33 protein-coding genes are annotated in these 45,356 nt (G+C 53.0%); 24 read left to right on the top strand and 9 right to left on the bottom strand.

What is annotated here, in order from left to right; translation table 11 throughout:
• Window positions 1-904: 904 nt before the first annotated feature.
• From BN3772_RS06000 to BN3772_RS05985, 4 genes are all read left to right on the top strand, one after another.
• Window positions 905-1,399 carry a CYTH domain-containing protein gene (locus BN3772_RS06000; protein WP_042197783.1) on the top strand — a complete coding sequence of 165 codons (495 nt, stop codon included), beginning with the start codon at window positions 905-907 and terminating at the stop codon, window positions 1,397-1,399.
• A gap of 228 nt (window positions 1,400-1,627) precedes the next feature.
• Complete coding sequence (thrC, locus tag BN3772_RS05995; protein WP_042197781.1) at window positions 1,628-3,016, top strand: threonine synthase; 1,389 nt, start codon at window positions 1,628-1,630, stop codon at window positions 3,014-3,016.
• A 306-nt stretch (window positions 3,017-3,322) separates the two neighbouring features.
• Window positions 3,323-4,309, top strand: a complete 987-nt coding sequence (locus tag BN3772_RS05990; protein ID WP_042197779.1) for a Gfo/Idh/MocA family protein — start codon at window positions 3,323-3,325, stop codon at window positions 4,307-4,309.
• Window positions 4,310-4,327: 18 nt separating this feature from the next.
• Window positions 4,328-5,203 (top strand): radical SAM/SPASM domain-containing protein, encoded by an 876-nt coding sequence (locus BN3772_RS05985; protein WP_042197777.1) that lies wholly within the window; start codon window positions 4,328-4,330, stop codon window positions 5,201-5,203.
• A gap of 123 nt (window positions 5,204-5,326) precedes the next feature.
• Here BN3772_RS05985 and BN3772_RS05980 read toward each other — a convergent pair whose 3' ends face one another.
• Window positions 5,327-6,331 (bottom strand): LacI family DNA-binding transcriptional regulator, encoded by a 1,005-nt coding sequence (locus tag BN3772_RS05980; protein WP_042197775.1) that lies wholly within the window; start codon window positions 6,329-6,331, stop codon window positions 5,327-5,329.
• 451 nt (window positions 6,332-6,782) lie between these two features.
• Here BN3772_RS05980 and BN3772_RS05975 point away from each other — a divergent pair, with 451 nt between their 5' ends.
• The 11 genes from BN3772_RS05975 (at window position 6,783) to BN3772_RS05925 (ending at window position 24,038) form a co-directional block, all read left to right on the top strand.
• A complete protein-coding gene (locus BN3772_RS05975) occupies window positions 6,783-8,144 on the top strand; it encodes an ABC transporter substrate-binding protein (RefSeq protein WP_042197774.1) in 1,362 nt (453 codons plus the stop codon).
• Between the two features lie 137 nt (window positions 8,145-8,281).
• Entirely contained in the window at window positions 8,282-11,242 is a 2,961-nt protein-coding gene (locus BN3772_RS05970; RefSeq protein ID WP_244444689.1) for an extracellular solute-binding protein, read from the top strand.
• A 22-nt stretch (window positions 11,243-11,264) separates the two neighbouring features.
• Window positions 11,265-12,170: a carbohydrate ABC transporter permease gene (locus BN3772_RS05965; protein WP_231576400.1), complete on the top strand. Its 906-nt coding sequence runs from the start codon at window positions 11,265-11,267 to the stop codon at window positions 12,168-12,170.
• A 2-nt stretch (window positions 12,171-12,172) separates the two neighbouring features.
• The gene (locus tag BN3772_RS05960) at window positions 12,173-13,075 is read left to right on the top strand and encodes a carbohydrate ABC transporter permease (RefSeq protein ID WP_042197772.1); all 903 of its coding nucleotides are present in this window, start codon (window positions 12,173-12,175) and stop codon (window positions 13,073-13,075) included.
• A gap of 12 nt (window positions 13,076-13,087) precedes the next feature.
• Window positions 13,088-14,596, top strand: coding sequence for an NHL repeat-containing protein (locus tag BN3772_RS05955; RefSeq protein ID WP_042197770.1), 1,509 nt, complete (start codon window positions 13,088-13,090; stop codon window positions 14,594-14,596).
• The gene (locus BN3772_RS05950) at window positions 14,577-15,197 is read left to right on the top strand and encodes a Yip1 family protein (protein ID WP_042197768.1); all 621 of its coding nucleotides are present in this window, start codon (window positions 14,577-14,579) and stop codon (window positions 15,195-15,197) included. Before BN3772_RS05955 ends, BN3772_RS05950 begins: the two co-directional genes overlap by 20 nt.
• 14 nt (window positions 15,198-15,211) lie before the next feature.
• Entirely contained in the window at window positions 15,212-17,791 is a 2,580-nt protein-coding gene (locus tag BN3772_RS05945; RefSeq protein ID WP_042197766.1) for a DUF5696 domain-containing protein, read from the top strand.
• Window positions 17,788-18,687: a carbohydrate ABC transporter permease gene (locus BN3772_RS05940; protein WP_042197764.1), complete on the top strand. Its 900-nt coding sequence runs from the start codon at window positions 17,788-17,790 to the stop codon at window positions 18,685-18,687. The genes BN3772_RS05945 and BN3772_RS05940 overlap by 4 nt, the downstream gene beginning before the upstream one ends.
• 22 nt (window positions 18,688-18,709) lie before the next feature.
• A complete protein-coding gene (locus BN3772_RS05935) occupies window positions 18,710-19,714 on the top strand; it encodes a carbohydrate ABC transporter permease (RefSeq protein ID WP_042197762.1) in 1,005 nt (334 codons plus the stop codon).
• Between the two features lie 123 nt (window positions 19,715-19,837).
• On the top strand, window positions 19,838-21,757 hold the full coding sequence (locus tag BN3772_RS05930) for a cellulase family glycosylhydrolase (RefSeq protein WP_086074424.1): 1,920 nt from the start codon (window positions 19,838-19,840) through the stop codon (window positions 21,755-21,757).
• Window positions 21,758-21,878: 121 nt separating this feature from the next.
• A complete protein-coding gene (locus BN3772_RS05925; RefSeq protein WP_042197760.1) occupies window positions 21,879-24,038 on the top strand; it encodes a class I SAM-dependent methyltransferase in 2,160 nt (719 codons plus the stop codon).
• Between the two features lie 106 nt (window positions 24,039-24,144).
• Here the strand turns inward: BN3772_RS05925 and BN3772_RS05920 are convergent, their stop codons facing one another.
• The 3 genes from BN3772_RS05920 to BN3772_RS05910 form a co-directional block, all read right to left on the bottom strand.
• Window positions 24,145-24,699, bottom strand: coding sequence for an SMI1/KNR4 family protein (locus BN3772_RS05920; RefSeq protein WP_425280420.1), 555 nt, complete (start codon window positions 24,697-24,699; stop codon window positions 24,145-24,147).
• A gap of 174 nt (window positions 24,700-24,873) precedes the next feature.
• A complete protein-coding gene (locus tag BN3772_RS05915) occupies window positions 24,874-25,224 on the bottom strand; it encodes a nuclear transport factor 2 family protein (RefSeq protein ID WP_042197756.1) in 351 nt (116 codons plus the stop codon).
• A 90-nt stretch (window positions 25,225-25,314) separates the two neighbouring features.
• Window positions 25,315-26,232 (bottom strand): helix-turn-helix transcriptional regulator, encoded by a 918-nt coding sequence (locus BN3772_RS05910; protein WP_042197754.1) that lies wholly within the window; start codon window positions 26,230-26,232, stop codon window positions 25,315-25,317.
• Between the two features lie 128 nt (window positions 26,233-26,360).
• Between BN3772_RS05910 and yicI the strand changes: the two genes are divergently transcribed.
• From yicI to BN3772_RS05895, 3 genes are all read left to right on the top strand, one after another.
• Window positions 26,361-28,682 (top strand): alpha-xylosidase, encoded by a 2,322-nt coding sequence (gene yicI, locus BN3772_RS05905; RefSeq protein ID WP_042197752.1) that lies wholly within the window; start codon window positions 26,361-26,363, stop codon window positions 28,680-28,682.
• Between the two features lie 353 nt (window positions 28,683-29,035).
• A complete protein-coding gene (locus tag BN3772_RS05900) occupies window positions 29,036-30,211 on the top strand; it encodes an SGNH/GDSL hydrolase family protein (RefSeq protein WP_042197750.1) in 1,176 nt (391 codons plus the stop codon).
• A gap of 68 nt (window positions 30,212-30,279) precedes the next feature.
• Entirely contained in the window at window positions 30,280-30,585 is a 306-nt protein-coding gene (locus BN3772_RS05895) for a hypothetical protein (protein ID WP_042173026.1), read from the top strand.
• 77 nt (window positions 30,586-30,662) lie between these two features.
• Here BN3772_RS05895 and BN3772_RS31005 read toward each other — a convergent pair whose 3' ends face one another.
• The 3 genes from BN3772_RS31005 to BN3772_RS05885 form a co-directional block, all read right to left on the bottom strand.
• A complete protein-coding gene (locus BN3772_RS31005; protein WP_209443621.1) occupies window positions 30,663-30,758 on the bottom strand; it encodes a YjcZ family sporulation protein in 96 nt (31 codons plus the stop codon).
• A 136-nt stretch (window positions 30,759-30,894) separates the two neighbouring features.
• Entirely contained in the window at window positions 30,895-32,535 is a 1,641-nt protein-coding gene (locus BN3772_RS05890; protein WP_042197748.1) for a response regulator transcription factor, read from the bottom strand.
• Window positions 32,532-34,355 carry a cache domain-containing sensor histidine kinase gene (locus BN3772_RS05885; RefSeq protein WP_042197746.1) on the bottom strand — a complete coding sequence of 608 codons (1,824 nt, stop codon included), beginning with the start codon at window positions 34,353-34,355 and terminating at the stop codon, window positions 32,532-32,534. The genes BN3772_RS05890 and BN3772_RS05885 overlap by 4 nt, the downstream gene beginning before the upstream one ends.
• 134 nt (window positions 34,356-34,489) lie before the next feature.
• Here BN3772_RS05885 and BN3772_RS05880 point away from each other — a divergent pair, with 134 nt between their 5' ends.
• From BN3772_RS05880 to BN3772_RS05865, 4 genes are all read left to right on the top strand, one after another.
• A complete protein-coding gene (locus BN3772_RS05880; protein WP_042173032.1) occupies window positions 34,490-35,371 on the top strand; it encodes a carbohydrate ABC transporter permease in 882 nt (293 codons plus the stop codon).
• A complete protein-coding gene (locus BN3772_RS05875) occupies window positions 35,371-36,204 on the top strand; it encodes a carbohydrate ABC transporter permease (RefSeq protein ID WP_042197745.1) in 834 nt (277 codons plus the stop codon). The genes BN3772_RS05880 and BN3772_RS05875 overlap by 1 nt, the downstream gene beginning before the upstream one ends.
• Window positions 36,205-36,271: 67 nt before the next feature.
• Window positions 36,272-37,579 (top strand): ABC transporter substrate-binding protein, encoded by a 1,308-nt coding sequence (locus BN3772_RS05870; RefSeq protein ID WP_042197743.1) that lies wholly within the window; start codon window positions 36,272-36,274, stop codon window positions 37,577-37,579.
• A 161-nt stretch (window positions 37,580-37,740) separates the two neighbouring features.
• Window positions 37,741-39,849 carry a beta-galactosidase gene (locus BN3772_RS05865; RefSeq protein WP_244444688.1) on the top strand — a complete coding sequence of 703 codons (2,109 nt, stop codon included), beginning with the start codon at window positions 37,741-37,743 and terminating at the stop codon, window positions 39,847-39,849.
• A gap of 2 nt (window positions 39,850-39,851) precedes the next feature.
• Here the strand turns inward: BN3772_RS05865 and BN3772_RS05860 are convergent, their stop codons facing one another.
• Window positions 39,852-40,091, bottom strand: a complete 240-nt coding sequence (locus BN3772_RS05860; protein WP_042197741.1) for a hypothetical protein — start codon at window positions 40,089-40,091, stop codon at window positions 39,852-39,854.
• A gap of 190 nt (window positions 40,092-40,281) precedes the next feature.
• Between BN3772_RS05860 and BN3772_RS05855 the strand changes: the two genes are divergently transcribed.
• A complete protein-coding gene (locus BN3772_RS05855; RefSeq protein WP_042197739.1) occupies window positions 40,282-41,205 on the top strand; it encodes a LysR family transcriptional regulator in 924 nt (307 codons plus the stop codon).
• A gap of 909 nt (window positions 41,206-42,114) precedes the next feature.
• Here BN3772_RS05855 and BN3772_RS05850 read toward each other — a convergent pair.
• Complete coding sequence (locus BN3772_RS05850; protein ID WP_042197738.1) at window positions 42,115-42,951, bottom strand: AraC family transcriptional regulator; 837 nt, start codon at window positions 42,949-42,951, stop codon at window positions 42,115-42,117.
• Between the two features lie 120 nt (window positions 42,952-43,071).
• On the opposite strand from BN3772_RS05850, the gene BN3772_RS05845 reads away from it, so the two are divergent.
• Window positions 43,072-45,102, top strand: coding sequence for a beta-galactosidase (locus tag BN3772_RS05845; protein ID WP_042197736.1), 2,031 nt, complete (start codon window positions 43,072-43,074; stop codon window positions 45,100-45,102).
• The last annotated feature ends 254 nt before the right edge of the window (window positions 45,103-45,356 follow it).

Below are 45,356 nucleotides of genomic sequence, written 5' to 3'. Positions count from 1 at the left end.
GCTGAAGTTGAGTAGCTGAAGTTGAGTAGCTGAAGTTGGGTAGCTGAAGTTGGGTAGCTGAAGTTGAGTAGCTGAAGTTGAGTAGCTGAAGCTGAGTAGCTGAAGTTGAGTAGTTGAAGCTGGGTAGCTGAAGTTGAATAGTTGAAGTTGAGTAGCTGCTGCTGAGCCGCCAATGTCGAGCTGTTAATATCTCGCCACTGATGCTTACCCTCTAATGCAGGCCTGCCGACATTGCTCCGATAATACGACGCTTTCGGCGGGGCACATTTTCCCGTCAAACGAAATAAGTGTACTTTCTGCAGCTATATTGAGGAGAAACCCTCTGTTTTCCGGAATAGCTGCACTCTGTACACTTAAAAAAACATAAAAGCCCGCTTTTCACCGAAACAGCCTGGAATAGCTGCACAGAGTGCAGTTATTCTGAGAATAACGCCGAAAAAGGCTAGTTTAGTTGCACAAAGTGCAGTTATGTTGGGTGTCTGTTTTAGGGAGATTGATCTGCTGAGAATCGTTGAGCCAACGAAGTGGAAATTCATCACCTAATTATGGACCAGCTACCGATGTGAGGCGTTTAGTTTGATAAAAGACACTTAATCCTACAGTTTCCGGTCCAAAAGGGTGTTGCGGCCCCGAATAGATGACGTTTTTCCACCTAATTCTCACAAAAGGTGAAAAACGGCCGGATTAAGTGACGAAAATCCAACTAAATGGATTCAGCTTGCAATACGCAGCAGGGAAAGGGGCGGCGGGCTATTTTGTGAAAGGGAGTAGTAAGCGTGTCCAACCCCCTGCTTTCACCCTGACCGATTGACTAACGTATGACCTGCCCCTATGATGATAAATAATATAAAACATCGCAGAGCGTATATTAAATACCGTACAGCGTATAGAGGAGTGAGACAGCATGTCTATGGAAATTGAACTCAAATTCCTGCTGCCGGAATATCCGGAGCAGCTGATTGAGGGCGGAGAGCTCAAAGTGATTACACGGCACAGCATTGACCAGACGTATCTGGCGATTGAGGACGGGCAGGAGCTGCGGGTACGCAAAATTACTGATCTGGATTCGGGCGAGATAACCTTTACACATACATTCAAGGACGGCAAGGGCATCAGCCGCAAGGAGATTGAATACGACATCTCGGAGGGGCTTTATAATCAGATGGTCGAGGCGGTTAAGGCAGTTCCCCTGGTCAAAACACGCACTACAGCGGTATGGAACGGCATCACTGTAGAGATCGACGTCTATACCCAGCTGCAGCTTACTGTAATTGAAGTGGAGTTCGATTCCCTGGAGGAAGCGCAGAGCTTCAGTGCCCCTGAATGGTTCGGACAGGATGTAAGCGTCGAGAAAAAGTACAGCAACAAAACCGTCTGGAAAGAGCTGCAGAAGAAATAAGGGCGGCATCCGCATTTTTTCAAAATATCAGAAAGGTTAAGTCAAGGGACTTATACAGGTCTGAAATTTCTCGCAGAAACGGATGTCGCCTTCCCTGAAGGACGACGAAGCCGTCTCTACTTGCAAAAGTTAACACGGAAGTAACGGACTTTAACGCTTAAACGTGCTAATATATAGGGAAGTTCAACGCAGGATAAATAAAGAGGGGTCCAGGAGGATGAGACAGGTATGGAGTATATAAGCACAAGAGGAAAAGTGCAAGCTAGAGGCTTTATTGATACAGTTCTGATGGGACTGGCAGATGACGGCGGGCTGATGGTGCCGGCCAAAATTCCGGTCATCTCCCCGGATACGCTGGAGGATTGGCGGAAGCTGAGCTTCCAGGAGCTGTTCCTGGAGATTTTCTCGTACTATACCAATGATGAAATTCCTTACAATGATCTCAAAGAAATGGTCTACACCAGCTATGGCAATTTCCGTGCGCCGGAAGTGACGCCTCTTCATAAAGTAACGGATTCCCTGTATGTGCTGGAGCTGTTCCACGGGCCGACGTTTGCATTTAAGGATGTGGCGCTGCAGTTCATGGGTGAGCTGTATTCCTATATCGCCAAGGTACGCGGTGAAATTATCCATATTCTCGGGGCAACCTCGGGGGATACCGGTGCAGCGGCGATTCAGGGCGTACGCGGCAAAGAAGGCATCAAAATCTGTATTCTGCATCCGCATAACAAGGTGAGCAAGGTGCAGGAGCTGCAGATGACCACTGTGGATGACAGCAACGTGCTGAATTTGTCTGTGGAGGGTAACTTTGACGACTGTCAGAAGGTGATTAAAGAGCTGTTCGCCGATCTGGACTTCAAAGGAAAATACCATCTGCGGGCGATTAACTCTATTAACTTCGTGCGTATTCTGGCCCAGACGGTTTACTATTTCTATGCTTACCTGCAGATTGAGAACAGCGGTGACAAGAAGATCAATATCAGCGTGCCTTCGGGCAACTTCGGCAACATTTTCTCAGGCTTCCTGGCTAAGAAGATGGGCCTGCCGGTCAATAAGCTGATCATCGCCACGAATGAAAATAACATCCTCGAACGCTTCGTCCTGACCGGCGAATACAAACCGGGGAACTTTACGAGCACCTACAGCCCTTCGATGGATATCCAGGTGGCGAGCAATTTTGAGCGTTATCTGTATTATTTGCTGGACGAGGATGCGGTGAAGCTGTCAGACTATATGGCGGGGCTTACGGCAGACGGTAAAATTACGGTGGATGGCGGGCTGTTTGCGCAGGTACAAGCAGATTTTGCCGCACTTGGCGCGAAGAATCAGCAATGTCTCGATATCATCACCAAGTATCAGCAGGAGTACGGCTACCTGCTTGATCCGCACACGGCCTGCGGAATTGCCGCCTATGAGGCGTTCAGCGGACCGGATGAAACTACGATTACGTTCGCAACTGCACATCCTGCCAAATTCGACGAGGCGATTGCCCTGACCGGCATCCAGCAGGAATTCCCGCCGCAGATTTCCGCATTGTCCGAAATGCCGCAGCATATGACGGTTGTGGAGCATGATAAGGCGAATATTGTACGCGAGCTGCAGAATTTTTTCGCATAAAAGAATTATTGGCATACCCGGAGGTCCGTTCTTGAAAAAGAGCGGGCCTTTTTACATTGTTCGTTGTCCCCGGTTTAGCTTCTGAAGGCACTGCTGAATAGGAATGGGAAATGGCGGGTATTCTGCTGACAGCCGCTTTTTACAGCCCGATTGTGGGAAGGAACAGGCCGGTTTGACAGGTGCATTTTTTCACATGAAAAATCTAGCGGAAATTGTCGGAAATTACCCTTCAAAAAGTGGACATCCCTGACATGGAGTGAGAAAATAGCAGTTATAGATCAATAAGACAAAAGGACGGGATCACTCATGACAATTCGTTTCGGGGTCGTTGGCACCAACTGGATTACAGACCGTTTTATTCAGGCAGGACTGGAGAATGAGGATTTTATTCTGACTGCGGTATTTTCACGTACTGAGGAAAAAGGCCGGGCTTTCGCCGCCAAATATGCGGGAGCCGCTATTTATACGAATCTGGAAGATATGGTGTCCAGTCCGGAAGTGGACGCTGTGTACATAGCCAGTCCTAACTCCATGCATGCTGAACAGGCGCTGATCTGTATGAATCACGGCAAGCATGTCCTGTGTGAAAAGCCGGCGGCCTCCAACAGCAGAGAGCTGAAGCTTATGATCGAGGCGGCGCGTGCTAATGATGTTCTGCTGATGGAAGCGATGAAATCGACGATGATGCCGAATTTCAGTGTAATCAAAGACAATCTCTATAAGCTGGGCACAGTACGGCGTTACTTCGCGAGCTATTGTCAATACTCCTCCCGGTATGATGCTTACCGCCAGGGGAATGTGCTCAATGCCTTTAATCCGGAATACTCCAACGGTTCCCTGATGGATCTGGGCATCTACTGCCTGTATCCGATGGTGGCGCTGTTTGGTAAGCCGGATGCGGTGAAGGCGGCAGGCCATATGCTGACCTCCGGGGTTGACGGGGAAGGAAGTATGGTTATGAGCTACCCTGATATGGATGCCGTTATTATGCATTCCAAAATTACGGATTCGTATCTGCCTGCTGAAATTCAGGGGGAGAACGGGACGATGGTGATCGACAAAATCAACCAGCCCTATCAGGTCAAAATCCACTACCGCGACGGGACGATCGAGGAGCTTACCGTGCCGCAGGTATATGAGGCGATGTATTATGAAGCGCATGAGTTTATTGAGCTGCTGAAAAGCGGACAGCGCGAGAGCAGCATCAACAGCCATGATAGCTCGCTGGCGGTAGCAGAAATTATGGAGGAGGCCAGAGTGCAAATCGGTCTCCGTTATGCGTCGGATCTATAGTGAAATGGGGAGCAGCACTTGAAGACATTTAAAAAGGTATACATCGAGATTACAAGCGTCTGCAACCTGGCCTGCAGCTTTTGTCCGCCTACGGAACGGCAGAAAAATTTCATGAAGCCTGAAACCTTTAACAAAATTCTGGATGAGATCAAGCCGCACAGCAATCATATCTATCTTCATGTTAAGGGAGAGCCCCTGCTGCATCCAAAGATCGGCGAGCTGCTGGATCTAGCGTACGCCAAAGGGTTCAAGGTTAATATTACAACTAACGGGACACTGATTCATAAGGCCGGACCGAAGATCATCGGCAAGCCGGCGCTGCGCCAGATGAATTTCTCGCTGCACAGCTTTGACGGGCATGAGGGCTCCGAGAACCGCGGGGGCTATCTGCGGGAGATTATTTCGTTTGTCCGCGAAGCCTCGGCGCAAGGCGTGATCATCTCCTTCCGGCTGTGGAATCTGACCGAGGACAATCAGACGAATGTGACGCGGATGCGCAACCGCGAGACATTAGCGGTGCTGGAGGAGGCCTTCAATCTGGACTACCGGATTGAAGAAAAGGTGGTTCCCGGCAGCGGCGTCAAGATTGCGCCGCGCGTCTATCTGAACCAGGACCACGAGTTCAGATGGCCGGCCCTGCATGAGCCGGAGGATGACGGCAAAGGCTTCTGCCATGCGCTGCGCAGCCAGGCGGCGGTATTGGTTGACGGCACGGTGGTACCGTGCTGTCTGGACGGCGAGGGCGTCATCAACCTCGGCAATCTGCATGAGCAGCCGTTCTCCGAGATTGTTGAAGGCGAGCGGGCGAATAATCTGTTCTACGGCTTCTCCCGCAGGGAAGCGGTGGAGGAGCTGTGCCGCAAGTGCGGGTACCGGCAGCGGTTCGGGACCTGATAAGAAGTCTGTCTACAACAAAACCTCTCTTTTAGCGAAATGGAGTATGACTATCCATTCTGCTAAAGAGAGGTTTTTTAGTTGTGCTGCGTTGTGCTGCGTAGCGGAGTCCTGCTCCAAATGTCAGCCTTTGATGATCAGATCAGCCTGGATAAGGATTTTTTCAAAGCTGGCGCCGGGATTAAGGATTCGCCACAGCATCTGGTCTACCGCCCGCATGCCAATCTGTCCCTTATCGACATTCACGGTAGCCAGAAGAGGCAGTGCAGGATAGGTGTTGTCAAAGCCGGTGAAGGCCAGATTGGCGGGAACCGGCAGGCCCATGTATTCCAGCGTTTCGATCGCAAACAGCGCGTAAGTGTCATTGGCACATATGAAAATGTCCGGCAGTCCATGCTCGGTGACAGCAGCGGCGAAGGTCTCCCTGAACTGGTCAATCTCAGGCCCGATCAGCGCAGGAATCTGGCTGAGTCTGATTCCTTTGTCCTCTAGTGCTGCACGGAAGACTAGAAAGCGTTCATAGAAGCTTTCGGCATCACGGATGTTGCCGACAAACTGGAAACGGGTGTATCCCTTCCCGAGGGTCAGGTCCATCAGCTCCTTCATCACAGTCAGGTTATCAGTAAAGATGGAGTCGCTTCTAAAGGCGGGGTCAGCGTGATCCACCATCATCACAGGAATCCCGAGGCTCCTGATCTCCAGCAGAATGGGGGTTGAAATCGAGCCGACGGTAATCACGCCCATGATAGCTTCCGGATGCAGGAGAGAGAACAGCGAGTCGCCCTTGGGTTCGGTTAACGTCACCACGTTGATGCCCCGCTGGCCGAGCCTGGAGGAAATGCCGTTAAATACCGGACCCCAGTATAAGGATTCAGGGTTCTGGTAGCGCACGTTAGGAAACAGGATTACAATGCTTCCCGACCATTTGCGGATATCCAGATCAACCGGGCCGCCCGGAGCCTGCGCCGGCAGAGAGTCCTTGAAATAACCAAGCTGTCCGGCTGCTTTGAGTATCGTATCCCGCGTCTGGGAGCTGACTCCGGGTTTGTTGGATAAGGCCCGTGAGACCGCAAATTTGGACAGTCCTGTGAAATCGGCTATAGATTGAATCGTAACTTTGCGTCGCATAAAATCATCCTACTCTAGTGAGATTGGTTAACATATCAAAAGGAAGCCGCATTACAATTTTACATGAAGCCGGCCGGACTCACACATCTTTTTTTAACTGTTAATAATCAAGGGGAGAGGCAGGGAAGCGCTGCGGGGAATGGAAAAGGATTATTTGTGTTTTGTTTAATGTTATTTTTGTTATTTGTGGGTCGATAAAATATAGATGAAACGTTCATTAAATTAGGTTTTGATACATAAATTAGAAAATGAAAGCGCGTTAAAACCGAAAAGTCGTCAAATTTTGATTGACCGTTTGCCTAACGGGTGGTAATATTTGTTATGCAAAATAAAAACAAAAATAATAACAAAAGAAAAGGTGGTATGCCGAAAAGAACGGGTTTTCTGCAAAGTTGTTATTTTTTTATACACGTCTGTAAGCGCTTTATTTAAATTACGGGAGGTTATACGAATGAAAAGAGTGAAGGGGTATTCCGTTTTATTGCTGTGCCTGGTCTTTCTGCTTACAGCCTGCAGCGGCGGGAATAATGCAGCGAACAGTCCGAAAAATAGCCCGACGGCAGAGCCTGCCGCAACAGAGGCGGTTGCAGAAGCGACGGCAGAGCCTACTGCGGCACCGGTGGATATGGGCGGGCGTGTCATTAAAGTAGCTGCCTGGTGGGACCTCAAGCCTGCGGGAAATTCCGCTTCCGAGAAGGAGCGGCTGGCCAAGATTGCCGAGGTAGAGAAGAAATACAACTGCACATTCGAATTCGTGAATGTACCGTTTGAAGAATTTATGCCGAAGTTCACAGCAACTGCGCTTACAGGGGAACCTTTTGCGGACATCGTGATTATGGAGTACAACTCGGCGTGGCCGGCCATCCTCAAGGGACAGCTGATGAAGGTCAGCGAGTTCACAACGGCTGAATCCAACATTAACAACGAAGCGACACTGCTGGTCAAAGCCCCGCAGATCGCCAATGAATATTACGCTTTTGCGGAGCCGGGAACCGGCGGCGCGGGCCTGCATTACAACCGTGACCTATTCAAGAAGCTGGGCCTGCCTGACCTGCAGGAGGTATACGCAAGCGGACAATGGAACTGGGATAAGTTCATCGAAATCGCTAAGCAGGCCACCAAGGATACCGATAATGACGGCAAAATCGATACGTACGGCTTCTCTGGCTGGGCTATCGACATCCTCCGCAACTTCTCTGCTGCTAACGGAGGCAAAATTGTGGATGAAGCCACAGGTACCCAAGGCCTGACCGATCCAAAGGTTATTGAGACCGCTGAATTTATCAACCGCCTCTACAATGTGGAGAATGTCATGAAGGTCAAAGGAACTGACAAAGTCGGCTATGACGAGTTCAATACCTTCAAAGACGGCGATGTGGCTATGTTCCCGGCCCCGGTGTGGAATCTGGGCGATCTGACCTTTGATTTCGGTGTTGTGCCGTTCCCTAACGGCCCGTCAGGATCGCCTGAAGTGACGTATGCGGATAACGGAAAGAATGCCTTCTTTATTCCTAAGGGAGTAAAAGACCCGGCGGCTGCTTACCAGGCGTTCGAGGAGACGTATGACATTACCCAGACCGGTGATTTCCCGAGCCAGGAATGGCTGGAAAGCATCTATGCCCATGAAGAAGATGTAGCAATGCTGCATGATCACATCAACAATACGGGCCAGATCCTGCTGGAAACGGCTTATCCCGAGTTCCCGACCTACGGCTACATGAAGGATATTATCGTAGATAACCAGTCGGTTACAGCGACTGCCGAGAAGTATAAACCGGAAGCAGAGGCTTCCATCGCCAAGCTGGGCAAGTAACAGGAGCGGCCTGGGCCGCTTTTGCGGCGGGGGAGCCTGCGGGCTCCCCCTGCTGCATACAGGTAAGATTTCACCACAGCAAGGCGGACCTTCCCGTACAAGGGGAACTGCTGCTTTTGCTGTAAGGAGGACTTCTGGTGACCGGTAAAACAAGCCGTTTTAAACTGGCCAAGAATATAACGCTTGCCGCTTTAGCCTTGTTCCTTATGCTTCCGGCAGGCTTGAACGTACAGGCAAATGCAAGTGACAAGTCAGGACCGGCAACAAAAAATACGCAGGCAACAGCCGCATCCGGTCAAATGCCGGACAGTGCAGCTGCTGCAGGAGGAACAGCGGCCTTTAACCAGGATAAGTACACGGCTTACCTGGCCGGGCATAAGGATGCTGCCAGACCGGAGCAGGAGATCATTATTGAGGCTGCCGATTACAGTCTGACTGAGGGCAGCGGAATCAGCAGGCTGTCTGATTACGAAGGGATGGCCGGAGAGTCATTACTCACCGGAGAGGCCGGCAAAGTGGAATGGACGGTCAATGTTGCTGAAGCCGGACTCTACAATCTGTCCATGCTGTATTACCCGGTTGCAGGCAAAAGCTCGGCAATTGAGCGCGCATTGTATATTGACGGGGAGCTCCCGTTTCGTGAAGCTGCTTTTCTGCAGTTTGACCGCATCTGGGTGAATCAGCTGGATCAGCTGGAGACGGATAATCAGGGAAATGACCTGAGACCCAGACAGCTTGAGCAGCCGCGCTGGAGCGAGAAGCCGTTTCAGGATTCTGACGGGTATGAGAATGAGCCCTTTTTATTTTATTTTTCCAAAGGCACACATACGCTGGCACTGGAGTCTTCCAGAGAGCCGGTTATCATCAGGCAGCTGAAGCTGTACAAGCAGCCTGTGCTGTTGTCTTACGCAGAGTTGAAGCAGCAGCTGGATGCCGCCGGTGTGCAGTCTTCCGCTAAGCAGCTGCTGGTCATTGAGGGAGAAGCGGCAGCAGCCAAATCATCGCCGACGCTGTACCCGCTCAGTGAGCGTTCAAGCTCTGCTGTTCATCCCTACAGCTCCTCCAAAATAAAAATGAACACCATTGGCGGATTTAACTGGCGGATACCCGGCCAGTGGATCGAATGGGAAATTGATGTGCCTGAGACCGGACTGTACAAGATGGCCTTTAAAACACAGCAAAATTTTGTAAGAGGGATTTATTCCACCCGCAGGCTGACCATTGACGGCGAGGTGCCGTTTGCTGAAATGTCCATGGTCCCTTTCCGCTACAAAAGCGGCTACCGGCTGGATGTGATGGGCGGAGATGAACCCTATCTGTACAATCTTGAGCAAGGAAAACATGTAGTGCGGCTTGAGGTCAGCCTCGGCGAATTCGCCCCGCTGATCCGTGAGGTGGAGGAAAGCCTGTACAACCTCAACTCCATGTACCGCAAAATTCTGATGATTACCGGCACGAAGCCTGATGAATACCGCGATTACCAGCTGGATAAAAAGGTGCCGGATATGCTGGAGGTATTCGGGACCGAGCATGACCGGCTGAGAGACGTAGCCAAACGGCTGGTAGAGCTGTCAGGTCAGTCCAGTGACCAGGAAGCGCTGCTTAAGACGATGGCGCAGCAGCTCAGCGAGCTGATTGAGGACCCGGACACCATCCCGAGAAGACTTACCGCCTATAAGACGAATACCGGGGGCCTCGGCACATGGGTTCAGCAGGCCAGAGAGCAGCCGCTGGAGATTGATGCGCTGTATGTGGCTTCGCCGGATATGAAGCTTCCGAAGAAAGGGATGGGGCTTGGCTCGAAAATAAAACACGAGACAGCTACATTCCTGGCCTCCTTCTTCACGGATTACAATCAGATCGGGAATGTCTCCAACGAGAAAGACCAGAAATCAGTTACGGTCTGGATTGGCAGCGGACGCGACCAGGCGAATACGATGAAGGCGATGATCGATGAGACCTTTACCTCAGAGACAGGCATTAACGTCAATCTGAAGCTGGTGAATATGTCCACTCTGCTGCCGGCCACACTGGCCGGTCAAGGCCCCGATGTAGCGATGCAGATCGGAACGGATCTTCCTGTTAACTTTGCCATGCGTAATGCGGCGGCTGACCTGACGCAGTTTGCCGATTTTACAGAGGTGGAGGGGCGTTTCCGCGACAGCGCGATGGTACCGTTCGTCTATGACGGCGGTGCGTATGCACTGCCTGAGACCCAGACCTTCAATATGCTGTTCTACCGCAAGGACATTCTGGAGGAGCTTCATCTTGAGGTGCCCCAGACGTGGGAGGATGTATCCACACTGCTGGCTGTGCTCAGCAAGAACCACATGCAGTTTGGTCTGCCGGTTGTGATCCAGTCTGCTATTCAAGGACAGAATATTCCGCCTAACTCGATGTACGCGGCACTGCTGTTCCAGAACGGCGGCCAATTCTACCGTAACGGCGGGGAGGAGTCAGATCTCGATTCCCGGACCGGTATTGAAACGTTCAAGCAATGGACGGAATTCTACACCGATTACAAGCTTGAAAAGGAATATGACTTCGCGAACCGGTTCCGTACCGGGGAAATGCCTTTTGGCATAGCGGATTACACCGTCTACAACCAGCTGTCTGTGTTCGCTCCGGAGATCCGGGGCATGTGGGGCTTCGTACCGATACCGGGAACCGTGAAGGCGGATGGTACGATTGACCGCACGGTCTCCAGCGGCGGGAGCGGTGTCATTATGATGGAGAAGGCGGAAGACAAGGATGCGGCCTGGGCGTTCATGAAGTGGTGGACGAGTGAGGAGACACAGACCGTGTTCGGGCGCGAAATGGAAGGCCTGATGGGGGCCGCTGCGCGTTATCCGACCGCCAATATCAAGGCGCTGGACAGTCTGCCCTGGCCGGTTGCCGATTACGATAATCTGAAAGCCCAGTTTGAGTGGGCTGAGGGTGTGCCTGAGGTGCCGGGCGGATATTTTACGGGCAGACACTTATTCAATGCTTTCTACAAAACGGTAGTCGGCAATGTGGAGGCCCGGGAATCCATCATGGACTACGTGCAGTATATACAGGATGAGATCAGCACCAAACGCAGAGAGTTTGGCCTATAGCAGCAAGGGGGAGGAGCAAGCCGTGCAGAGTTGGTGGAGCCTGAAATGGCATGAGATAAGAGCCAATAAGCATTCCTACTTTTTAATGGCACCGTACATGATCCTGTTCGCCGTATTTACGGTGTTACCTGTCCTGGTGTCGATTGTGCTCAGCTTCACATATTTCAACATGTTAGAATTTCCGAAATTTATCGGCTGGCAGAATTACACCCGCCTGTTCCTTGAGGATGATGTCTTTCTGATTGCCCTCAAAAATACGCTGCTGTTTGCAGTGATTACAGGGCCTATCAGCTACATTGCCTGTTTTGTGTTCGCGTGGATCATTAACGAGCTGTCACCCAAGCTTAGAGCGGTAATGACACTGGTCTTCTACGCGCCATCCATTTCGGGGAATGTCTACTTCATCTGGCTGATGATTTTCTCCGGTGACCGTTACGGGATTATGAACGGCCTGCTGCTGAGATTCGGCTTCATTCTGGAGCCGATTCTGTGGCTGAAGACGGAAGGCTATATCATGCCCATTATCATCCTGGTGCAGCTATGGCTCAGTCTGGGAACCGGCTTCCTGGCTTTTATTGCCGGCCTGCAGACAGTCGACGGCACCTTATATGAAGCCGGAGCTGTAGACGGAATCAAAAACCGCTGGCAGGAGCTGTGGTACATCACACTGCCGTCGATGCGGCCGCAATTGATGTTCGGCGCCGTAATCCAGATTACGACCGCTTTTGCCGTAGCCGATGTCTCCATTGCCTTGGCCGGGTTCCCGAGTGTGAACTATGCGGCGGAGACGATTGTTACGCATTTAATTGATTTTGGCACCACCCGGTTTGAGATGGGGTATGCGTCAGCGATTGCTACTGTCCTGTTCCTGATCATGGTCGCCACGAACCTTCTCGTCCAAAAGCTCCTTAGAAAGGTGGGTGAATAATCATGAATATCCCCTTTCAGGCCAATACCAGAAGGCGGATCGGACGCGCGGTCCGGATGCCCAAAAAACGGGTGAACCGTTCAGCCTGGGGCACGTTTTCACTGTTCGCCCTGCTGACCCTCTTCGGGGCCTTTATGATTCTGCCGCTGGTTTATGCCATTAACAATGCGTTTAAGCCGCTGGATGAGATTTTCATTTTCCCGCCGACCCTGTTTGTGCGGAATCCTACGCTGAATAACTTTGTTGACCTGTTTAACCTGCTTGGGAATTCGTGGGTGCCGTTCTCCCGTTATATTTTTAACACGGTGTTCATTACAGGCGCAGGCATTATCGGACACGTCATCTTTGCCTCGGCAGCGGCATACCCGCTGGCCAAGCATCATTTTCCCGGCAAAAAAGTGCTGTTCACCATCGTGGTCCTGTCGCTGATGTTCACGCCGGCCGTGACTGCCATGCCTAACTATATGATTATGTCCTGGCTGGGGCTGATCGACACGTACTGGGCCGTTATTGTACCGGCATTCGCCTATTCACTCGGCCTGTATCTGATGAAGCAGTTCATGGAGCAGATTCCGGATGTGCTGCTGGAGGCCGCCAAAATCGACGGTGCCAGTGAATACCGCATCTTCTGGACGATCGTTATGCCTAACGTCAAGCCGGCCTGGCTGACGCTGATTATTCTGCTGTTTCAGATCCTGTGGGGCAGTGACGGCAACGGCTTCATCTACAGCGAACAGCTGAAGTCGCTCCATTTCGCGGCAGGGCAGGTAGTAGCGGGAGGCATTGCGAGATCCGGTGCGGCGGCGGCAGTGGCGCTTATTCTGATGAGTGTGCCGATTACGCTGTTTGTTTTTTCGCAGAGCCGGATTATTGAGACGATGGCTACTTCAGGAATGAAGGACTAGGGGGGAAGGCAGTTGATTGCAAAAAAGTGGCTGCTTGCAGGGACAATGGCATCCCTGCTGCTGAGTTGTGCGGCTCCCGCGCCAGTGAATGCCGAGGCCGTGCCATATGAGAGCTATAACTATAATTACTGGGAGGAAGCTGTGCCTGCACCCGCAGCCTATATCCCTGACCGTACCCTTACAGGCAAGGATCTCGGGGTGGGCGATTTCCTGGACCCCGCCGATATGGTCGTTGCGGACAGCGGGCTGATCTATATCGTGGACACCGGGAATGCCCGGATTATCTGTCTGGACAGCAGTTGGAAGGTTGATAAGGTCATCACCGGCTTTGACAACGCCGGCAAGGAAGAGACCTTTAAGAATCCTTCGGGCCTGTATGTTAATGACGAAGGCAATCTGTTCGTGGCCGACACGGATAACGGGCGCATCGTCGTTCTGTCCCCGGAAGGGGAACTGCTGCGGTTGATTGAGCAGCCGGAGTCGGATATTCTGCCGGCGGATTTCAAGTTTATCCCGGTTAAGGTAACGGTGGATCAGGCGGAACGGGTCTATGTCATTGCCAAGGGCATCTTCGAGGGAATTATGCAGTTCGATGAGAACGGGGTGTTCATCGGCTATGTCGGCACGAATAAGGTCAAGCGCGACTACACCGAGTATATCTGGCGGATGTTCTCCACCAAGGCGCAGAAGGCACAGATGGCATTGTTCGTGCCTACGGAATTCTCCAACATTGATGTGGATGACAAGGGGTTCCTGTATGCGACGAATATTGATCCGGGCTCGAAGGAGCCGGTCAAACGGCTTAATCCCTCCGGTGAGGATGTGCTGAAACGGTTCGGCTACTTCGATGTTCTGGGGGATATCCGGTACCGGATATCGGTGGGGCCGTCTAAGTTCACGGATATCAAGGTGCTTCCGAACGGCATGTACAGTGCGCTGGATGCCAATCAGGGCAAAGTGTTCACCTACAACGATGAAGGCGATCTGCTGTATGTATACGGCGGCAAGGGCAACCAGACCGGGACGTTCAAAATACCGGCAGCCATTGAGTATGCCGGCGGCAGCCAGCTTGTGCTTGACCGGGGAAAGGGCAACATCGTGATCTTCAAGCCGACCCGGTTCGGCAGCATTGTGAATGAGGCCGCCGGCTATCATTACAATGGTGAGGATGCACAGGCGGTTCCCGTCTGGAAGGAAGTCCTGAAGCTGAATGCCAACTATGATATCGCGTATATCGGCATAGGCAAGTCACTGCTGATGGAGAAAAACAACAAGGAAGCGATGAAATACTTCAAGCTCGGGATGGACCGGGACGGTTATTCCGTAGCCTTCAAACGATACCGCAGAGAAGTGATGCAGGAGCACTTCGGAACCTTCCTGACATCGGTAATGCTGCTGGTTGTCTTATGGATTGTCTACCGTATATTCGGCTTCTGGAGAAAAAAGCGGCAATCCCGGGCTTCAAGGCAGGCTCCGCATAACCATAAGGAGGGGAACGCCCATGAGGCAGGATTTCATTAAATTCCCGCTGCACCTCATTGTGCATCCGTTTGACAGCTTTTGGGATATGAAATATGAGGGCAAAGGAAAGCTGCGGGTAACACTGACCATTCTGCTGCTTGTAGTGATCTCCATGATTCTGAAGAATCAGTTCGCAGGCTTTCTGGTCAATTATAATGACCCGCGCCAGTTAAACAGCATTACACAGCTGTTTACCGTGATTTTTCCTTTCTTCCTGTGGTGCCTGTCCAACTGGGCCATAACAACGCTGATGGACGGCGAGGGGAAATTCAAGGAGATTATGATGGCTACGGGCTATGCGCTCGTTCCTATTGTCATTATTTATACGCCGATGGTCGTAGCCAGCCGGTTCATGGCAGAGGAAGAAACCGCCTTCTATTATTTGATGATGTCAGTGGCATCCATCTGGTTCATCGCACTGCTGTTCGTCGGCATTATGACCGTTCATCAGTACACCGTGCTCAAGACGATTGTAACGATGCTGCTGACGGTAGTGGTTATGGGCATTGTTGTATTCCTCGGGACCCTTGTCCTGAGCATGATTCAGCAGATTACCGAGTTCTTTATCAATATTTACCGTGAATTGATTTTCCGTACATGAAGGAGGCCGCATCTGTGAAAAAACGAAAATTACCGGCTGCGGTGCTGGCCTGTGCCGCAGTTCTCTGTATTATTGCCGCGGCTGTACTGTACTTCAGCTCCCGCGGAGCGGAAGCCGTTGAAGCCTCCGCCTACATGGAGGTAACATCTGAGCTTGAAGCGGGAAGCGAGCTGGCTGCACTGCCGGACGCCTCCGGGGGTGTGAACGGCATGCTGCTGGCAGCGGAAGATGCAGAGCTGTCCTTATACTATAATGCTGAAACGACTGAAATAGCGGTAAAGGACAAACGGACGGGCCAGCTCTGGTACAGCAATCCGGAGGGCCGCAATGAGGATGCGCTGGCCTCCGGCTTTGAGAAGGAGTTGCTGTCCTCGCAGCTGACTGTATTGTTCCGTGATGCTGTAGGCACACTGGAATCCTACACCAATTTCGCCCAGAGCATCAGCAGTAAGCAGTTCACGGCCGAGAGCCTGAAGAACGGGCTGCGGATTACTTACACCATCGGGGATACCTCGGCAGGCATTGATGCGCTGCCGCAGTATATCAGCCAGGCCCGGCTGGAGGAGGCGGTGCTGTCCAAGCTGGATGCAGCGACTGCCAAGTATGTTGCAACCCGCTACTATCCGAAGGACGGCAGCCCCGAGATCATGGAACGGATTGATGCCCAGGTATCCAAGCCGCTGGTGCTTAAGAAAATGACCGCTGCCTTTGTGCTGGCGGGCTATTCTGCTGAGGATCTGGCACAGGATAATGCGGAGAACGGTATCGGCGGGGGATCGGGGGCGTCCAAGCCTAATTTCATTATTCCGCTGGAATACCGGCTGGAAGAGGGTTCACTGGTCGTAACCATTCCTGTAAATCAGGTCAAGGAGAGCGGGCAATATCAGATCCGCAGTCTGGAGCTGCTGAGTATGTTCGGCGCTGCGGACCAACTGACGGACGGCTATATGCTGGTTCCAGACGGCTCAGGCAGCCTAATCCGTCTGAACAACGGCAAAGTGAAGGAAGAGCAGTATGTGCAGCGTGTGTACGGGCCGGACCCGAATGACAACAGCTACCGGCGCGGGCAGGTCAGCCAGAACGCCCGGATGCCGGTCTTCGGCATGAAGGCCGGGGATGGCGCATGGTTCGCTGTTATTGAGAAGGGCGATGCCATCGCCAGTATTGCCGCCGATATCAGCGGCAAAAAGAATTCCTACAATTTCATTCACAGCAGCTATTCCCTGCGGGGCGAGGATGAGCTTGAGCTGTATACGGGATCAACCATCCAGGAAATACAGCTGCTTAGCGAAGAACTCTACAAAGGCGATATTCAGGTCCGCTACAGCTTCCTGAGCCAGGATAAAGCCAGCTATTCCGGGATGGCTGAGCTGTACCGGGATAAGCTGGTCTCGGAGAAGGCGCTCACGCCTCTGTCCAAGGAGCAGGATATTCCGTTCTACCTGGATATGCTGGGTGCTGTCGACAAGCAGAAGTCACTGCTCGGCGTGCCTTACCGCTCCGAGATTTCCATGACCTCCTTCCGGCAGGCTGCGCTGATTGCAGGAGAATTGAAGCAGGACGGCGTCGGCCGGCTGCTGATGCGGTACACCGGCTGGTCCGGCAAAGGCGTGAATCACTCCACGCCGGATAAGCTGAAGACGGAAAGCGTGCTTGGCAGCAGGTCAGAGCTGACCCTACTTCGGGATCAGCTGGCACAGGCAGGCGGAACCCTGTTCCCGGATGTGGCTTTCCAGCAGGTCTATCATGATGACAGCGGGTTCACGCCCTCCTCAGATGCCGCAAGGTTTGTCACCCGGGAGGAAGCGGAGCTGTATCCGTATAACCGGGCGCTGAACCGGATGGATATGAGGCTTGGCAGCTATTACTTGTTATCACCAGCCAAGCTGCCCTATTATGTTAACTCGTTCATGGATAAATATGCCGGCTTTGAAATGGAAGGCGTATCGCTGCGGGATCTCGGCAATGTGCTGAGCTCCGATTTCCGGTCCAGCCGGGTGATCCAGCGGGAAACGGCCAAGGCTATCGTGGAGGAGCAGCTGGACAGAATCAGCCGGGATGCAGGACAGACGATGGTTTCTGGCGGCAACGCCTATGCCTGGCCATATGCCGACCATCTGATTAATGTTCCTGAGTCCTCAAGCGGGTTTGCGCTTACGGATGAAGCGGTGCCTTTCTATCAGATGGTGGTTCACGGCTTCATCAGCTACACCGGAACACCGGTCAATCTGAGCGATGAGCAGGATATGCACACGCAGCTGCTCCGCTCCGTTGAGCTGGGGTCAGCGCCTTATTTCTCCTGGTCCTATGAGCCGTCCTCGAAGCTGAAGTTCACGCATTTTGACAGCATGTATGCAACCTCCTATGAGGACTGGTATGATCAGGCGGTTTCCATGTACAAGGAAGTGAATGAGGTGCTTTCTCCGGTACAGCATGCGCAGATCGTAAACCATACACGCCACCAGGAGGGTGTTGTGGAGGTGCAGTACAGCAACGGTATATCTATCTATGTCAACTACACCGGCAAGGATGTATCCGTGCGGGGAACCGCTGTCGGTGCAGGACAATATGTGATTGAAGGTGAAGCGTCATGAACGGAAACAAGCTGAGCCTGCAGCATAAGCGCTCTTTGCTGGGAATTGCTTTTATAGCACCGTGGCTGCTCGGATTTATATTCCTGTTCGCTGCCCCGCTGCTCCGGTCCATCCAATTCAGCTTCAGTAAATTAACCGTTGATCCTTCGGGTTTTACGCTTCAAGGGGTGGGCTGGGCCAATTTCAATAATGCTTTGTTTGTCGATGCAAGCTTCAACCGCGTCCTGACTGAATCGGTCTGGGATATGGTGCTGAATGTGCCGATGATCCTGTTCTTCAGCCTGTTCTCGGCAACGCTGCTGAACCAGAAATTCAGGGGGAGAATCGTCGCACGTGCCATCTTTTTTCTGCCGGTTATTCTGGCGTCCAATGCCATATCGGCAGCAGAAGCCTCGGGGCTGATCAATCTGGTCGGTGATGCGACAGCCGTGAATGAACTGGGCCAATCCGGCTCCCAGTACAACGTTATGTCCATGGTCATGATTCTGAGCGAGATCGGTCTGCCGCTGTCGTTCGTGGACTACATTGTCGATGCGATTCTGCGGATCTATGAGATTATTACAAGCTCAGGTGTGCAGATTCTGATCTTCCTTGCAGCGCTGCAGTCCGTTCCCGGAGCGATGTATGAGGTGGCGAAGATTGAAGGGGCGACTGCTTATGAATCCTTTTGGAAAATCACCTTCCCGCTCGTGAGCCCGCTGATCCTGACTAATGTAATCTATACGATCATTGATTCCTTCTCAGGCAGCGCGGTAACAAAAATGATCTTCACCACGGCGTTCACCACCCAGAACTTCGGGCTGAGTGCGGCGATGTCCTGGATCTATACGCTGATAATCAGCATCATCCTGGTCATAGTGGGCTATGTGCTGTCCAAACGGGTGCATTACAACTGATTTATGCAAAGGAGGATACGGCATGCAGTCTCCGCAAGCTGTCCGTAAAGAAGCCCAGCATTACAGAATCCAAAAGGTGAGAGGCAGGGCAGTCGATATCCTGTACGCATTGTTCCGTTATGCGCTGGTCATAGGGATATCCTTCATCATTATTTATCCGCTGTTGATGAAGTTCTCCATTGCCTTCAAGGATAAGACGGATATTTACAATCCGACGATTTATATGATTCCGGTTCATTTTACGCTGGACAATATCAGAATGGCAATGCAGATTCTGGATTACTTCCCGCTGCTCGGCAATACACTGCTGTTCGTTGTCGTGACGACCCTGCTGACCACGGCCTCCTGTGCCCTGGCCGGATACGGCTTCGCCAGATTTAACTTTCCGGGAAGCAGCCTTTTGTTCGCACTCGTCATTCTGACATTGCTCGTGCCGACCAGCACGCTGATGGTGCCGATGTACCTGCATTTCAGAAGCTTCGACATTCTGGGAATCATTCATCTGATCACCGGTAAGTCCGGGCTCAACCTGCTCAATACGTACTGGCCTTCCATTATTACCTCGGCAACTGCGATCGGGCTGAAGGCGGGCCTCTTTATCTATATCTTCCGCCAGTTCTTCAAGGGGATGCCGAAGGAGATTGAAGAAGCAGCGCTGATTGACGGCGCGGGCGGAGTAAAAACGTTCCTGCGGATCATGCTGCCCAATGCGGTCTCGCCGATGATCACCGTCATCCTGTTCTGCTTCGTGTGGCAATATAATGATACCTTTTTCACTTCGCTCTTTATGAGTGAACTGGCGCTCATGCCTACCAAGGTCAGCTCGCTGGCGGCTCAGGCCAATGCCCTGATTCCGGGTATGCTGGGGGCAGGCGGGGGCGGGTCTGCGGTTAAGGCTGATCCAAACCACGTAGCCATGATTATTGACACCGGCATTCTGCTGGCCATTATTCCGCTGATTCTGCTGTATCTGGTTGTGCAGCGGTATTTTGTGGAGAGCGTGGAGCGGAGCGGCATAATCGGATAATTAGTTTTGAGATGCTGGAGAGCTGCTTCGCTGCCTCCGGCATTTTTATGAAATATACAGAAACGGATACCGTCCTGTTTAGGACGGTGTAGCCGTTTCTACTTGCAGGAAAGGGTGCGTACAATGAAAAATAAACATCCGTTCAGCCTGATCATCCTGCTGCTGGCGGCTGCCCTAGCCTGGCCTGCTGCGCCCGCGCAGGCCAAGGAAGCCGGGATACCGCTGCAGGCTTATGTGGAAGCGCTGGGTCCCGGCTGGAATCTGGGCAATACCTTTGAAGCCAGCGGAGCTGAGACCTCCTGGGGCAACCCGCCTGTGACCAGGGCTTTTATAGACCAGCTTGCTGCCGAGGGCTACAAGACGATCCGTCTTCCGATCACCTGGAGGCACCGGATGGGGGATGCCCCGGACTATGCCATTGATCCGGCCTTCATGGCGCGCATTCAGGAGGTAGTTGACTGGTCGCTGGAGGCGAAAATGCATGTGATGATCAACCTCCACCATGATTCCAACTGGATTATGAACATGGCGGCAGAGCATGATGAAGTAATGGCTAGATTCAACGCCGCCTGGACGCAGATTGCCGGGCAATTCAAGGATTACCCGGATACGCTGATGTTCGAGAGTGTCAACGAGCCGCGTTATTCCGACGACTGGAGCAAGGATGAGCCGGAATATTTCACGATGCTGGATGAGCTGAACGTCTCCTTTCACAGCATCGTCCGCAGCTCCGGCGGCAACAACGGCAAACGTCCGCTGGTACTCTCTACGCTGACAGCCGCCCCGACTGAGGCCAGGCTGCAGGAGCTGTCAAAGACCATAAGTAAGCTCAAGGACAAGCGGCTGATCGCAACGTTCCATTACTACGGATATTATGCGTTCAGTGTGAACACAGCCGGCGCTATAACCTTTGATGACACGGCCAGGCAGGATTTAATTCAGGCCTTTGACCTTGCCTACGACATCTTTACGTCCAAAGGCATTCCGGTTATTGTCGGTGAATACGGCCTGCTGGGGTTCGATAAATCACTGGAAACGGTGCAGCATGGCGAGATTCTGAAGTTTTTTGAATACATCGGCTACTATGCCCGGGAGAAAAAAATGCCCTTGCTGCTCTGGGACAACGGACAGCACTTCGACAGGCGCACCTTCAAATGGGTGGATGAGGAGCTGCATCAGGTGATGGTGCAGGGCTGGAAGGGGCGTTCCTCCAATGCGCAAAGCGATTCGGTCTACATTAGAAAAGGCTCGCCGCTGCAGGATACCGCGCTGGAGCTGAACATGAACGGCAACACCTTCAGGGAGCTGCTGTCCGGTGACAAGGTACTGATCGAGGGCACGGACTACAGGCTTGAGGGAGAGCAGTTAATACTCACCTCCGCACTGCTGGAGAGGCTGCTCAAGGAGGAGTATGGGGTGAACGCGGTGCTGACGGCGAGGTTTAGTGGCGGAGCTGACTGGCCCATCAAGCTGATTCACTATGACACGCCTGTTCTGCGAAGCTCGCAGGGGCCGCAAGGAATCTATTCCCTGCCGGTTTTGTTTAACGGGGATAGTCTGGCTACGCTGGAAGCGGTCTATACCACAGGCGGCAATGCCGGCCCGGATGAGTGGACGCCGTATAAAGAATATATCCGGCATTTCTATCCAGATTACAAGACCGGTGAAATCAAGTTCACGGATGATTTCTGGAGCGGGGTGAAGGACGGGGAGATGCAGCTGCGGATGCATTTCCGCAGCGGGGAAACCGTTCCTTATACGATAACCAAGGAGGGCTTCTCCATTATCGGAGTTTCTGCTGATGATGCAAAGTCGGCGGCGGCAGTGCAGGAGCCGGAGCAGCCGGCAGAAAGTCCTGAGCCTTCTTCCACACCGGAGGAATCAGCCGTTCCCGCACTGGCCCCTGCCGGAGAGGAAGCCGAATCTGTGCCGGGGAGCGGCAGCAGGCTGATGGTAATCCTAGTGCTCATAACAGGAGTGGCTGTCCTGGCAGCGGCCGGAATCTATTGGGGTAGAAGAGGAAAACGGAAGCGCGGCAGATGATACGGCAGGGGTTCTGTTACAGGGACGTAGTGAGACCTTTTGGCTGCGGCTGATTCAAACGGCGGGAAGCGGGGCTATGGTATAGTAAGAACTAACTTATACATTACATAGGAGGCCTCCCATGCTGAAATCATTGCAAGCCATAGAAGCTTACCGCGAAGGCCGGCTGCAGCCTTCGGCCGGGCCGGCATGGCTTCATATTATTGTGTCTGCCGAGATGCCGATTGTTAACCTGGAGCGGGTGGAGTCGCTGCAGGAGCTGGATCAGCGGAATCCCGTGCTGGATTACGTGGAACGGAGTCTCAGGCTGCTTGACAGCCTGCAGCTGTCTTACTGGATCAGGGAGCTGGCCGAAGAGACGCTGGTCTGGTCGGAGACGGCCAAAGGCGGGACCCCGCACCAGCGCCGGAGGTGGCAGGAGGAGGGCATCAACTGCTTCGCCCATAATATAGGCTCTGCCCAGCTGTACTGGCAGCACACTGCAGGGGAGACGTTTGAGATCGCCGGAAGGCCGCAGGTCTCTGCTCTCAGAGCGGCTGGTGTACCGGACGCGGAGACGCTGGTCATTGTGCACCGCCTGATCGAGACGCACGGGCTGCTCGGCCAGCAGATCCGCGGCGAGGTTCCGCCGGAGGTCAACCGTCCTCTGGCGGTAATCATGGAGGAAGGGCTGCTGACCGCGGATGAGCTGGAACGGCTGCTGTTTGCGCTGAACCATTGCATTATCGGGGCCGTTTCGCCGGTGCTGTGGCAGGATGTGCGCAGCGGGATCATGGAGCTGATCGCTGCCGTCACATCCGGCGAGCCGGCTGAGCCGCTGCCGATGAAGGAGCGGCTGCGGCGCATGCGGTCCGGCCCGATCCTCCGCGGGGAGGATTTTGCAGCGGAATGGAGCCGTCTGGAGCAGGAGGGGCTACCCGCAGAAATGCTTGAAGAGCTGCAGCCGGCTACCTTCTGGTATGCAGAATCCGCACTGCAGACCTTTTCATTGGAGCAGTTCCTGAAGGTGCTGGCGCTGGCTGCCCGCAGCAGTGGCGGCAACAGCGGCAACGGCAACGGCAACGGCATAGGTCATCTCAGCTTTGAAGCCGTGATGAACAGCATCTATTACGATTACAAGGGAACCAAGAAAATTAATGTATATAAGAAGCGGATTATCGAAAAGTATCTGTCGGGGCTGAGCTGGAGGGATATTGCCGGGGGGGCGATTACTCCAGGCAATCCGCATTTGATACACAGGCTGCGGCGGCAGGGGCATCTGCCGGATACGGTGTTTTTCGACTTCGAGTTCTCGCCTGCCGCAGAGAAGCTGATTGAGTTCTGCATGGAGGCCGAGAAGTCGGTGCTGTATGAACGGGCGGTGCTGATGCTGTTCGATCTGTTTGAGCTGCGGCGCGATGCCTTCGACCGGTTCCATAATGAGGACAGCTATCTAAGCCAGATGAATGATACTGCAGATTATAAATCCGTCATTCTCGATTATATTAGCGGCACCACCGTGCTGGACATCGGGCCGGGCGGCGGTGTGCTGCTGGATCTGATCGAAGAGCGGATGCCCGGAGTTACACCGGTCGGCATTGATATCTCCAGCAATGTGATCGAGGCTTTGCAGCAGCGCAAGGCGCGGGAAGGGCGGCGCTGGGAGGTGCAGCAGGGAGATGCGCTGAATCTGAAGGAGTATGTGGATGCGGGCAGGGTGGACACGGTTATTTTCTCGTCCATTCTGCATGAGCTGTATTCTTACGTGCCGATGGATGGCCGGAAGTTTAACCACCGGACCGTTGCTGCCGCGCTGGTGAGCGCTTTTGAGGTGCTGGCTGAAGGCGGAGTGATCATTATCCGTGACGGGATTATGACGGAGCCGGAGACGCAGCAACGCAGAATCCGCTTCCTGGAGGAGAACGGGCTGGAGTGGCTGAAGCGGTATGCGGAGGATTTTGCCGGACGGGAGATTCAGTACCGGGTACTTTCAGAGCAGGAAGTACAGATGCCGGTGAACGATGCGATGGAGTTTTTGTATACGTACACCTGGGGAGCGGAAGCTTACGTTCATGAAGTCCAGGAGCAGTTCGGTTACTTCACTCCGTCGCAGTATGAGGCTTTTATCCGGGAGCATTTAGGCCAGCGGGCGCAGCTTGAAGTGTTCCGACACTACTTGCAGGAGGGTTACACCGAGGCTCTGCGCGGCCGGATTAGCCTGATGGATGAAGACGGAATAGAGGTGCTGCTACCGGACAGCACCTGCTTTATTGTGATCCGTAAGGTAGCGGCGGCAGACTGAGACCGGTAGTGTGAAGCAACAATCAGGCCTGAGACTGTATTGGCATAACGCCGGTGCAGTTTCAGGCCTGTTGCATGTCCGGTGGCTGGCATGCCAGCCACTCCGTCTACCCGTTAAGCTCATCGTCCGCCGCAGTGGTTCCGCTGCACAGCTCAAGGAATGACCCGGCTATAACAATAGAGTCCTCATAACCGAGACTGCCGGAATGTGACACCCGAATTGGGTACTCTCCTTCGCTGTCTGCAGGGCTGCGCATATCCCAGATATAATGGTTGCCGCTCCCGTCCATCGCAAAGGGCACTGCTCCCGGCATATACTCCGGAAACTCATAAGCCAGCATCATGGCACGCAGTTCTCCGGCGCTGAAGAACTGGAAATACCGGTCGCCGTTGCCGAACTCGCCCCCGTCAGAATAACGTAAAAAGTCCAGATAGCTTGCAGGCAGCGGCATTTGCGGTATGGACCACAAGCCGGGATCAAACGGCGTATATTGTGCATGCAGCGGATGCGCTGCCGGGAAGGGATTGCGCTGTCTGCTGACAATCTCCTGCCGCTCGCTCTCCGTCAGCGGCAGATGCCAGCCGGCTGTGAAAGACTCCAGCTCCGCAGCGGAGAGGCCTGGCTGCTGCTGATAGCTGCTGCTGAATGTGCTGCTCCAGATCATATAAGGTGCCTCCTTAATAGTTCATCTGATGAATGGATAATAACGTTAAGCTTAATAAAGCAGCCTGGCTAATGCAAATATCAGGGGACACGGCCGGAGGGGGACGGCTTCAGCTTTGGGATGCCGGAAATAACAAAAGGAGCCGCACATGCGGCTCCCCTTGGAGAAACTCTATTTCAGCGTAACATCCAGCGAACTGATTTTACCTTTACGAATCTTGAAGTCATGTCTGAACAGCTGCGGGGCGGGAACCCGGTTCCGGTTAAATTCGCCTTCCATCTCTGCCGTTACAGCAATCCTGTCTCCAGACTCCTCAATTTCATTAATGGTGAAGCGGACCTTGGCCGAGAACAGCTCTGCTTCGCCCCAGGCCGCTATAGCTTCTTTGCCCTGAATCTGCTTCCCGTTATCCCTGACTACGGCTTCTTCAGCGAACAAATCGATAAAAGCCTCCGGCTGATATTGGTTGATGGTATTGTAATATTCCTGTACTTCACTCGGCATAGTGACATGTTGATTCATGGGATCTGCCTCCTGTAAGTAAATTTACCGGACGGGGACACCCGTCCTTACAGGTACTTAACCGTATCGGGGGAGCGGTAAGCAGCTTTCTCACGGATGCAGCTGTCCCACACCCGCAATCTGCACCGCCTCTTTACGGAATTCCGAAGGCGAGCAGCTCATCGCTTTGCGGAACACTTTAATGAAATAGCTGACGTTATCAAAGCCGACCTCCAGCGCGATGTCGGAGATTTTGCGTTCAGTCTGCTGCAGCAGGGCGGCCGCCTGGCGGATGCGGTAGGAGTTGATATAATCCACCGGCGTCTTGCGGGTCATCGCCTTGAAGAAACGGCAGAACTGGCCCTCGCTCATCGGAATCAGCTCAGACAGGTCACGGGTGCGGATCGGCTCCTGATAATTCTCCTGGATATACAGGATAACCTTTTTGAGCCTGTTAACCTTGGCGTTATCGGCACCCGGCGACAGGCTGTGGTTCACAGAGCGGTCCGGCGCGGCAATCTGTGACAGCATAATCAGCAGGGTTCCTTTCATAAAGGCCTCAAATCCGGGCATTTTATTAGCATATGCGTCCATCATCCGCTCGAGCTGGTGCAGCAGCTCCTGCTGCCAGGGAACAGCCGGGGTAAGATGCCGCGGGAAGCTCTGGCGCTTCTCCTGAAGCGGCAGAATAACCGTCTGCTGAATGGTATCGTACTGGGCGCTGGCCAGCAGATCCGGATGAAATACAAGTGCGCAGAAGCGGCAAGGGCCTTCCTTCAGGACATGAGCGGCATGGATATCCCCGGATTCGATGAACACGGCTTCCCCTACCTGGAGCGGAAAATAATCGGTATCCACCTGGAACAGGATTTCCCCCTCCAGCAGCATAAAAAACTCCGCCTCCTCATGCCAGTGGGTATCCAGGATGTGAGTTCCGGCCGGAAGCTCGATCCAGTAGGCGGCCAGCGGGAACATAACATCACCGTGTACGCGGTCTTCTTTTAGCAATCGCTGGGACGTGCGGTCCATAATTATGCCTCCTTGGCAGATAAACATCAAAATAGTGTTATAAATAAGCTATATTATATTAGTTTTGTTTATTTTTTATCGTTATAATGCAACTATAAACACCAAATTGAAGGGTGGCAAGCACACTTATGAAATTTACAGATGGCCTTTGGCTGGTTCGTGAAGGAATCAATATCAACGGCGCAGTGCAGAACTATGCAGTGGAAAAAACTGCTGAGGGTCTGACTGCAATTACACAAACAACTCCAATTACAGGACGTGCAGCAACACTGAACTCCACGCTCCTTACTGTTAAATTCCATTCCCCGCTTCCCGGCGTGGTAGGCGTGAAGATCATTCACAATGACGGCGTTATTGACCGCGGACCGGCTTTTGAGCTGACCAAGGGTACCGGCGATCATGTACAAATCGAAGAAACCGAAGCACAAACCGTGCTGGTAAGCGGCGGACTCCGTGTTGTCATCAACAAAGGCACACATTGGTCCGTAGACTTCTACCGCGGTGAAGAGCGCATTACCGGCAGCGGTTTCAAATCCATGGCTTACATCACCGATCAGGACGGCAACACGTTCATGCGTGAAGAGCTGGATATCGGCGTAGGCGAATATGTATACGGGCTGGGCGAGCGCTTCACTCCTTTTGTGAAGAACGGACAAGTTGTTGACCTCTGGAACAAAGACGGCGGCACCAGCTCCGAGCAGGCTTACAAGAACATTCCGTTCTATGTAACCAGCAAAGGCTACGGCGTATTCGTTAATCACCCGGAACTCGTTTCGTATGAAATCGCTTCGGAAAAAGTAAAGAAAGCCCAGTTCAGCGTAGCTGGCGAGAGCCTTGAATATTTCGTAATCGAAGGACCTTCGATCAAAGAGGTTATCAGCAAATATACTTCCCTGACCGGTAAGCCTGCGCTTCCGCCGGCGTGGACCTTCGGCCTGTGGCTGACGACTTCATTCACCACTGACTACGATGAAGCTACTGTTAACTCCTTCGTAGAAGGTATGGCAGAGCGTGATCTGCCGCTGCATGTGTTCCACTTTGACTGCTTCTGGATGCGTGAATACCAGTGGACTGATTTCCAGTGGGACCCGCGCGTATTCCCGGACCCTGTAGGCATGCTGAAACGCCTGAAGGAGAAAGGCCTGAAGATCTGCGTATGGATTAACTCCTATATCGGACAGCGTTCCCCGTTGTTTGAAGAAGGCAAGAAGAACGGCTATCTGATCAAAAAAGCGAACGGCGACGTGTACCAGACGGACCTGTGGCAAGCGGGAATGGGTCTTGTAGACTTCACGAACCCTGCAGCCTGCGAATGGTATGCCGGTTACCTGCGTGACCTGGTGGACATGGGCGTGGACAGCTTCAAAACAGATTTCGGCGAGCGCATCCCTACGGATGTTGTGTACTTCGACGGCTCTGATCCGCAGAAGATGCACAACTATTACACCCAAATGTACAACAAGGTTGTATTCGACGTACTGGAAGAGAAGCTTGGCAAAAATGAAGCAGCAGTGTTTGCACGTTCGGCTACAGCCGGCGGGCAGATGTTCCCGGTTCACTGGGGCGGCGATTGCTATGCAGACTACGAGTCGATGGCAGAAAGCCTGCGCGGCGGCCTGTCGCTCGGTCTGTCCGGCTTCGGCTTCTGGAGCCATGATATCGGCGGCTTCGAGAATACGGCTCCGGCGCATGTGTTCAAACGCTGGCTGGCCTTCGGCCTGCTCTCCAGCCACAGCCGTCTGCACGGCAGCACCTCGTACCGTGTGCCTTGGGCGTACGATGACGAAGCGGTTGATGTTACCCGGTTCTTCACCAAGCTCAAATGCAGCCTGATGCCTTACCTGTATGATGTTGCCGGACAGGCGCATGAGCAGGGCTGGGCTTCGATGCGGGCCATGGTGATGGAGTTCCCTGAGGATCCGACCTGTGAAGTGCTGGACCGCCAGTACATGCTGGGCGACAAGCTGCTGGTTGCTCCGATCTTCCAGGAGAACGGCGAAGTGAAATACTATCTGCCGGCCGGCCGCTGGACGCACCTGCTGAGCGGCGAGACCGTAACAGGCGGAGCATGGCGCAAAGAGAAGCACGACTTCTTCAGCCTGCCGCTGTTCGTCCGCCAGAACTCGCTGCTTGCTACAGGCAGTGAAGATACCCGTCCGGATTATGATTTTGCCGACGGCGTGAAGTTCGGCCTGTACTCGCTGGAAGACGGCGCTGCTACAACTGCGGTTGTCCGCGACATCAAGGGTGCGCCTGAGCTGACTGTGAAGGCTGAGCGCCAGGGCAGCAAGGTAACTGTAACGGCTGAAGGCAACGGCAAAGCGTTCTCGCTGGCTGTGAAGGACCTGGGTGCCATCGCATCCGTAGAAGGTGCTGAACAGGCAGATGAAACTACTGTGAATGTGGCTGCGGGAGATAAGTCTGTCTCCTTCACCATTACATTGAAATAAGGTAAGACCAGCTCTCTAATGGCCGGGAACAGATTGTTCCCGGTTTATTAGGGAGTTTTTTTGGAGCATATAAAGGAACCTCTGAGTATAGGCGGAGATATGTGATGATTGTGATTTTTCAGAGTTTTGCTTTTAAGCTAAGTGGAATTTCGCCATCTAATTCTTAGCCAACCGCTGATTAGAGGCATACTAGGTGGAAAAATGACACTTAATTGTGCAGTATTTGCTGTTAATGGGGTATAAGGGAAAATAAGAGACGATGGAATTAAGTGACGAAAATCCAATTAAATGTTGGTCGGAGTCCGGTTAGAAGCTACTGGATTTGCCGGCCTAACAGAATAGGAGAAAGCATTATGAACAATAAAGACAACAACGGATTGCTCAGCCAGATTGATTACTCAGCGGCAACAGCAGTATCTACTGCAGCGAATTATATTATGAATGCGGCGGAGCCGTTCACTCATACATACCGGACTTATCTACGCCTGCGGGAGAGCGGCAGCCTGACGCTGAAGCTCTGGCACAGCAACAGCGTGGACTCCACCTGGGATCTGGGGCAGGAAGCCAAGGGCAGTGAGCCGGGCGGAGAGTGGGAGATCGAAGCCGCTTATATCGCTGACGGCGGGCTTGTGCCTGACGGCACAGTTACGCCCGGGACGCAGGTGGCGGTTACGTTCAACGGAGCAGGCTCCCGGCAGGTTGCTCCCGGCGAATGCTTCTGGAGCGACGCGGCTGAACTAGAGCTGCCGGAGGGGCACTTTCTGGCGTTCACCTGGACGATCAGGACGCTGAAGCCGGGCAAGTCTTTCCCGTATAACGTTGAGGATATGCTGGTCAGCGGATATGATGCTGAAGGCAGCCTGGCAGGCAATGAGACGGCTGAAGGATTCACGGAGTCGGAGAAGCTGCTGGTAGCCCCAAGCTATATTGGCTACAAGAAGCAGGTAGCCAAGAAGCTTGTCTTGCTGGGTGACTCCATTACCCAGGGTGTGCGTACGGAGAAGAACGCTTATACCTACTGGGCGGCGCGTATTGCTGAAGGGCTGGGAACAGATTACGGCCTGTGGAACATCGGATCAGGCTGGGGCAGAGCCTATGATGTGGCAGCGGACGGTCCGTGGCTGAACAAGGCGAAGCAGGGTGATGAGGTATTAATGGTGCTGGGCGTCAATGATCTGGATATCGGCAAACGGACCGCAGATGAGCTGCTCGGTGATCTGGCGGCGATAGTCATCAAGATCAAGGCAGCCAATCCGGCAGCCTCAGTTATACTCAGCACCGTGCCCCCGTTCAACTTCGCTGAGGAGAGGGAGACCTGCTGGCGTACGGTAAATGCGGCGATCCGCAGCAATCCTCCGTCCGGAGCAGACCGCGTATTCGACATCGCGGCTATATTATCGGAGCCTTCCCCGCTGGAGCACCGGATTCGTCCGGAATACATGAGCAATGAATTTGACCCGCATCCGAACGGACACGCCGGCAAGGCGGTGGCTGATGCTTTTCTGGCCTGGTACGGTCAGGCAGACTAAAGTAAAGAACCCTGGAAGCGAAGCAGCATACTATGTAGTACTTTGAACAGGAAGGTAGTGTGCTTACAATGGGGATTCAGGCGGGGATGCAGCAGAGAGTACTGTATCAGGCGGATAATCAGTATGTACAGAATCTGAAGTCAGTCAGACATCATTTACATCATATATGCAGACAGCATGTTAATCAGCTTGTACAGGTGCAGACGATGGACGGACAGATAGTTACAGGGAGAATTCTGGGCTGTGACCGGGGTTTATTTTATCTGGGGGTACAGCAGCATGGGGGACAACGGGCTTTTTTCGGAAGCAGCGACGAGGCCATTCTTACCCTTGTGCTGTATGAGCTGCTGGTTATTACACTTCTGTATACTTGATTTTTCTGGTGCAGCACTAGCCGAGCCAGGCAGCCGATGTACGGCTGCCTGGCTTCTTGCTGCTTAGCTTTTGGTTACTAGAATGTTCTAAGGATGATTACCAGCAGAATGTAGAGTACCAGGATTGTAGTAGTGGAAGTAAACAGACCGCCTACATTTGCACAACCGCTCATCGTATTACCTCCTCCGCAACATCATCTTACAAACCCATCTTATGCAGCATCTGTCTTCATTGCATAGACGTTTGGCCTGTTAAATGAAATTGTGAAGGAGTAAGCAACCGCTGTGTTTATCATGTCCTGCCGGATACTAGAGGGTAGCCTGTATCCGGTAATCCTTAGGCGTAACTCCGGTCTGCTTCTTAAATACCTTGCTGAAATACTTCACATCATGAAAGCCGGTCATTTCCGAAATCTGCGACAGCTTCAAGTTATGATTCTGCAGCAGCAGCTTGGCCTTTTCAATCCGCACAGAGCCGATATAGTCGGTAAAATTAATGCCGTATTCCTGCTTGAACTTGCGGGAAATATACTCGCGGCTGACATAGAATTTACCGGCAACCTCCTGCAGCGAAAGGTCGGACTGGTAGTTCTGGTCGATATATTTAACGATCTCAGTCAGCGGATTGCGTTCCTTGACCTGTCCGGCTGACAGCACCCGGGACAGGCTCAGCATCAGGCTGAAGGACCAGTCGCGCCAGGCGAACAAAGAGAAGGAATAGCCTGTCGCATAAGGAGCAGGGTTATCGCGGTCGGCAAGCTCCAGCTCTGCCAGAGCGCTTTCGGCCCGGCTGCCCAGCGCTTCGCGGGCGAGCCGTGAGCGGAACAGGAGGGCATCCGCTTTCCAGGAGCCGAGCATCTCGGGCGTGATGACGCCGCTGCGGCTGAGCTCCTCGGTCCAATGCTGGGCGGCGGCGGACAGGGCGTCCATGTTGCCGCTGACAACCGCCATTTTCCAGTCCTCCTGGACATCGGCAAAGATCGGCCTTGCACCGGCTGCGGCCACATCCTGGCGGTATTCTCCCGAGGATACACTGAAGTGGCTGTAATCCTCATGCCGCAGCAGATTGCGGCGCAGCAGCGCTTCGGCAGCTTCTATGCGCTGCGAGGCAAGCCGGCCGGGCAGGCTTCCTGCCGGGCTGATGCCGAAGTGCATCCGCAGCTGCAGGGTATGGAACAGACCCTGATTAATCTTGCCGATCAGCTCTGTGACGGATTCCTGCACATCCCACAGCAGGATGGCAATTTCCGGCGGACCTCCCCAGTAGCGGAAGGCGATTCCTTTTTCCTGAGGCTGCATGAATTCGTTACAGATGTTAACAATGGCATAATAGAGCAGCTCGCTGTCTCCGCCGAAACGCCGCAGCAGCGGGTTATTGCCGGCATCGGTCTGTACCAGCAGCAGACGGGCAGCTCCGGCACTGCCGGGAATAACACCCTCGGCAACCAGCCGGCGCAGTGTAGCCTCTGCAGTGACCGGATCATCAATGAGTGCGGACAGCAGCCGCTCGCCGTAGATCGGCTTGATTTCGTTCAGCCGGATGCTCTGCCGCTGCCGCTGGCTGCGCTCTTCCGCCTCGGAGCGCCAGGCGGCGACCGCCTTGCCGACAGCTGTATTGATAGCCTCCGGCTCAATCGGCTTGAGAATATAATCGATTCCCCCATGGCGGACCGTCTCACGCACAAAGTCGAAATCGTTGTGCCCGCTGACAACAATAAACTTCGTATTCCCGGCGAATTCATTGACCCAAGTCATCAGCTCAATGCCGTTGCCCGATTCCATCATCATATCCATAATAACAAGCCCGGGCTTATGCTCACGGATCAGCTCGATCGCTTCATTCCCGCTTCCGGCCTCCATAATCTCTCCGATCTGATGACCCTCCCAGTCGACCAGCAGCCGGACCGCCTTCCTGACTCTTGCCTCATCATCCACAATCAGCGCCTTCATATGCGTTCACTCTCCGTTTGTATTTCAAATTCCAGTCTGACTATTACCCCGCCTTCAGGCAGATTGTCCACAGTAAGCGAAGCATCCTCCCCGCAGACGAGCCGCAGGCGGGCCAGCACATTACCGAGGCCGATGCCTGCACCGGGCGCATCACGTCTCTCCTCGCTGTTTTTTAGCAGAGAAACGTCAAGGGGATCAGGGCGGGTGAGCTCCTGGCGCAGCCTCTCCAGCTTGGCTGAAGGAATGGCTGTACCGTTGTTGCGAATGATCATTTCCATCCGTCCGCCGTCCAGTCTGTTAGCCGTTATCTCAATAAATCCATCCGTCCGGGACAGATTAAAGCCGTGCTTGAAGTAATTCTCAACAATCGGCTGAAGAATCATCTTTGGCATCAGTGCACCGAGCAGAGGCTCATTCATATCGTAGCGGAAAGTGAACTTATTTTCAAAACGCTCCCGCTGCAGCTCAATATAGGCTTTGACATGCTCCAGCTCATCCTTGACGGTGACGATCTTCTCATCGTTATGCATGCTGTACCGCATCATCTTAGCCAGCGCCGAGAGCAGGGAGTAAATCTGCGGCACCTTCATCTCAAGCGCCAGTGTACCGATAATCTGCAGCGTATTGTTCAGGAAATGCGGATTAATTTGTGACTGCAGCGCCCTCAGCTCATTGGTTTTGTTGGACAGCTCAAGCCGGTATTCGCGCAAAATAAGATTGTTGATCGTGTCCATCATGCTGCGGAAATGCTCGGTCAGCACACCGATCTCATCATTGCCCGCCGGGCGGATGTCCACCTCCAGATTACCGGTCCGCACCTGATTCATATACCGGGTCAGCTGCTTGATCGGGGCCGTGATCCGGAAGGAGATCAGGACTGTCAGGGCAATAATCATGCTCATCAGCAGAAACAGCAGCATAATGTTGATGCCGGCAGCTTCCTTGGCTTCACGGAACAGGTAGGAGACGGGGATTTGCTTGATCAGCGTCCAGCTCAGGCCGGTGCTCTCGATTTTCTGATAAATAAAGACTGATCCGCTTTCCTCAAAATACCCCTGAGGCTCGGCATTCGCGGCAATCTGCCTGCTGTACCAGCCTGCATTCAGCGGTTTGCCGGGCTCGGCTTCATCCCGTCCGTAGACGACCGTACCATCACTGTCCACCAGGTACAGGTTCTCCTGGTCCTGCTCGTACAATTGCTCAACAATCTCAGTCAGCGCTGCCAGCTTGATGTCAACCGAGAGGTAACCGAGTGCTTCCGAAGAAGGAATACGCTCAATTCTGCGGTGAAAGGTAAAGACGGGCTCGGGAACAAACTGGGTCAGCGGAAGGGTCAGGCCATACACATTGCTGATATGGGTGCTCTGCACCTTGACCGGAGAGCTGTCCGTCAGATTGGAATCTTCATAGGGCGGGCTCCCCAGCCAGCGCTTGGGTGTAGTATTGTCGGTGATCAGCGTGGCTTTGCCGTCCTTGACGCCGTATAAATATACCTGCGAGATATTGGGCAGCGAAGTTGAAATGTAGCTGAGTGAATTATAAATGGCGATATCAGAGGACAGGTCATCATAACCGGCTTCAAGCAGGCGGTAAAAATCAGAGTCGGAATACACACTCAGCGACAGCCGGTTGATCTCCTGAATCAGGCTGTTGATATTTTTGTAGCCCTGGTAGAGCAGGTTTTTGTTCTCGTCGACAGCCCGTGTCCGCAGGGATTGGGTCGTGTAGGAATAGCTGATATACATTGTCGCCATAATACAGACAAGGGTCGGGAGGAGTAAATAAACGATCAGTTTGGTGCGGATATTGTTCCATTTCATCGATTCTTGTCACATCCGATCAATATTTTACACCTTAAAGATCACTTGCGTAGGTGTAAGCGGTCCGTCAAAAAACAGATAATATGAATAGATCATAAACAAGTAAGTGAGTAAAAGAAAGGGGGGGCCAATATATGCGCGGCAATAAGTTGTCCCATCTCGGTCAACAGCTTTTCTTCGTTGGCCCGGCATTATTGTTCTTTACGATCGTCATGATTATCCCGTTTGTGATGGGGATGTACTATTCATTCACCGACTGGAACGGCGTGTCCGGGAATGTGGCCTGGGTAGGCTTTGACAATTTTAAAATGATTTTTACAAATGATTCGGATTTCTGGTCCTCCTTCTGGTTCACCGTGCGGTTTACGCTGCTGGGGGTTGTGCTGACCAATGTAGTGGGCTTTTTCCTGGCCTATTTCCTGACCAAGGCACTGAAGACACGCAACATGCTCCGGACTATCTTTTTTATGCCTAACGTAATCGGCGGCCTGTTGCTTGGATTTATATGGCAGTTTATCTTCATCAAAGGATTCGCCACTATGGGCGATCTGACCGGCTGGTCCTTCTTCAATCTTCCATGGCTCGGCGACGCGACAACCGGCTTCTGGGCTATCGTTATCGTATTCGTCTGGCAGTCCTCCGGTTATCTGATGGTTATCTACATTGCTTCGCTTAACAACGTATCCAAAGAGGTGCTGGAAGCAGCGCAAATCGATGGTGCCTCCCGCAGCCAGGTGCTGCGCAACATCATTGTTCCGCTGATTATGCCTGCTGTAACAGTCGGACTGTTCCTGGCCATATCCTGGTCCTTCAAAATGTTCGACCTCAACCTGTCCCTGACCAAGGGCGGACCGTTCAAGTCTACAGAATCTGTAGCGATGAACATCTATAACGAAGCTTTCCTGAACAACCGATATGGACTGGGTACGGCAAAAGCACTGCTGTTCTTCCTGATCGTTGCCATCATCACAGTCATTCAGGTGCGGATTACGAAGAGCAAGGAGGTTGAAGCATAATGAAAACCGAAGGCAAGGGCAAGTGGAATTACGGCCTGGAGATCATTATGATTCTCCTTGGACTGCTGTTCCTGTCACCGTTCTATTTCCTGCTGGCTAACTCAGTCAAATCGTTCGGGGAAATTCTCAGTAATGCGGCGGCCTGGCCGTCCGAATTCGTCTGGTCCAACTACACGCAGGCCTGGAAGCTGGCCCGTTTCTCGGAAGCTTTCCGTAACTCGATTATCATCACAGTGATCTGTGTAATCCTGATCGCCCTGTTCGCTGCAATGGCGGCCTACCGGATGGTCCGTGCAGACTCGAAGTTCAACCGGGTCCTGCTGCTGCTGTTCGTAGCGGCAATGGTTGTACCGTTCCAGACCATCATGATTCCGATTCTGCAGGTGGTTAACTTCCTGGGTGTCAATAATTCTATTGCCGGTCTGGTGATGGCCCAATTGGGTCTCAGCATTCCGATGGCGATCTTCCTGTTCCACGGGTTCATCAAATCCGTACCGCTGGAGATTGAAGAGGCGGCAACGGTTGACGGCTGTAACCCGCTTACAGTGTTCTTCCGGATCGTGCTTCCGCTGCTCAAGCCGATGCTGATGACCATCATCGTACTGAATGCACTGGGCATCTGGAATGACTATCTGCTTCCATCCCTGATTCTGCAGGCACCTGAGCTGCGGACCATTCCGCTGGCAACGTTCTCGTTCTTCGGCCAGTATACCAAGCAGTGGGATATGGCGCTTCCGGCGCTGACGCTTGGCGTAGCCCCAATTGTTGTGTTCTATCTGTTCATGCAGCGTTACATTGTTGAGGGAATCGCGGCGGGTTCGGTGAAGGGTTAATCCCTTCTTCGAATCCTCCGTTCCATAAATTTATCAAGCATTCAAACTTATCAAGGGGGAAAATAGAATGAATAAGAAACGTACTGCAGTAATGATGTCCAGCGTAATGCTGATGTCTGTTGTGCTCGCGGCTTGCGGCGGCAATAACAATACGGCTTCAAATAACGCACAAAATGGAAGCGCTGGCAACTCCGGCTCCGGTGAAGTGAAAACGGTTAAGGTATTCCAGTTCAAAACGGAAATCGTAGAAGGCCTGAACGAGCTGAAGGTTGAATTTGAAAAAGAATATCCGAACATCAAGCTGGACATTCAGACTGTCGGCGGCGGTGCGGACTATGCGGCAGCCCTGAAGACGAAATTCGCTTCCGGCGATGCGCCTGATATTTTCTCAAACGGCGGTTATGCGGAAATGGAGCTGTGGGGAGACAAGCTCGAGGACCTGTCCGACCAGCCTTGGGTGAAGGATCTGATTCCGATGGCAGCAGAGCCAATGACCAAGGACGGCAAAACCTATGGTATGCCAATGAACCTTGAGGGTATCGGCTACGTGTATAACAAAGACCTGTTCGAAAAAGCAGGCATCACCGAAACACCTAAAACCATCACCGAGCTGGAAGAAGCGGCTAAAAAACTGCAGGCTATCGACGTTATTCCTTTCGGCAACGCTTATCAGGAGTGGTGGCTGCTGGGTAACCAGGGGATTAGCGTAGCTTTTGCACAGCAGGATAATGTGGATGAATTCATCGCCGGTCTGAATGGCGGAACAGCTTCAATCGTCGGCAACCAGGTGTTCAAGGACTGGAGCAACCTGCTGAACCTGACTGTGAAATACGGTCAAAAGAACCCGCTGACTACCGATGCCAACACTCACCTGGCTATGTTCGCTAACGGTGAAACTGCGATGATGCAGGAAGGCAACTGGGCACAGACGCTGGTTGACAATATCACTCCGGACATGAACATCGGTATGTTCCCAATGCCGATCAATGAAGATGCCGAGAAGAACGACAAGATGACTGTAGGGATTCCGGCCAACCTGGTTGTGAACAAGGATTCCGCATCCAAAGAAGAAGCTAAGACTTTCCTGAACTGGCTCGTAACCTCCGACATGGGTAAAGAATATATCACGAAAAAATGGAAGTTCATCCCTGCCCTGTCCACAATTGAAGCAACACCTGAAGATATCGGTGATCTTGGTTCCGACGTATTCAAATACGTGCAGGAAGGCAAAGTCTACGGACTGCAGTCCTCCAAGTTCCCTGACGGTGTAACCCAGGAATTCGCAAGCGTGATCCAGCAGCTGATCGCAGGCAAGGTTGATCAGGCAGGCTGGGAAACAGCGATGCAGGGTGCTTGGGACAAGCTGAAGAAGTAAGGATTTGATTGTGGGATTGAGATATAGAGTCCTATAAAGGACCGTTAAAGTTGGATTAAGAAAGTGGATTTGCCGGGGCGTTCCCGCCTCTCGCATCAGTGATGTGAGGCGGGAGCGCCTTTTTGGTAAAATGAAACCATGCAGGAAAGGAGAGAGAATCAATGGGGATGAACAATAACGGCAAAGAAGAGAACGGTTACAGCATGCGGGACAGTGATTACAGCAAGGATAAGATTGATTGCAGCGGGGAAAAGAGTAGTTACAGCAAGGGAAACAGTGACTACAGCAATGTGCAGATCGGCGTTGACTACTATCCTGAGCATTGGGATGAGTCTCTGTGGGAAGAGGATATGCAGTTAATGAAGGAAACGGGTGTCCGGGTGGTCAGGGTGGCTGAGTTTGCCTGGAGCAGACTGGAGCCGGCAGAAGGGAAGTTTGACTTCGCCTGGCTCGACCGGGCAATTGATCTGCTGCACAGCTATGATATGCAGGTAGTGATCGGAACGCCTACGGCAACACCGCCGCGCTGGCTGACAACGGGGTATCCCGATGTGCTGCCGATATTTGCTGACGGGCAGATCTACCATCCGGGCGTGCGCGGACACCGCTGTTACAACAGCGGGTCACTGCGCATGTACGGCACGCGCATCGTTGAGAAGCTGGCCCGCCATTACAGCGGACATCCGGCTGTAATCGGCTGGCAGACCGACAATGAGTTCGGGATGATTGACTGCCATTGTGATGCCTGCAATATGGCGTTCCGCAGCTGGGTTCAGGACAAGTATGGCAGCCTGGAGAGGGTAAATGCCGAGTGGGGCACGGTGGTATGGAGCGGAGAATACAGTGACTGGAAGGAGCTGACGGTGCCTTATGGCGGATCAAAGTTCCAGAATCCGTCGCTGCTGCTGGATTTCCAGCGCTTCCAGTGGGACGCGGTAGTGAAGTTCCAGCAGACCCAGCTTGAGGTGCTGCGCGCTGTATGTCCGGGGCATTTCGTTACCCACAACTTCCACAGCTATCCGCAGCGGCTGGATATGTATGCCGTCGGTGCGGATCTGGATGTGGCCTCCTTTGACTATTATCCGAATACCTCGCCGGATAAGCAGGCGACAACTCCTTACAGCGGGGCGCTGTCGCTGGATGTGACGCGCGGGATCAAGCGGAGCAATTTCTGGATTATGGAGCAGCTTAGCGGACCGCCGGGGTGCTGGATGCCGATGTGGCGCACGCCGCATCCGGGATTTATCCGCGCTTATGCGTGGCAGAGCATTGCCAGAGGGGCGGATACGGTTGTCCACTTCCGCTGGAGAAGCGCAATTGCCGGCGCCGAGCAGTACTGGCACGGGCTGATTGACCACAGCAATGTGCCAGGGCGCAGATTCACTGAATTTGCACAGCTGTGCCGTGAGGTGAACCAGCTGAGCGGTAAGCTCAAGGGAACGGTGCTTAAAGCTGAAGCGGCCATTCTGCATTCTCACGAGCAGAAGGCAGCGCTGGATATCCAGCCGCAGGCTGAAGGATTCGATTACTATGAGAACATCAAGCTGATCCACCGCGCCCTGACCAAGCTTGGCATCGGCTGCGATGTGATCCGGGCAGGCGAGCCGCTGGACGGCTATAAGCTGGTCATTGCACCAAGCCTGTATCTGCTTGGCGAGGAGCTGGCCGGACAGCTGGAGGACTTTGCTATTGCCGGCGGCACACTGATTCTGACGAACCGGACGGGAGTGAAGAACATGGACAATGTGTGTGTCATGCAGCCGCTGCCGGGTCTTCTGAGCCGCGCCGCCGGAGTCTGGGTCCACGAGTATGATCCGGTCGGCGGTGATGCTCATGTAATCAGAGATCAGGAGAGTGATACCTTTGCCTGCAGCCAGTGGTGCGATCTGCTAACTCCTGTGACCGCAGAGCCTATCGCCTGGTATAACGATGATTTCTATGCCGGTACTCCGGCAATCACCGTTAACCGTTTCGGCAAAGGTGAGGTGTATTACCTCGGGACTCATGCCGAGGAACGTTATTGGTCAGGACTACTTGGCAGTCTGGCTTCTGCACACGGGCTGCATCGCTTCGCCGGTCTGCCGGAGGGCGTTCAGGCCTCTGTCCGCAGCGGAGAGAACGGCAGCTTCCTGTTCCTGCTGAATCTCAGCCGGACCGAGCAGGCGGTACCGCTGGACCGGGATTACCGATGCGCGTTTAGCGCAGAGGCACGTTCAGGCTTACTGCTGCTTGCTCCTTATGGGGTTGAGATTCTGGAACTGGAAGGCTAGACTCATGCTGAAGGGTGGCGTCTTCTGCCCTTGCTGTCCTTGCTGTCTTTATTGCCTATGCGGCGTGAAAGGAGAACTGGAGCAATCTGCGGTCTGCTTTCAGGGCCGGTCTGCTGAGCATCCTCTTCACCCCGCATAATGGCAAGCAATTCATATACACTTGTGATCCGGCTGATATCGATAGCCTTTTCGCTGCCTTCCTGGCCTCCGGGCACCTTAAAGCTCCAACGCTTATTGTCCATTTTGTTCACTCCTTAAAGGTTTGTGGACGGGGCTGCTTAGCTTCACTTCATAAAACCGCGTTTGCTGCTGACAGCGCAGTCATCTTTTATATTTCCATCATATTCCCTGCAGCATATCTTGTATAATGAAGGGAAATGATGGTGGGCATCACTGGAACTGATGGCTGCTTCCGGAGGGAGAAATGCGGTTATGGATATAGGTCTGCTTAAGGTATTTCAGGCAGTGGCTAAGGAAGGGAGCATTTCCAAAGCCGCACAAAGCCTGAGCTATGTACAATCGAATGTAACTGCGCGGATTCAGCAGCTGGAGCAGGAGCTGAAGACACCGCTTTTCTACCGGCACAGCCGGGGGATCACGCTCACCTCAGCAGGACAGACACTGCTTGAATATACAGTCCGGATTTTTAAGCTGATGGAGGAAGCGCAGCAGGCGGTGCTCGATTCCCCGGTTCCCAAAGGCACCATTATGATCGGTTCGGATACCACTGCAGCTGTCCGGCTGCCTGTCATCCTGTCCGCTTACCGCGGCTGTTATCCGGACGTTGAGGTGCAGCTGCAGATCTGCCGGCCGGCTGACCTCACTCAGGCTGTGCTCCAGCATAATGTACACGGGGCTTTCCTGGACGGGCCTGTCGATCATCCGGAGATTGTACAAGAGTTGGTTATTAAGGAGCAGCTGGGGCTGATTATCCCGGATAGTATGGGCTACGAGGGTCTGCATTCGGTTCAAGGACAGACGCTGCTGATGCTGAATGCGGAGTGTCTGTACCGGATGAGGCTAGAAGCGTGGCTCCGGGAGGATGGGCTCAAACTGGGCAAGGTAATGGAATTCGGGACGATGGAAGGCCTGATGGCCTGTGTGCGGGCGGGAATCGGATACGCGGTTCTGCCGGTATCCTACTTCAAGCGGATGAATATCACGCAGGGGATCTCCTGCTACCCTTTCCCGGACCGCTATGCAGAGGTGCCCACCGTGTTCATCCGGCGGCGTGACCTGTATATGACCAGCGCCCTCCGCGAGTTCATCGAAGTGGTCAAGGTACATCTGCCGGAGGCGGTCTGCAGCGAAGAGCGTTCTGCTGCTGGGAACAGGGTAGTGGATGCAGGGAAGTGAGGGAGCTTTAAAGGATTGAAACAGGGCAGCACCCACCCGGGGGTGGGTGCTGCCCTGTTTACTGTCTTTGCTGGGCTGGTTATGTGTACCGCTCAGGTAGCGTACGCCGACGTCAACATGATCGTGTGAAGGTCATGCTCAATGCTCCTGCAGAGGCGAACGGGTGAAGCTGATGTGTAAGTGGAAATGTGAAGCCTACGCCTGCGCGAACGCAGAATACTCATGTAGTTGCGAACGGGTGAAGCTAATGTGTGTAATACGAACGCGTGATGGTTACGCAGAATACTCACGCGCAAAACCCATAGAGGTTGCTTAAACAAACAAGTATACTAAGTCCCAACTCAGTCCCGATCAGCAGTTTAAGGTGCGCGTTCTCAGAATAAGTGAATTTTAGTCACCTAATTCTCCCGCCAAGTGACACTTAAGGACATTAGTTAGAAAAAGGACACTTAATTTCGCCTAATTTGCCTTCAAACAGGTTTTCAGTCATATTAGGTGTCATATTTCCAACTAATCACTCTAAAAGGTTAATTTTACTCGAATTAGGTGGCGAAAATCCAACTAATTGTTCTTGAATGGAACTAGGCATGCTTGCACAGGCTTTTTTGCGCCTGTTTACTCAAGTAAAAGCCCAACCAAGGGAGAAAAAAACGAGCCGTTTGTCCGGCCCAGCCGAAATAAAGGGCATATCTGCCGTTAAATCAGTCCCAAAGCCGGCCCAGCCGGATTCCAAATCAATCCTGCGCATAAATCTGCGAATTTCCCCAATGAGCCGGTTAAAGGCGTGTCTGCCTTTAAATCTGCCCGACTTTCTCCCCCGGCCCAGCCTACCGCTAAACCTACCGCCATTCAACTTGTTGCGGAGCGCATATAAATTTTCCGCAACAAATGTAATCTGTACAGGAACGGTCAGTGCAGCCGCCGGAACTGGTCCGGCGTTGTACCGGACTGCTTGCGGAAGGTGGCCACGAAGTGGCTGACATCGCGGAAGCCGACAAGCCCCGAGATGGTTTTGACGGTCATCGCCGGCTTGCTTACGAGCAGTTCTTTGCTCTTGCGGATTCGCAGGCGTACGAAATAAGCATACGGGGAGAGCCCGAAGGTCTGCAGGAACAGGCTGTTGAGATAACGGCCGGACACATCCAGTTGTGCAGCAAGATCGTACAGGCCGATGGAAGGATCACTGTAATGGGTGTCCATCCACTGGAGCAGCGGCTGCAGCTTGTCAATATTGCGGGCGATGGAGGCGTTGTTATGCAAATGCCCGTATTTATTAAGCGTCAGCAGAAACCGGTAGGCATCGGCGGATACACCCAGACTGAACATATCTGCGGCTGCATCATACCGGTCCAGCATATCCTGCAGCATACCTGTCAGCGGCGACTCATGTTCCCAGCGGTAAAAAGAATCTGAATGCATGTCCGCTGATTCCAGAATGTGCCGGGATGAGCTGCCCCCGAAGGTGAGATAGTAGGTACACCAGTTCTGTGATGAAAGTGACTCATACCTGTGCGGGGTACCCGGCAGAAGAAGCACACCGCTGCCTTCGGACAGCGTAAGCTTCTTATCGCCGAAATGAATGATCCCTTCACCGGAAGCCGTCTGCAGCCAGTGGTATACATAATAGCCGTCCGGCCGTGTTACTGCCTCCTGATCCGGATTATAGCCCATGCTGTCCAGTGTAATCGGCAGATGCTCGCCGCCTTCAAGGGCGAATACAATTCTGCGCGGGGGTGAGACTATCAATATAAGTCACCTCAATGTAATGCCATATTATTATATGTTATGGCGCGAATTTTATATTTATCGGGGTAAGTTTAAAGGTTAAACTAAGTATATACTTATACTATAAAGGAAGTGCGAGAAGTGATCAATAATAAACTGCCGAAAATATGGTACGGCGGCGATTACAATCCTGAGCAATGGGATGCTCCGGTATGGGCAGAGGATGAACGGATGTTCAAGCTTGCCGGAATCGATGTAGCCACCATTAACGTGTTTTCGTGGGCGATGATTCAGCCCTCTGAAGATACCTATGATTTCTCGGAGCTGGATGAGCTGATGGACCGTTTATATAACAATGGAACTTATGTCTGTCTCGCTACAGGAACAGGGGCTCATCCGGCGTGGATGGCACACCGTTATCCGGAAGTGACCCGTGTTGATGTCCAGGGCCGCAAACGCAAATTCGGCGGGCGCCATAACTCCAATCCGAACAGCCAGGTATACCGTAAATATTCGGCCAGGCTGGCCGGTAAGCTGGCGGAGCGCTATAAGGACCACCCGGCACTGCTAATCTGGCATATCTCCAATGAGTACGGCGGCTATGACTATTCCGAAGAGTCTGCAGCGGCATTCCGGGTCTGGCTGAAGGAGCGTTACGGCTCTCTGGAGGGGCTGAACAAAGCCTGGAATACCAAGTTCTGGGGCCATGTCTTCTATGACTGGGAAGAGATTGTGGTGCCGAATGAGCTGAGTGAGGAGTGGAACGGCAACCGGACTAATTTCCAGGGCATTTCTCTGGATTACCGCAGATTTATGTCCCACAGCCTGCTGGAATGCTACAAGCTGGAGAAGGAAGCAATCAGAGAGCACAGCACCAGCATTCCGGTGACGACTAACCTGATGGGCTTTTATCCGGAGCTGGATTATTTTGAGTGGGCTAAGCATATGGATGTGATCTCCTGGGACAACTATCCGGCCCTCGATACTCCGGTCAGCTATACGGCGATGACGCATGACCTGATGCGCGGACTGAAGAACGGCCAGCCGTTTATGCTGATGGAGCAGACACCGGCCCAGCAGAACTGGATGCCGTACAACTCCGTGAAACGCCCGGGTGTGATGCGGCTGTGGAGCTATCAGGCAGTTGCGCGCGGTGCGGATACCGTGCTGTTCTTCCAGCTGCGCCGCTCCATCGGAGCATGCGAGAAGTATCACGGGGCTGTCATCGAGCATGTGGGCCATGAGCATACCCGTGTATTCCGCGAATGTGCAGAGCTGGGCCATGAGCTTGAGCTGCTGGGCGATGAGCTGCTGGATGCCGTCAGCGCGGCGCAGATCGGCATTCTTTATGACTGGGAAAACCGCTGGGCGCTTGACCTGTCGAGCGGGCCTACTGTAGCCCTTGATTATGTAAAAGAAGTGCATAAATATTACGACGCACTCTACCAGCAGAATATTGAAGCCGACATCATCGGTGTTGAGGAGAACCTGTCCAAATATAAGGTTGTAATTGCACCCGTAATGTACATGGTCAAGCCGGGCTTTGCCGCGAAGGTTGAAGCGTTCGTTCAAGCAGGCGGTACGTTCGTGACCACCTTCTTCAGCGGTATCGTCAATGAGAATGATCTGGTTACTGTAGGGGGGTATCCGGGAGAGCTGCGCAAGGTGCTTGGCATCTGGGCGGAAGAGATTGATGCGCTGCTGCCGGAGATGAGCAACGAAATCGTAATGGAGAGCGAGTGGGGAGCGCTACGCGGTTCCTATTCATGCAATCTGCTCTGTGATCTGATCCATTCTGAGGGTGCAGAGGTGCTGGCACATTATGGCTCTGATTTCTATAAAGGTATGCCGGTGCTGACCGCTAACAGCTTCGGCGAAGGTAAAGCCTATTATGTGGCCTCCAGCCCGGAAGCCGGATTCCTGCATGGTTTCCTGGCCAACCTGGCCGAGGAGAACGGCATCGGGCCGCTGGTAAGCGCACCGGCAGGCGTCGAATCTGTTCAGCGGGTGAAGGATGGCGTATCCTATCTGTTCCTGCTGAATCATAATGAAGGAGAATGTACTGCAGATATTGGCGGAACACAGCGTACAGATCTGCTTACCGGTAAGAAATATAGCGGAACCGCTGTTGTCCCGGGCCGCGGCGTACTGATTTTGTCTGATAAGCATTAGTGCAGCTGGAACAACGGACTTTGTATAGCGTTCAACCGTGACGCCTTCATAACAGAACGTCAGACTTCCTTATATGGAAGCCTGGCGTTTTTTCGTTGCATAGGAAATTATACAATACAAAAAAATGTGGATAACTCCGATGAAAAATAAAGGAGGGGTGGACGTGAAGAATCAGGAGACATGGAAGAAACGACCTGATACCAACCCCTACATTGTATTCGTTTTTTCGCATACATTTGGCCAGTTTACCCTTA

It is taken from the genome of Paenibacillus camerounensis (assembly GCF_000723885.1).
Classification (GTDB): Bacteria; Bacillota; Bacilli; order Paenibacillales; family Paenibacillaceae; genus Paenibacillus_AQ; species Paenibacillus_AQ camerounensis.
Note: the sequence above shows the minus strand (reverse complement) of the source record. Positions and strands in the feature narration are given on the sequence as shown.

What these genes read in the sequence shown, in the direction of transcription:
- BN3772_RS05900 (WP_042197750.1), top strand. Translation starts at nt 29,036, where the DNA reads ATGAACAATAAAGACAACAACGGATTGCTCAGCCAGATTGATTACTCA.
- BN3772_RS05930 (WP_086074424.1), top strand. Translation starts at nt 19,838, where the DNA reads ATGAAAAATAAACATCCGTTCAGCCTGATCATCCTGCTGCTGGCGGCT.
- BN3772_RS05935 (WP_042197762.1), top strand. Translation starts at nt 18,710, where the DNA reads ATGCAGTCTCCGCAAGCTGTCCGTAAAGAAGCCCAGCATTACAGAATC.
- BN3772_RS05990 (WP_042197779.1), top strand. Translation starts at nt 3,323, where the DNA reads ATGACAATTCGTTTCGGGGTCGTTGGCACCAACTGGATTACAGACCGT.
- thrC (WP_042197781.1), top strand. Translation starts at nt 1,628, where the DNA reads ATGGAGTATATAAGCACAAGAGGAAAAGTGCAAGCTAGAGGCTTTATT.
- BN3772_RS05875 (WP_042197745.1), top strand. Translation starts at nt 35,371, where the DNA reads ATGAAAACCGAAGGCAAGGGCAAGTGGAATTACGGCCTGGAGATCATT.
- BN3772_RS05925 (WP_042197760.1), top strand. Translation starts at nt 21,879, where the DNA reads ATGCTGAAATCATTGCAAGCCATAGAAGCTTACCGCGAAGGCCGGCTG.
- BN3772_RS05855 (WP_042197739.1), top strand. Translation starts at nt 40,282, where the DNA reads ATGGATATAGGTCTGCTTAAGGTATTTCAGGCAGTGGCTAAGGAAGGG.
- BN3772_RS05960 (WP_042197772.1), top strand. Translation starts at nt 12,173, where the DNA reads ATGAATATCCCCTTTCAGGCCAATACCAGAAGGCGGATCGGACGCGCG.
- BN3772_RS05915 (WP_042197756.1), bottom strand. Translation starts at nt 25,224, where the DNA reads ATGAATCAACATGTCACTATGCCGAGTGAAGTACAGGAATATTACAAT.
- BN3772_RS05890 (WP_042197748.1), bottom strand. Translation starts at nt 32,535, where the DNA reads ATGAAGGCGCTGATTGTGGATGATGAGGCAAGAGTCAGGAAGGCGGTC.
- yicI (WP_042197752.1), top strand. Translation starts at nt 26,361, where the DNA reads ATGAAATTTACAGATGGCCTTTGGCTGGTTCGTGAAGGAATCAATATC.
- BN3772_RS05865 (WP_244444688.1), top strand. Translation starts at nt 37,741, where the DNA reads ATGGGGATGAACAATAACGGCAAAGAAGAGAACGGTTACAGCATGCGG.
- BN3772_RS05940 (WP_042197764.1), top strand. Translation starts at nt 17,788, where the DNA reads ATGAACGGAAACAAGCTGAGCCTGCAGCATAAGCGCTCTTTGCTGGGA.
- BN3772_RS05870 (WP_042197743.1), top strand. Translation starts at nt 36,272, where the DNA reads ATGAATAAGAAACGTACTGCAGTAATGATGTCCAGCGTAATGCTGATG.
- BN3772_RS05910 (WP_042197754.1), bottom strand. Translation starts at nt 26,232, where the DNA reads ATGGACCGCACGTCCCAGCGATTGCTAAAAGAAGACCGCGTACACGGT.
- BN3772_RS05880 (WP_042173032.1), top strand. Translation starts at nt 34,490, where the DNA reads ATGCGCGGCAATAAGTTGTCCCATCTCGGTCAACAGCTTTTCTTCGTT.
- BN3772_RS06000 (WP_042197783.1), top strand. Translation starts at nt 905, where the DNA reads ATGTCTATGGAAATTGAACTCAAATTCCTGCTGCCGGAATATCCGGAG.
- BN3772_RS05885 (WP_042197746.1), bottom strand. Translation starts at nt 34,355, where the DNA reads ATGAAATGGAACAATATCCGCACCAAACTGATCGTTTATTTACTCCTC.
- BN3772_RS05950 (WP_042197768.1), top strand. Translation starts at nt 14,577, where the DNA reads ATGAGGCAGGATTTCATTAAATTCCCGCTGCACCTCATTGTGCATCCG.
- BN3772_RS05860 (WP_042197741.1), bottom strand. Translation starts at nt 40,091, where the DNA reads ATGGACAATAAGCGTTGGAGCTTTAAGGTGCCCGGAGGCCAGGAAGGC.
- BN3772_RS31005 (WP_209443621.1), bottom strand. Translation starts at nt 30,758, where the DNA reads ATGAGCGGTTGTGCAAATGTAGGCGGTCTGTTTACTTCCACTACTACA.
- BN3772_RS05895 (WP_042173026.1), top strand. Translation starts at nt 30,280, where the DNA reads ATGGGGATTCAGGCGGGGATGCAGCAGAGAGTACTGTATCAGGCGGAT.
- BN3772_RS05980 (WP_042197775.1), bottom strand. Translation starts at nt 6,331, where the DNA reads ATGCGACGCAAAGTTACGATTCAATCTATAGCCGATTTCACAGGACTG.
- BN3772_RS05975 (WP_042197774.1), top strand. Translation starts at nt 6,783, where the DNA reads ATGAAAAGAGTGAAGGGGTATTCCGTTTTATTGCTGTGCCTGGTCTTT.